At 68.5% G+C, this 44,982-nt stretch carries 29 protein-coding genes, 1 tRNA gene and 3 pseudogenes; 18 read left to right on the forward strand and 15 right to left on the reverse strand.

All coding sequences use genetic code 11. The features are described from left to right. Nucleotides 1–260 (reverse strand): annotated as a pseudogene (locus tag ACWGH4_RS01720) (PD-(D/E)XK nuclease family protein); the annotation flags it as partial. Between the two features lie 136 nt (nucleotides 261–396). On the opposite strand from ACWGH4_RS01720, the gene ACWGH4_RS01725 reads away from it, so the two are divergent. The 10 genes and pseudogenes from ACWGH4_RS01725 to ACWGH4_RS01770 all read left to right on the forward strand — a co-directional run bounded on the left by ACWGH4_RS01725 (nucleotide 397) and on the right by ACWGH4_RS01770 (nucleotide 16,930). Further along, nucleotides 397–1,272, forward strand: coding sequence for a hypothetical protein (locus ACWGH4_RS01725; protein WP_453454404.1), 876 nt, complete (start codon nucleotides 397–399; stop codon nucleotides 1,270–1,272). 90 nt (nucleotides 1,273–1,362) lie between these two features. Continuing rightward, on the forward strand, nucleotides 1,363–2,481 hold the full coding sequence (locus tag ACWGH4_RS01730) for a hypothetical protein (RefSeq protein ID WP_453454406.1): 1,119 nt from the start codon (nucleotides 1,363–1,365) through the stop codon (nucleotides 2,479–2,481). After that, complete coding sequence (locus tag ACWGH4_RS01735; protein WP_453454408.1) at nucleotides 2,478–3,989, forward strand: hypothetical protein; 1,512 nt, start codon at nucleotides 2,478–2,480, stop codon at nucleotides 3,987–3,989. The genes ACWGH4_RS01730 and ACWGH4_RS01735 overlap by 4 nt, the downstream gene beginning before the upstream one ends. Next, the gene (locus tag ACWGH4_RS01740) at nucleotides 3,986–5,350 is read left to right on the forward strand and encodes an AAA family ATPase (protein ID WP_453454410.1); all 1,365 of its coding nucleotides are present in this window, start codon (nucleotides 3,986–3,988) and stop codon (nucleotides 5,348–5,350) included. The genes ACWGH4_RS01735 and ACWGH4_RS01740 overlap by 4 nt, the downstream gene beginning before the upstream one ends. Before the next feature lie 277 nt (nucleotides 5,351–5,627). Then, entirely contained in the window at nucleotides 5,628–8,804 is a 3,177-nt protein-coding gene (locus tag ACWGH4_RS01745; protein WP_453454412.1) for a helicase-related protein, read from the forward strand. Further along, complete coding sequence (locus ACWGH4_RS01750; RefSeq protein ID WP_453454414.1) at nucleotides 8,801–9,571, forward strand: DUF4391 domain-containing protein; 771 nt, start codon at nucleotides 8,801–8,803, stop codon at nucleotides 9,569–9,571. The genes ACWGH4_RS01745 and ACWGH4_RS01750 overlap by 4 nt, the downstream gene beginning before the upstream one ends. A gap of 45 nt (nucleotides 9,572–9,616) precedes the next feature. Beyond that, on the forward strand, nucleotides 9,617–11,614 hold the full coding sequence (locus tag ACWGH4_RS01755; protein WP_453454415.1) for a site-specific DNA-methyltransferase: 1,998 nt from the start codon (nucleotides 9,617–9,619) through the stop codon (nucleotides 11,612–11,614). Beyond that, the gene (locus ACWGH4_RS01760) at nucleotides 11,615–14,713 is read left to right on the forward strand and encodes a restriction endonuclease (protein ID WP_453454417.1); all 3,099 of its coding nucleotides are present in this window, start codon (nucleotides 11,615–11,617) and stop codon (nucleotides 14,711–14,713) included. A gap of 214 nt (nucleotides 14,714–14,927) precedes the next feature. Further along, nucleotides 14,928–15,352 (forward strand): annotated as a pseudogene (locus tag ACWGH4_RS01765) (ATP-binding protein); the annotation flags it as partial. Nucleotides 15,353–15,640: 288 nt separating this feature from the next. Next, nucleotides 15,641–16,930 carry a PIN domain-containing protein gene (locus tag ACWGH4_RS01770; RefSeq protein WP_453454418.1) on the forward strand — a complete coding sequence of 430 codons (1,290 nt, stop codon included), beginning with the start codon at nucleotides 15,641–15,643 and terminating at the stop codon, nucleotides 16,928–16,930. Nucleotides 16,931–16,970: 40 nt separating this feature from the next. Here ACWGH4_RS01770 and ACWGH4_RS01775 read toward each other — a convergent pair whose 3' ends face one another. The 3 genes from ACWGH4_RS01775 to ACWGH4_RS01785 all read right to left on the reverse strand — a co-directional run bounded on the left by ACWGH4_RS01775 (nucleotide 16,971) and on the right by ACWGH4_RS01785 (nucleotide 18,760). Beyond that, nucleotides 16,971–17,513: a hypothetical protein gene (locus ACWGH4_RS01775; protein ID WP_453454420.1), complete on the reverse strand. Its 543-nt coding sequence runs from the start codon at nucleotides 17,511–17,513 to the stop codon at nucleotides 16,971–16,973. 637 nt (nucleotides 17,514–18,150) lie between these two features. Further along, complete coding sequence (locus ACWGH4_RS01780; protein WP_453454422.1) at nucleotides 18,151–18,540, reverse strand: hypothetical protein; 390 nt, start codon at nucleotides 18,538–18,540, stop codon at nucleotides 18,151–18,153. Beyond that, entirely contained in the window at nucleotides 18,506–18,760 is a 255-nt protein-coding gene (locus ACWGH4_RS01785; protein ID WP_453454423.1) for a hypothetical protein, read from the reverse strand. Before ACWGH4_RS01785 ends, ACWGH4_RS01780 begins: the two co-directional genes overlap by 35 nt. Nucleotides 18,761–19,792: 1,032 nt before the next feature. Here ACWGH4_RS01785 and ACWGH4_RS01790 point away from each other — a divergent pair. After that, entirely contained in the window at nucleotides 19,793–21,700 is a 1,908-nt protein-coding gene (locus ACWGH4_RS01790) for an AAA family ATPase (protein ID WP_453454425.1), read from the forward strand. Nucleotides 21,701–21,919: 219 nt separating this feature from the next. Here ACWGH4_RS01790 and ACWGH4_RS01795 read toward each other — a convergent pair whose 3' ends face one another. Continuing rightward, nucleotides 21,920–22,240, reverse strand: coding sequence for a helix-turn-helix domain-containing protein (locus ACWGH4_RS01795; RefSeq protein WP_364902841.1), 321 nt, complete (start codon nucleotides 22,238–22,240; stop codon nucleotides 21,920–21,922). Between the two features lie 21 nt (nucleotides 22,241–22,261). Here ACWGH4_RS01795 and ACWGH4_RS01800 point away from each other — a divergent pair, with 21 nt between their 5' ends. Continuing rightward, nucleotides 22,262–23,263, forward strand: a complete 1,002-nt coding sequence (locus tag ACWGH4_RS01800) for a hypothetical protein (protein WP_453454427.1) — start codon at nucleotides 22,262–22,264, stop codon at nucleotides 23,261–23,263. Between the two features lie 95 nt (nucleotides 23,264–23,358). Then, nucleotides 23,359–25,161, forward strand: a complete 1,803-nt coding sequence (locus tag ACWGH4_RS01805; RefSeq protein WP_453454429.1) for a hypothetical protein — start codon at nucleotides 23,359–23,361, stop codon at nucleotides 25,159–25,161. A gap of 243 nt (nucleotides 25,162–25,404) precedes the next feature. On the opposite strand, the gene ACWGH4_RS01810 is transcribed toward ACWGH4_RS01805, so the two are convergent. Beyond that, nucleotides 25,405–25,492 (reverse strand) — tRNA-Leu (locus tag ACWGH4_RS01810). A 210-nt stretch (nucleotides 25,493–25,702) separates the two neighbouring features. Here ACWGH4_RS01810 and ACWGH4_RS01815 point away from each other — a divergent pair. After that, nucleotides 25,703–26,983: a DUF2254 domain-containing protein gene (locus ACWGH4_RS01815; protein WP_453454447.1), complete on the forward strand. Its 1,281-nt coding sequence runs from the start codon at nucleotides 25,703–25,705 to the stop codon at nucleotides 26,981–26,983. Between the two features lie 274 nt (nucleotides 26,984–27,257). Here the strand turns inward: ACWGH4_RS01815 and ACWGH4_RS01820 are convergent, their stop codons facing one another. From ACWGH4_RS01820 to sucC, 5 genes are all read right to left on the reverse strand, one after another. Further along, complete coding sequence (locus tag ACWGH4_RS01820) at nucleotides 27,258–28,001, reverse strand: class F sortase (RefSeq protein ID WP_453454431.1); 744 nt, start codon at nucleotides 27,999–28,001, stop codon at nucleotides 27,258–27,260. A 105-nt stretch (nucleotides 28,002–28,106) separates the two neighbouring features. After that, nucleotides 28,107–28,586, reverse strand: coding sequence for a sortase (locus ACWGH4_RS01825; RefSeq protein WP_453454449.1), 480 nt, complete (start codon nucleotides 28,584–28,586; stop codon nucleotides 28,107–28,109). A gap of 301 nt (nucleotides 28,587–28,887) precedes the next feature. Continuing rightward, nucleotides 28,888–30,429, reverse strand: a complete 1,542-nt coding sequence (locus ACWGH4_RS01830; RefSeq protein ID WP_453454433.1) for an aldehyde dehydrogenase family protein — start codon at nucleotides 30,427–30,429, stop codon at nucleotides 28,888–28,890. A gap of 163 nt (nucleotides 30,430–30,592) precedes the next feature. Continuing rightward, nucleotides 30,593–31,483 (reverse strand): succinate--CoA ligase subunit alpha, encoded by an 891-nt coding sequence (sucD, locus tag ACWGH4_RS01835; RefSeq protein ID WP_453454434.1) that lies wholly within the window; start codon nucleotides 31,481–31,483, stop codon nucleotides 30,593–30,595. 191 nt (nucleotides 31,484–31,674) lie between these two features. After that, nucleotides 31,675–32,802, reverse strand: coding sequence for an ADP-forming succinate--CoA ligase subunit beta (sucC, locus tag ACWGH4_RS01840; RefSeq protein WP_453454435.1), 1,128 nt, complete (start codon nucleotides 32,800–32,802; stop codon nucleotides 31,675–31,677). Between the two features lie 195 nt (nucleotides 32,803–32,997). Here sucC and ACWGH4_RS01845 point away from each other — a divergent pair, with 195 nt between their 5' ends. From ACWGH4_RS01845 to ACWGH4_RS01860, 4 genes are all read left to right on the forward strand, one after another. Further along, a complete protein-coding gene (locus tag ACWGH4_RS01845) occupies nucleotides 32,998–34,683 on the forward strand; it encodes a thiamine pyrophosphate-binding protein (protein WP_453454437.1) in 1,686 nt (561 codons plus the stop codon). Between the two features lie 36 nt (nucleotides 34,684–34,719). Further along, nucleotides 34,720–35,949 (forward strand): formyl-CoA transferase, encoded by a 1,230-nt coding sequence (gene frc / locus ACWGH4_RS01850; protein ID WP_441261972.1) that lies wholly within the window; start codon nucleotides 34,720–34,722, stop codon nucleotides 35,947–35,949. Further along, nucleotides 35,949–38,099 (forward strand): acetate--CoA ligase family protein, encoded by a 2,151-nt coding sequence (locus tag ACWGH4_RS01855; protein ID WP_453454439.1) that lies wholly within the window; start codon nucleotides 35,949–35,951, stop codon nucleotides 38,097–38,099. Before frc ends, ACWGH4_RS01855 begins: the two co-directional genes overlap by 1 nt. A gap of 118 nt (nucleotides 38,100–38,217) precedes the next feature. Further along, nucleotides 38,218–39,606: an OFA family MFS transporter gene (locus ACWGH4_RS01860; protein WP_453454441.1), complete on the forward strand. Its 1,389-nt coding sequence runs from the start codon at nucleotides 38,218–38,220 to the stop codon at nucleotides 39,604–39,606. A gap of 98 nt (nucleotides 39,607–39,704) precedes the next feature. Here ACWGH4_RS01860 and ACWGH4_RS01865 read toward each other — a convergent pair whose 3' ends face one another. From ACWGH4_RS01865 to ACWGH4_RS01880, 4 genes and pseudogenes are all read right to left on the reverse strand, one after another. Beyond that, nucleotides 39,705–40,328: an HAD family acid phosphatase gene (locus tag ACWGH4_RS01865; RefSeq protein WP_229834540.1), complete on the reverse strand. Its 624-nt coding sequence runs from the start codon at nucleotides 40,326–40,328 to the stop codon at nucleotides 39,705–39,707. A 309-nt stretch (nucleotides 40,329–40,637) separates the two neighbouring features. Further along, on the reverse strand, nucleotides 40,638–44,072 hold the full coding sequence (locus ACWGH4_RS01870; RefSeq protein ID WP_453454443.1) for a HelD family protein: 3,435 nt from the start codon (nucleotides 44,070–44,072) through the stop codon (nucleotides 40,638–40,640). 94 nt (nucleotides 44,073–44,166) lie between these two features. Further along, a complete protein-coding gene (locus ACWGH4_RS01875; RefSeq protein WP_453454445.1) occupies nucleotides 44,167–44,538 on the reverse strand; it encodes a hypothetical protein in 372 nt (123 codons plus the stop codon). Further along, nucleotides 44,538–44,982: pseudogene (locus ACWGH4_RS01880) on the reverse strand (hypothetical protein); the annotation flags it as partial. The gene ACWGH4_RS01875 and the pseudogene ACWGH4_RS01880, both read right to left, overlap by 1 nt.

Raw genomic sequence — 44,982 nt, forward strand, 5'->3', positions numbered from 1 at the left:
GCCAGGGCCTGGTCGGGTGTCTCGCCGTGGAACTCGACCCGGTCGACGGCGTCCATCACCGGCCCGAGGGTGAACGTCTCGAGCTCCGGCTTCGGAAGCCGGAGACGCCGGGCCGACCACAGACCGGGTCGGGCCTTGGCAGCGGCGTGCGAGGGGCAGGTGTGCTCCTCGCTCCCGCCCGTACCCGGCCCCACGCGCACGAGGCCGTCGTCCCCCGTCAGCCAGTGCGGCTTGTGCCATGCCATCGTGTCGTGACTCATTGCCTCCCCCTTGTCTCGGAACAGACGGCACCCTTCGGTCCGGCCGGGTGCGCCGCCGCATTCGACCGTAGCAGGTAATCTTGGAACTCATTGGAAGTTCTTGGCATAGGTTGGTTGCTGCGCTAAGCTGCCCCGCATGGCGGCATCACTGGAGGAACTCGAGCAGCGCCTGTCCCACCTGCGCACCGAGCTGCGCGGTGCCGTGCGCGCACGGGACAAGGCCGAAACCGCGCGCATCCGTCGCTCGCTGCGCGAGGCCGAGGCCGCCTGGGAGCACGCCCTCGAATCCGAGGCCGAATCGGACGGCGAGGCACTCTCGGCCGAGCCCCCGGTCCCGCAGGCGTCGGCAACCACAGGCACACCACGCCGCACGGAGCGCCCAACGCACGGCTCCATCCCGATCCGCGAACAGGTCCACCAGGCGCTCACCCTGCTGGGCGCCCCTGCCTCCCCGAAACTCATCTCGTCCACGTACGACGCGTTCTTCACGGAGTCGCTGGTCGCGACCAAACTCGCGTCCCTCCGCCGCGACGAGGAGCGCTCCTTCACGGCACAGGGCTTTGCCCGCCCGTACTACATCTGCGCGGCACTGACCCACGACCGCCTGGTCCCCGCACGCGGACTCCTGGCCCTGTCCACCTGGCCCGTGGAGCGGCGGATCATTGGCCCGCTCAGCCCACGCGCCGACTTCCTCACCCACGCGGTGGGAACCGCCGAGCAGATCCAGCGCCTCACCACCGCGGGGCATCCGGCCCCCGACGCGGCCTGGCGGCTGCTGCGCCGTTTCGCCCTCACGATCCCGGGCGCCTACGACGCCGCGGCCCCTGAACCCGACCCCGCCCGCGTGATCGCGGCCGCCCACGCCGAAGCGGCCGTCCACCAGCAGGAGGACCATCAACAGCGGCAAGCGGCCGCACAGCGCGCTCGTACCCAACTCGCGGACGCACAGCAGCTGTTCGGTGCGGCGCCGATGCGTGACGCCCTGCGCGACGCGAGTGGGACCCTGTCCTGACGCTCCCTTCCCGACTGCGATGACGTCAGACGCCTCGCACGCCGGTGAGTTCCCGAAGATGTCCCCAAAGACGTTCCCGAAGTAGAGACGATGCCCTCGCAGCAGTCCGAACCTCCCGACGACCGACTCGCACGGCTGCGTGGACCGCAGCCCCCTCAGCCGTACACCGCCCGCAAGATCACCGCCCTGACCGCCAATCCCGCCTGCGCCCGCCGCGCCGTTCTCGACGCCGCCGGGGTGGACAAGGCGCTGCTCGCCCAGCGGGTCGGATACGAGCCGCGCTTCGGCCAGTCACCCTTCGCCCTCGCTCGCGAACAGGCGTTTCACGGCCTTGTGAAGTGGGGCAGCTACGCCGAGCTCATCCGGCTGCTGCGCGAGCAGCTCTCCGTCCCCGTGGCGGAGGCCCATGTCACCGACCTCAACGAGGTAGGGGGCAACACGGCCCTGCACCTGCGCGAGCGGGAGACCCGCCGCCTCATCGCGCACGTGGCCTCCGGCCAGGACGTACGGCTCATCCTCGACCGTCCCGTGCTCACCCTCGAAGTCGCCGGTCAGACCGCGTACTTGGAGCCGGACGCGCTCACCCACCGCATCGAGGGGAAGTTCCACGTGGTCCTCATCCGCTCGTTCGCGGCGCTCGACGGCCAGGCCAATCCGATCTCCGTCGCCGAGGCGGCCAAGCAGGCCGCGGTGTACGTCCTCGCGCTGCACCGCGCCTTCGAGACGGCCGGCCTGCCCACCGAGCAGATCTCCCACGAGTTCCTGCTCGTCTGCCCCAAGGACTTCTCCAACCGCCCCTACGGCCGCCTGATCGACCTCCGGCAGGAACTCGACGCCCTCCAGTTCCAGCTCTCGCGGCTGCGGCGCGCCGAGGACCTCGCGGCCCAGCTCCCCGAGACGGCGACCCTGGACACGACCCGAAGCACGGACGAACTCTCCTCTTCCATAGAGGCGTTGGACGCGTCGTACACGCCCTCCTGCCTGTCTTTCTGCGAGATGGCGCGCTACTGCCGCGACGAGGCCGACGGATGCGCCTCGCCGGCCCGGCTGGGCAGCGGCGTGCGCAACGACCTGCCGGGCATCGACTCCACCCGCACCGCGCTTGACTACCTGGACGGCGTCGCCGCCCCCGGAGAGGCCGAGGCAGAAACCGCCGACCTGTTGCGCGCCGCCGCCCGGCTGCGCCGACTCCGCCGGGGGGCCGCATGAGCGTCCTGTCCACCGTCGCGGCGCTCACGGCGTCCCGCACCGGCCGTGCCGAACCGCTGACGACCGTCCGCCACCAGCACCTGGACGAGAAGCCGTTCGTCCTGGTGCCGCTCACCCTCGCCGGCGAGGCGTGCGCGCCCCTGGCCGCGCTCGCGGGTACAGACCCCGAGCACCCGACCCTCCTCACCGTCCGCCAGCCGCGCAACCGCGCCGAACGCTTCCGGTTCGCCGAGCGCCTCGCCGCCCTCCTCCTCGCGTACATCGACGGGTGCCGGACGGAGACGGAGCCCTACACCGTCGGCCGCGGCAAGGAGAAGGAGGACCGCCTGCGCTTCCAGCGGGCCCCCCAGCTCCTCGTCCCGAACGGCGAGGGCATCGCGTACGTGCGCCTGCTCGGCAGGCTGACCAGGCTGCGCGCCGCCGAGGGGCCGTACGCGGTCGACCCATCCGTGCCCGCCCTCGGCAAGTGGCTGACCTGGTTCGCGGACCTGGCCGAGTTCCCGGACTCCGGTGTGCTCCTCGCGATGACCCGGCTGCTCGCCGCCAACTGGGCTACGGGCCAGAGTTCTTCCGAGGACTCCCACCTCGCGTCCCTGCTCGCCTGGATCGATCCACCGGAGGGCAGCGACGGCGCGCGGGCGGCACGGGAGGCGGAGGACCCCGCCGTGTGGCCGCCGGCCGGTCCGTCCACGGACCCGGTCTTCGACCGGACCCTCCACGAGCTGATGACGCGCTACGACGAGGCGTCCGACGACCGTGGACGCGAGGCGGTCGGCCGCCAGATCGACCGTGAGCTGAGCGGCCAGATGCTGCCCACCTGGCGGCTGATGTGGCGCGGCGTGGAGCTGCTCCGCGATCTGCCGGAGGGCGCCCACGTCCCCGACCGCTGGGCCCTCGACCGACGCTGGTTCTCCGAGTACGCCGAGTACCTGGACACCGACGGCCGCCCGCAGGCCCGCCGCGACCAGGCCGTCCGAGCCGCCCGCCGCCTGGCCCGGCTGGAGGACGCGGTCACCCGCTATGAAGCGCAACGCGCGTACGACGACCCGCTGGTGATGGCGGAGTACGAGCTTACCGGCGCGGCGTTCACGGGCACGGTCACGGCCAGGGACGAGGACCGCTTCGTCCCCGGCGACCGTCCCGGCTCCCAGGTGTGGCGCCCGACCATCGTCCTCCGCACCGACACCCGCGTCGGCCTCGCGGTCGGCACGGAGGTGAAGTCCCCCGCCCGGCCCGGCCAGGAAGCCCGCATCCTCGAAGTCAGGCAGGAGGACGATGGCGGCCACACCGTGGTGCTCCAGCTCAAGGGCGGCTTCGCGAGGAAGCGCACACCGCCCGCACCGGCCGGCACACTCGCGGAGGCCGGCGAGGAGCTGACGTACACCACGCTCAACCCCACGGCCATGCCGTCCGCCCTGCCCGACGAGGAGAACACCCCCTGGACCCACGGCGGTCCACCGCACCCCTACGAGCCCACCGACGAGGACGCAGAGGAGACCTGGGAGTGACCGCCCTCTTTCCCGACACCGGGGAGCCCGAAGCCCTCACCCCCGGCGAACGCGCAGACCGGGCGGTCGCGGGGATCCTGACCAGCCTCGACACAGCGCCCGGCCGGGGCGTCGTCGTGGACTCGCCTCCCGGAGCCGGGAAGTCCACGCTGGTGGTGAAGGCCACCGGGCACCTGACGTCCGCGGGCCATCAGCTCATGATCGTCGCGCAGACCAACGAGCAGGTCGACGACCTGGTGGACCGCATCGCTCGGGAGCATCCCGGCCTGGCGCTCGGCCGCCTCCACGCCGGCGGCCACGTCCTCCCGCCCCGCGTCACCCGACACTCCAACGTCACCGGGAGCAGCCAGGTGACGGACCTGCGCGACCTGCCCGTCGTGGTGTCCACCGCGAAGAAGTGGTCGTTCGTCTCCCCGGAAAAGTGCGTGCCGTGGCGGTGGGCCATCGTCGACGAGGCGTACCAGATGCGCTCGGACGGACTCCTGGCGACGGCACCGCTGTTCGCCCAGGACCGCTCACAGGTCCTCTTCGTCGGCGACCCCGGCCAGCTCGACCCCTTCGCCACCGTGGAGTCCGATCGCTGGCACGGCCTGACCTGGGACCCCCTGCGCAACGCGGTCGACGTCACCCTCGCCCACAACCCCGACCTCGTCCGCCACCAACTCCCCGTCTCCTGGCGCCTCCCGGAGACTGCGGCACCCCTGGTCGAGGAGGCCTTCTACCCCTTCTACCGGTTCATCCCCGGTACGACGGCACCGGAGCGCGTACTGTCGTACGCCAGCCTGTCCCATGGCTCCACCTCACTGGACGACGTCCTCGCCCGGGCCGCCGACTCCGGCTGGGGCCACCTGGAACTCCCCGCCCGCCACACCCTCGACGAGGACCCGGAGGTGGCGGATGCCCTCGCGGCGACGGCGGCCCGGCTGCTGGAGCGCGGTGCGCTGGTCAACGGGGAGCCACTGACCGCGGACCGCATCGCGATCGGCACGGCACGCACCGTGCAGGCGGACGCGGTCCGCTCCCGCCTCGCCGCCCGCGGCCTGACCGACATCACGGTGGACACCGCCAACCGCCTCCAGGGCCGCGAGTTCGACGTCACCCTGGTCTGGCACCCGCTGTCCGGCCGCCAGGACGCCTCCGACTTCCACCTGGAGACGGGCCGCCTGTGCGTCCTGCTCTCCCGGCACCGCTTCGCCTGCATCGTTGTGGCCCGCGCCGGCATCCGCGACCTGCTGGACCGGCATCCGCGCAGCAGCCCCGTGTACCTGGACGTACCGCCTAAGTTTCCGGATGGGTGGCGGGCGCATCAGGTGGTTATGGGGTCGCTGGAGCGGGGGGAGCACCGGGTGCCGATTACCTGATCACGCACGAATGGGGTCATTGTCGGTGGCAGGATGTACGGTCCACGCAGATGTGCCATGAGGGAGATATCTAGAGCATGGCAGCAGTGATCGAGGGCCCGATCATCACTTCGCCGTACTCGGAGCCAGGCTGGCACTGGGAGCTAGACCAGCAGGGTCGGCGGACCGGTGAGCGAGTACCCGGTCGCCACCCGAGCGAGACCTCACTTCAACGCCCCATCCCTTGATGTGACTTACGCCCACCATGTCCAAGTGCACACCCGGAGGTTCCACTCATATGGTCCCCAGCGACGCAGGTCGCGCCATCGACCAGCTGCGCAAGCACCTGACTGGCGCCACCCGCCTGGACTCGCTGTCGGAGTCGTTCTCGCTGTTCGTCTACGAAGCGCTCCAGGACGAGCTCACCGATGTCGACCTGCGTCTGCTCCTGCACGGCCACAGCCTCGAGGAGTTCCCTCTCAACGGGCTTGCGGAGGAGAACCTCAAGCGTGCCCGGCTGGACCAGCACCGCATCGCCCGCGCGTTCGTGGCCTGGGCCGAAGACCACCTCCAGGCAAGAGCGCTAAAGCGACGGACGCGCGACACCTGGGCGAGCGTCGACGGCCCGTTCCCCTATGTAGTCGACGGCGCGGGACTTGAGGCCGAGAGCCTCGGCCTGGTGGCCTCTCCGAACCTGTACTTCCCCCTGGAGACCACGGACGCGGACAAGGTGGCGCAGACCGTCGTCAACTTCGAGCGGATGTGGCACGACGACGCGACCACCCGCGCCGTGCAGGAGGAGTTCCTCGCCGCTGCCCGAGCCCTCTTCGAGGACAGGGCCCCCGAGTCCGTCTACCTGCGTATCCTGACTTCCCTCTTCAAGGACTTCGTCGAAGAAGCCGGCGAAGAGACCGTCGAGCGCGGCAGAACCGGCTTCTACGACTCCGTCGTCTGGAAGAAGCTCTACAAGTTCCAGCGTGACGGCGTGCTCGGCGCGATCGAGAAGCTTGAGCGCCACAACGGCTGCATCATCGCTGACAGCGTGGGCCTGGGGAAGACCTTCGAAGCCCTCGCCGTCATCAAGTACTACGAGTTGCGCAACGACCGCGTCCTCGTCCTCGCACCTAAGCGGCTGCGAGAGAACTGGACCGTCTACCGCGGCAACGACAGGCGCAACCCGCTGGCCGCGGATCGTTTCCACTACGACGTCCTTAACCACACCGACCTCAGCCGAGCCGGCGGGCTGTCAGGGGACATCGACCTGGCCAACATCAACTGGGGCAATTATGACCTCGTCGTGATCGACGAATCGCATAACTTCCGCAACAACCCTCAGGTCAAGGGCCGAACGACCCGATACGAGCGCCTCATGAACGAGGTCTTCAGGTCCGGTGTCAAGACCAAAGTCCTCATGCTCAGCGCCACGCCTGTGAACACCCGTCTGGCCGACCTCAAGAACCAGGTTCTGTTCGCCACCGAGGGAGAAGATCAGGCCCTGGCCGCAGACGGGATCAAGAGCATCGAGGCAACCCTGGCCAAGGCACAGAAACTCTTCAGGGAATGGCAGCGCATGCCCGCGGCCACCCGGAGCACGAAGTCATTGGTCGGCACACTCGGCATGGACTACATCCGCCTGCTGGACCTGGTCACGATCGCCCGCTCACGCAAGCACATCGAGAAGTACTACGGCACCAAGGACGTGGGAAAGTTCCCCGATCGCCTGTCTCCGATCAATCTCAGCCCGCCTATCGACACGTCCGACACGATGATCCCGCTAGAAGAGATCAACCGGTCGATCCTGCGCCTGAACCTGGCGGCCTACAAGCCAACCTCCTACGTCAGCGCGAAGTACGAGAGCAGGTACGCCGACCTGTACGACCAGCAGGTGCGCACGGGCGGCCGGCGTGTGTGGAAGCAGACCGACCGTGAGAACAACGTGGTCCACCTGCTGCGCGTGGGACTGCTCAAGCGCCTTGAGTCCTCGGTCAATTCGCTGGGCAAGACCCTCGACAAGATCCTCGCCACCATCGACCGCGCGATCGCCAGCATCGACGCCTACGAGGCGAACGGGACCGAGGGAACCTCCATCGACAGCTTCGCCGACCTGGAGCAGGTCGACCTGGACGACCCTCAATTCGAGGACACCGTCGGCGGCAGCGTCAAGGTGTTCCTCCACGACATCGACCGGATTCGGTGGAGGCAGGAACTCGAACAGGACCGCGACACCGTGGCCTCCCTGCTTGCCGAAGTAACGGCGGTCGACGCCAGTCGCGACGCTAAACTGGCCGAGCTCAAGGACTTCCTGCGTCACAAGGTCGAGCACCCCACGAACGACGGCAACCGCAAGGCTCTAGTGTTCACCGCGTTCAGTGACACAGCCGAGTACCTCTATGAGCATGTGGCGCGGTGGGCCGCCGACGAGCTGGGCGTACATGTAGCCCTGATTACCGGGCAGATCACCCGAACCACCCTCCCGATGAAGCGCGTCCACATGATCGACGTTCTCACCGTGTTCTCACCGCGTTCCAAGGGTGGCGACCTGGATGACCCACAGATCGACATCGTGATCGCCACCGACACCATCTCCGAAGGCCAGAACCTTCAGGACTGCGACACGGTGGTCAACTACGACATCCACTGGAACCCCGTGCGCATTGTCCAGCGTTTCGGCCGAGTAGATCGCCTGGGCACGACCAACACCAGCGTCCAACTCGTCAACTTCTGGCCCAACATGGACCTGGACGCGTACATCAACCTTGAATCGCGCGTGTCCAGCCGCATGACCCTGCTGGACGTCTCCGCGACCGGCGAGGAGAACGTCCTGGACGGCACGTCCGATGACATGAACGACCTCGACTATCGGCGCAAGCAGCTGCAGCAGATGCAGCAGGCCGCCCCCACCATGGAGGACCTCGCCGGCGGTCTGAGCATTACGGACCTGACCCTCTCCGACTTCCGCATGGACGCCGCCGCACGCAAGCGTGGAGAAATTCAGGAGATCACCAGCTGGCCCCTGGCCCTCTTCGGAGTCACCCGCTTCGAAAAAGCTCTGGCTGACGACGGACTCGCACCCGGAGCGGTCTTCCTCCTGCGAGTGCGGGACGACGCGTTCACCTTCTCCAAACCGTACCCGTTGGCCCCGTACGTGCTCGCCTACGTGACCGACGACGGCGGGCTCGCCCACGAGATCGAGGAACCCAAGCTGGCCCTCGACGTGCTGCGCCGCCACTGCCTGGGCAACACCGCCCCTGACGTCACTGTCCTCGCAGATTTCGACAGAGCGACCAGGTCGGGCAAGTCCATGAAGCACTACCGCGACCTTCTGGACGTGGCGGTCCGGGCCGCTTCCGGCAAGGCCGAGGAGAGCATGGTTGCCTCCTTGTTCTCCGCAGGCCCTTCCCAGCTCGGCACAGACGCCACCGCCCCTGGCCTGGACGCCGTGGACGTCGTCGCCTGGATGCCGGTGATCCCATGACCGACATACCCTCCGAGCACAACGGCGCCGACCTGCTTGATCTCCCCGATGCGGCACGCCAGCAGCACCGCATCACGAAGAAGATGCTCGCCGCGCAGTTCGAGGACCAGGCACCCGCCGATGCCCGCCTGCTCACCAAGGCGGTGACCTTGGCGCAGCTGGCCGGGATACTTCGCCCGGAGACCATCCAGGTGCCCAAGTACCAGGACGCCGAACGTGCTGTCGTCGACGTTCCGGTCTTGGACGTCCTCGTGGCGGAGAAGACGTCAGCGGCTGACCGCACCCGTGTGACCGAACTCGTTCACCGCAGCATGGCCAAGCCTGTGGTGCTACTCGTTCACATGCCGAACGGCCATACGATGCTCTCCCTGGCACTCAGCCATGTCAGCCGTACGGACCCCACCCGGTCAACCTCCGTGATCGAGGCGCACGTCATGGTGCCGGCCGGAGGGATCGAGCCGGGCGCCCTGCACCTTGATCGGCTCGACCGCACCGACATGTGGGCGTTGTACCGCGACCTTGTGCGTACCGCCGCGGCTGACGGGCGACCCGCCAGCACTGCCCTGCAAGCGGTGGATGCCATCGCGCTGCGCCGACGGCTGACCGATCTGGAAAGCGAACTGATCACCGTTGTACGGGACGCAAGACGAGCGAAGAACCAGCAAAACCGCATCGAACTCAACCTTGCAGCGCGGACTCTACGTGCACAGATCGGGCATGTCAGAGGCAACCTATACAGTACCGACGACCACCACGGCATAGCCTGAACGGCTCCCAAGTCCGCTCCCGCCCCACATAGGAAGACACCACCCGTGACCCTGGACTTCGAACCAGTCGACGACCTGACCGGCCCCGGCGAGGCCAAGTCGAACCTCGACCTTCTGGCCCGCCTCTTCCCCGACGCCGTCGTCGACGGCACCGTCGATATCGAGGCCCTCCGGGACCTGCTGGGTGACCACGCCTCCCCGAACACTGCCGAGGCATTCGGCCTGCGCTGGCCCGGCATGGCCGAGGCCCGCCGCCTATCCACCCTCCCGGCGACGGGCACGCTTCTGCCCAAGCCCGAGGAATCCGTGGACTGGGACAACACCCGCAACATCGTGATCGAGGGCGACAACCTTGAGGTCCTGCGCCTACTGCGGCGCGGATACACCAACAAGGTCGACGTGATCTACATCGACCCGCCCTACAACACGGGCAACGACTTCATCTACGACGACAAGCGCACTACCTCCCGGGCCGAGCACGAGGCGGCGGCCGGGCAGCGTGACGAAGAGGGGGTGCTCCAGACCGGTAGCGGGTCCGACCGAGCCCAAGACCGCAAGGTCGGCGCATCCTTGCATACGAAGTGGCTCTCGATGATGTACCCGCGCCTCCTTGTAGCCCACCATCTACTTAAAGAGACCGGCGCCATCATGGTCGCTATCGACGACACCGAGCACGCGCGGCTCAAGTTGCTCATGGACCGGATCTTTGGCGCGGAAAACTTCATCGCCAGCATCGTTTGGCAGGGCGGCCGAAAGAACGACTCGCGCTACATTTCGGTTGGGCATGACTACATGCTCATCTATGTGAAGAACGAGGGGGCTCTGCGTCAGGGAGACATTCGGTGGCGGGAAAAGAAGCCTGGCGTTGATGAAATTCTGGAGCGTGCTGCGCAAATTTGGCGTTCTCACGAGGACAAGGCGGTTGCAAACGAGGCTTACAAGAAATTCCTCAAGGAAATGGCCAAGAAGGGTGCAACAGCAGGCGTTCTGAGGTTTTCGAACCTCGACGAATCAACCGGTCGGCCCTATAACGCAGACCGTGATCTGTCCTCACCGAACCTTAGGGCCAGCGGCAACTATGACATCTACCACCCAATCACCAAGAAGGCCGTAACCCGACCCCAGGGTGGCAGCGGGTGGCGCATGACCGAAGAAGCTGCTCGCCAAATGATGAAAAATGGCCTCATCGTGTTCGGTGAAGATGAGACGAAAGTTCCGCGTGGAAAAATTTTTCTGGATGAAATGTCCAATCAGGTAGCGGAGTCGGTTTTTAGCCAGGAGCGAACGTCTGCCGGAAAATCACTGGTTGAGCTACTGGGTGAAGATGTTTTCCCATTCCCGAAGGATACCAACGTCGTAGCCCGATGGCTCAATATCGTGACGAGGGGCGCCCCGGATGCACTTATCCTTGACTTCTTTGCGGGGTCCGGTTCTACCGGTCACGCCGTTATGAACCTCAACGCCGCTGATGGCGGAAACCGTCAATACATCCTGGTGCAACTCGACGAGCCCGTCAGCATGGGCAGCTACAGGACTATTGCGGACATCACTCGCGAACGTCTGCGCCGCGCGGGTAAGCAGATCGCCGGTAAGCAGAGCTCCGACGCCGCCCAGGTCGACACCGGCTTCCGGTCGTATCACCTAGCCTCCAGCAACGTAAAACCCTGGAACGGAACCCCCGACCAGCTCAACCTTCTCGAATCCGTGGACAACCTCGTCGCCGGGCGCACCACAGACGATCTGCTGGTCGAGATGATGCTGCGCCTGGGCGTGGACCTGACCACCCCCCTGGAGACGCGTGAAGTCGCCGGCAGCACCCTGTACAACCTGGCTGGCACGCTGTTCGCATACTTCGGCACGGACATCACAGTGGAGCGAGCGAGCGAGGTCGCGAAGGCTTTGGTGGCCTGGCGCGATGAGGACCCGGGCGACGCCGACACTACGGTCGTCGTCCGTGACACGGGGTTCGTCGATTCTTCCGCCAAGCTCAACTTCGCCGCCGCTGTCGAGCAGGCCGGCTTCACCACGCTGCGGAGTATCTGAATGAAATTTTCCTTCGATGCGGACCTCGACTACCAGCGCGAGGCCATCGACGCGGTCACAGGGCTGTTCAAGGGCCAGGAAAGGATGGAATCCCAGTTCACCGTGCACGCGCACCCGTCAGCGCGCGCCGGGCTCGACGGTCTGACTGACCTGGGCTACGGGAACATGCTGCACCTGGATCGGAAGACGATCCTGGATAATCTGCACGAAGTACAGAACCGCACCGGTCTTGCTCCGGAGCCGTCGTTGGACTCGATGAACTTCACCATCGAGATGGAGACCGGCACCGGCAAGACATACGTCTACCTGCGCACCATCTACGAGCTCAACCAGTTCTACGGCTTCACCAAGTTCATGGTGGTGGTGCCGTCGGTGGCTATCAAGGAGGGCGTTGAGACGTCCATCCGGATGCTGCGCGAGCACTTCGGGGCCCTGTACGGCAACCCGCCGATGAACTTCTTCCAGTTCGACGGCAACAACCCGTCTCGCGTACGCTCCTTCGCCACCTCGCCGAGCATCGAGATCATGATCGTCACTGTCGGTTCGGTCAACAAGAAGACTAACAAGGTCTATCAACCGGCTGAGGAACTCGACTTCGAGGTACCCGCCGACCTGATCCGGGCCACGAACCCGATCATCATTGTCGACGAGCCGCAGAGCGTGTACGGCGACACCGGTACCGGCAAGAAGAAGGGCGCGGGTCGCAGCGCGCTCGAAAACTTCAACGCCCTGGCCACCCTGCGCTACTCGGCCACCCACCCGAAGGGCGACAAGGCCAACCTCGTCTATCGCCTGGATGCCATCGCCGCCTACGAGAATCAGCTGGTTAAGCAGATCGAGGTCGACTCCTTGGTCACGTCCGCCAGCGGGACAACGCCGTACGTCAAGCTGCTCGACGTGAAGCGCGGCAACGGGGCGATCACGGCACGCGTCGAGGTGGACGTCGAGCAGGGCAACGAGATCAAGCGCAAGGCTGTCACCGTGGACACCACGTCCCGCAGCAACCTCGCGGACATCACGGGTCGCGACCTGTACAAGGACCTCACCGTGGTCGCCATCAACGCGACTCAGGGGCAGCAGAGCATCTCCTTCGACACCGTCGCGCAGCCACTCAGAGCGGGCGACAGCATCGGCGCCGAGGTCAGCATCGGCGAGCGAGCCCGCCAGATGATCGCTCAGACCATCCGGCAGCACCTGCTCAAGGAGCAGGAGTTCGCGGTCCACGGACGCGACATAAAGGTGCTCAGCCTCTTCTTCGTCGACTCTGTGGCCAAATACCGCGAGTACGGCCCCGATGGAGAGGCTCTTCCCGGCGAGTACCAGCGGATCTTCGAGGAGGAGTACACGCGTATCGCCTCCGAGCCGGAATTCAACACCCTGCTGGGCGGCAGCGCCGCAGACCAGGTCGCGAGGGAGGCCCACCAGGGGTACTTCTCTGTGGACCGCCGCAAAGGTGGCTCCGAAGTGCTGGTGGACACCAAGGAGACCACCGACAAAGGACGTCAACAGGCAGGTCTCGCCTATGAGCAAATCATGCGGGACAAGGTCGGTCTGACCACACCGGGCACCTCCATCCGGTTCATCTTCAGCCACTCCGCGCTGCAAGAGGGCTGGGACAACCCCAACGTCTTCCAGATCTGTGTGTTGAGGAACATGGGCACCGAACGCTGGAGGCGACAGTCCATCGGTCGTGGCCTGCGTCTGTGCGTGGACGGGACCGGCAACCGTGTGCACGGCTTCGACACCAACCGCCTCACCGTGATCGCGAACGAGTCCTACGAGGAGTTCGCCGATCGGCTTCAGCACGAGTTGGCCGAGGACCTGGGCATCCAGTTCGGCATCGTCACCGTGGATGGCTTCGCACGCCTGCCCTTCAAGGCGGAGAACGGAAATGTCGTTCCGGTCGGCTCGGCCGCCGCGCAGACCCTGTATCAGGCTCTGTTCACCGCGGGGTACATCGACGCCAAGGGAAAGGTCCAGGACAGCCTGCGCCAGGCCGTAAGGACCGGCGACGAGAACCTCACCAAGATTGTCAGCGACTCCGTGGAGTCCCAGGCCGCGGTCAAGGCGGTGCTCGGACTCATCAAGCGCCTGGCCAAGCCGATCGATGTCAAGAAGGCCGGCGAACGCGTCGCGGTGCCTCTCGTCCAGCAACGCTTGGAGAGCCCCGAGTTCCAGGAGCTGTGGAACCGCATCCGGCATCGCACGGAGTACCGCGTCGAGGTCGACGAAGACAGCCTGCGTAAGGCGATGGTCAAGGCGCTGCGGGACATGCCGCCCGTGCCAAAGCGCCGGGGCGAGTGGCGCACACACCGCGTGCAGCGCATCGATCAGAGTGGCCTGACCGCGGAGGCAGCAGCGGCGCGACGTGCAGACGTCACTTACGCGGACAGCGAGGACCTGCCCGACATTCTTTCCGTGCTAGCAGACCGCACCCAACTGACCCGTGCCACGCTCGCCCACGTCCTCACTGAGTCCGGCACACTCGGACAGTTCCGGAATAATCCGCAGGCATACATCGACCAGGTGAGCCGCCAACTCAACATCACCAAGGCCGATTTCCTGGTCAGGGGAGTGCGCTACGAGCTGGTGGCCTCCTCCCGCCCTGAAGCAGACCGCAGGTATGCGCTCAGCCTTTTCCGCACAGCCGACCTCGCCGGGTACACCGGCCCCGGAGGGAACATCGTCACCGACTCGCACGGCAACGCGGTCTCGTTCGAAGAGAAGTCGGTATACCGGTACCTGGTCATCGACTCGACTCCGGAGAAGGACTTCGCGCTCGCGCTCCTGCAGCGCCCCGAGGTCAAGACCTTCGTCAAACTTCCGGCGTCTTTCAAGATCCCAACGCCTTTGGGAAGTTACAACCCCGACTGGGCACTAGCCGTTGAGCGAACCGATGGCAGCCGCTACATCGTCTTTGAGACCAAGGATGTCAACGAGCTCGAACTACTGCGGCCCATGGAGCAAAACAAGATCGCTTCGGCCCGCAAGCACTTCGAAGCCGTAATCCATGGGGCCGGGATCAGTGACCTCGAGTACGCGGTAGTCAACGGCATTGAGGCGGCGACCGCCATAATGGAACGGGACGATCCGCAATAGGCACGCCACCAGCGCGCTGGTCCATCGGCGAAGAGAGCTAGAACTCACGACTCCACCGACCCGTCTTCCGATCCGGGAACGGTGCCCATGACGCCTCGGCACAGGTGGGCATACGGAGTTCGGAGCGTATCCATGCCGACGGTGTGGTGCGGGGCGGCTGGCACCGCACCCGCACCCGCACCGCACCGGTCACCACCCGTCGACGCCTACCCGCATGGACGTAACCAAGCTCCAACTATCCGCAACTGTACGCACGTTCTCCCAGCTCCTGTTCGTCCACCCGCCGCGGAGCCCGCCTCGCCCGTCTACTCGCCGTCGAACAGCTCCGCGCCTGGGAGGTGTCACCCGACGTCACCGAGCGCGCCGAGCAGATCGTGCCGAACCCGCCAACAACGCCGCCCTGCACGGCCGCGTCCAAGGACGCGACTTCCGGCTCGCTCCCACCCTCGACACCGGCACCCTCCGCATCGCCGTCACCGACGCCCGTGGCAATCAACTCCTGTTCCTGTCGGCCTCGGCAGACCCCGGGCCTCTCCTTAGTCGGGTCGAGGCCTCCTCCTGGTCGCCACCTTGACCGACCGTTGGGGCACGGACCCGCATCCGCCCGGCGGGAAGACCGTCTGGACGGAAATCACCCTCGCCCCGAGCGAAGCGGGTGCCGCGGCATCCGGTCCCGGCCATGTCGGCCGTCCCAAGTTCGCCGACTCGACAACGGCGTGCGGGAGTGCCGCCCACGGGACGGCTGTGTACCTAGACAGACCGTGACCAACGGCAAGGACGAGCCCACGTCCTGGGAGTCGGTCATGGCCGGGAACGGGCGCTGACGGGGAATCCCAATTGTTCGCGACGCCGCGCCGTTGAAAACGCTAAGGTCACGTCGGATGCGCTGGCGGAGGGGACCCGGCGCGCGACGTAGGCGGGGTGGCTGTGGCGAGTGACACGACGACCGGCGAGAGCGGTCGTGGAATCTTCGAGGACTTCGGCGCCTATCGGACCCCGACGACGGCGGACTTCACCGCCGTGCTGACGGACGGATTGGTCGCCCCCGACGCGAACGTGCTGCTGAACCTCTACCGGTACACGGAGCAGGCACGGACCGACCTTCTCGGGGCACTCGGCGCTCTCGGCGACCGACTGTGGGTTCCGCACCAGGTCGTCGACGAGTTCTGGCGGAACAGGGAAAGTGTAATCAGCGAAGCGCGATCGACAAGCAAGAACGCTTCCCAGGAGATGAGCGGCCACGCCGGGACGGCGGTGCAGACCCTACGCACCTGGGCCAACCGAGTGGCCCTGAGCGACGAGGACTTGGCAGCCCTCCACGATCGGCTGACGGATGTCTTCGGCGAGGTGCAGAAGAAGATCACCGAGGTCGGTGAAGGTGAATGGCAGAACATCACTCATGACACCAGCGCCGATCCGGTGATCGCCGGGCTGGAGCGTGCACTGGTCGGCCGTGTCGGCACGCCCTTCAGCCTCGAGGAACGTGCCGAACTCACCGAAGAGGGCAAGGAGCGCGTCAAGAAGCGCGTTCCGCCCGGTTACATGGATGCCAAGAAGGACGGCGATGGAGCGGTCGGCGACTTCTTCGTGTGGGAAGAGCTCCTTCGTGCGGCGTCCGAGCGCCGGAGCGATGTCCTTTTCGTGACGGCGGATGCCAAGGAAGACTGGTGGCGGAAGGAGCACGGTTACAACCGGGGTCCTCGCCCGGAGCTGACCGCGGAACTCCGGAGGCGGGGCGGAGGCCGGCTGTTCCTGCTGTCGCCGAGACAGTTCCTGGAAGTAGCCGCCCCCATCCTGCAACTCAGTCTCCAAGCCGGCTCCGTCGAGGACATTGAGAGGGTGGAACGCATTGAGGCCGAGCCCGCCCACGGCGGTTGGACCACCGCTGCGATCGAGGCTCTCTTCAACGGCCTCTCATACGAGGGTTACGGCAATCGCGTGGACGTCATCCGCTATGCGGCCGAGATGGACGGCCGCATCGAGGCGTCGTCCGTGTACGACATCTGTGATTACGACGACGAGCGTAGTCTGAGGGGCTTCACCAGACCCATCAAGCGAATCAGCGGAAATCTGATGGAGCAGGGGGTCATCCCGGACTCGGCAGTGCCGGTTCTCACCGCCGAATATGAGAACGGCCCCGGCCGTGCTTCCGGCTTCAGGGTTCCACCTCTCCTCGTCCCGTTGATCAACGACTTGGCGGACAACGACGAGCATTAGGCTCGACCCTGTAGAGGATCACGGTGCTCCGGCCGCCGGGTCAGGCCGACGCCGGCTCCCAACGGTAGCCCTCAACTGCCTCGCCGTAGGGAAACAATAGCGGTTCCAACTCTGTACGCAGCAAGTCGGCGTCCCCCGGCGGCAGAGTCAGCGACGCCCTGCGCATGCGGACGCTCCAGGTGGCCGGATCAGGGAACACGGAAAGCCGTGGCACAAGATCACGCAGAACCAGCCCCTCGCGGAACCGAGCCAGGCCGGACACCTCCAAGCAGCAACCTTCGGTGAAGGTGCGCTCCCCGAAGACGACCGGATCCTGCAGAACTCCCACGGGGCCAACGACCCGGGCCCACCCGATGACGCGCCCGATATCGCGTGTCGGATTCCTGAAGCAGCCCCGCGTGGTGTAAAGGAAGACCTCGTCGCCCTCCTCCAAGACCTGAGCCGCCTTGGAACGCCCCGCGGGGAAGGCCATCCGCTGGGCGGTCACCACCCAGCTCAGTGCGGCACGGTCACTGATGATCAGCAGGTGTGTCGACGGCATGCCGATCACGATACCCAGACGGCAGCCCGGCGCACCGGTCACTCCACTTCTACACCTTTCGGAGGACTTACGGTCTCCTTGGTCGCGGCGCATACGGACTCGGCGCCCAGGCTGTCGCGAGCGCCCGCTTCCGGTGGCACGAATGGTGACCACGTCGACAGCGCCCCAGTACGTGCGGCACCTGCCGACCATTGACTGCCGCTCCGCCCCACACGGCAGCCGAGTGGGGCGACAGCTCGTCACCGCGTCCGGAGCGCAAGGCCCCGATCACCCGCTCGACGTCGTCCCGCCACCCACACAACTCCCCCTGCGTGGGCGCCAGTTCGTACCCGTGGTAGTGGCAGGCCCGGCTGAGGCCGGCCCAGGTCGCCGACCAGCGGCGCGCCGTGTCGGGGTCGGCGTAGGACTCCACGCACAGGGCTTGGGCGTGCGGCGGGCAGCGGGCCAGCTGCGGTTTGCGGCCCTGCCAGTAGCGGCACAGGGGCTCTTCGAGGGCGTGGCGCAGCAGGAGTGCCACGGCGCGCGGCCAGACTCCCGTGGTGGAGGCGGTGGCGGTGCCGAGCAATCGGTCCGCGCCCGCGAGCAGTTACTCGGGCTGTGAGGTGAACGGCGGCGCAGGCGGGAGGGCCGCGGGGAGCCGGGGCGAGCGGGCGGGATGGGCGTGTCCGGGGGATCGTGGTCACAGGGGTCGCACCGCCTTCGCGAGGTCCGCGGTGCGGCGGATGATCTCCTCCGCGTCGTCGACGGGCACGGCTTCGTGGGTGCCCTTGTTGCACCACCGAATGTGGTCGGTGGCCTGCTGGCCGTAGCCCCGGGTGAGGTCGGTCATGGTCTCGCCCACCCGGTCAATCTCCCCGTAGAGGGCGAGAAAGGCCAGTTCGGTGAGCTTGTGGGCCTTCGCGATGCACTGCTCGATCGCGGCATGCGGCAGGCCCGTGCCGAGGAGCCGGCGCCGGGCCGGTTCGAGGGGGGCGGCCTCCAGTGCGGTGCGGCACAGGCCGGGCAGGACCCGGGCGACGACATCCCCGGGCAGGTCACGCGTCCTGGCGAGCGCCTTCGCGTCGTACAAGGCCTGTTTGGTCGTACAAGGCCTGTTTGACGGGGTGGTCGCCGGAGCGGACGCGTACGGCGGAGCGCTCACGGCGGTCGACGGTGAGGACGGTGGCGGGCAGCCGCAGGTGCTTCAGGGCCTGCGGCAGGCGGGTGTCCTGGGTGCAGACGACGACCTGGCGGTGCTCGGCGTGGAGGGCGAGGACGCGGGCGAGGCCGTCCACCTTGGCGGGGTCCATGGACTGCACCGGGTCGTCGATGACGAGAAACCGGAAGGGGTTCTCCGGGAGGAAGGTGCGCGGGAGGAAAGGCGTACCAGCGCGCCCTCAACCACCACCGGCTCCGACGCGCTCCTCTGCGTCCTTGGCGCCGTCATCGCCTTCGGCTCCCTCGCCTGGCTGACCGGCAACCTCACCAACGCCCTCGTCGGCACCGGCCCCTGGGCGCCGTTCAAGGCAACCGACGCACTGCTACACCCCGACGCGCTGTGGCCGCACCTGAGCCCCACCGCTCTGATGGTCGGTGCGCGGCTCGACTGCTCCAGCTGGTGGCCTGAAGATCCGCTTCACCGCGTACTGGGCGCCGTGTCCATACCGGCTACCGCTTCGGAGCACTCGGGAGGGGATAACCGTGGCACTGTGAACAGTGGTAACCGCTTTTCTCGCCACGTCCGGTCTTCTGGGTCCGAGCTGTGCCACGATCTCGGCCGTCGTTCCTCACACGCCGGTGCCCCTCCACGAGCTGTTCGGGAGAAGTCGCCGTTCGCGCAGTTGAATCACCTACCACGCTCCGTGCGTCGCTGGATGTAGCGGGCGGCGAGGTTGGCGAGGTGGAGTGCCGTTGGGGAGGCGGGTGGGGACGTTGGTGTGCAGGTGGGCGGTGCGCAGGGCCTGGACGAACATGGCCGGCGACCCGGCTGAACCCGCCCCCAGTACACCCTGGGGGTGGAACCGGACACCGGGCTTGGACCACTTTCGAGCAGTTCACGCAACGCCTAAAGCCAGATGACCGTCCTGGACTCAGCTCTCCTGCCACGACTCTCGCCCACGTCTCTTGGGCAGATGTGCGCCGGCACGATCACGTGGCAGATCGGGAATCGTTGCTTGCCTCGGTGGGGTGTCAGTGCTTCACCGTAAGGTGACGAGCGAGTACTGGAAGTGGTGGAGGGGATCCCAGTGGTATACGTGCAGCATCTTTCGGTCCGGGTGCCTTGGCACGACACAGGCTGGGAGGGCCGAATCTGCGCCGATCCACTAGGCAATGCGTCGTGCGTGCTACTGGAGAACATCGGGCGGCGGCGAAAGGACGAGCTGGAGGTCGAGTATGCGGGCCAGGCCTTCAGCGCGTTGCCGGACAGCCTGCCCGCGTGTGCCGGTGAGCGGGGCGGGTTTCTGAGCAGCAGGGATCATGTGCTGCGGACGTCCCACCCCTACAACCATGCCCTCAAGACGCTCAAGGGTGCGTCCGTTCCGTTGCCCGCGTGGTCTGTCCCCGGCATCCCGTTTCGCTGGCTCAATCGGGCGATGCTTCTGGACGGTGTCATGGAGCAGCAGCCGGTGGACGGCTACAGCTCGGAGGCGGAGGAGCATGCGATTTCCGCGCTGGGCTTCGAACCTCCGTGGGTCCTTCACGGGGACAACCAGAAGGCCGTCATCGACACGTTCTTCCAGGACGTCGTCGAGGGGCAGTCGCTGGTCTTCTTCTATCTCAAACACGCTCCGTTCGAGGACCATCCTCGTCGAATCCTCGTCGGTGCCGCGTTGGTCGCCTCGGTCACGCCGCCCGGCCGGTGGCCGGCTGAGGGTCCCACCCCGTTCCCCAATCACATGTGGGAGACGGTGGTACGGCACACGCTGCGGCCGGACGGCAATGGAGGCATCCTGCTGCCGATGCAAGCCCTGGCGCGGATCGCCGCTGATGGTACTGATGTCTCGCGCGCCCTGGCGCAGGCCCCGGAGACGTGCTGGGAGTTCTCGTACGGAACCGAGCACGTGCCGTCAGACACAGCAGTCGCCTCGCTGATGGAACTCAAGCGTGCCGCCGAAGCTGCCATCGACCTGGGCTGTGAGCTGCCGCAGCGGTCCTTCGACTGGCTCGACGAGCAGTTGCACCATGCCTGGCTCCGCCGCGGTACCGCCCCTGGTCTGCCCGCGGTGCTGAGCCTCCTCGGTGTGACTCACCCCACGTTCGCGGCCCGGGAGGTGACGTCTGCCGTCAGCGACAGGAAGGACCCCTGGCCTGTACTGGAGCGGGCGCTGCAAGGACGCGGCGGTCCGGCCTCGGTCATGGCGCTGGCCACGCTCACCCGCCAGAAGGTATGGGCCGCGCTTGGACACGATCAACGCCAGGCTCTGAGGCTGTTGGCCCGCTTCGACCTGACTGCAGACCAAGTGCGCCTGGTATGTGAGCAGAAGACCACGATGCCATTGTCCGTGGCGGAGCTTCTCGCGGACCCGTACACCCTGGTGACCTGCACGGTGGACGACGCGGATCCGATCCGCTTCGAAGCCGTGGACCGGGGCTGTTTCCCCGACCTGCAGCTGACGGACCGGCATCCGCTGCCGATCTCGGAGCCACTCACCGATCCCGACGACAAGCGGCGCCTCGAAGCCGCAATGGCGACAGTGCTGCTGCGCGCCCTGGCAGAGGGGCACACTCTGCTGCCGCTCGAAGAGATGCTGGAGGGTCTGGAGAGGCTGAGCTCCGTCAGGCCATTGCGCCCTAGCCAAGCAGTTTTGGCAGCTCACCAGTTGCGTGCCGAGGACCTGGACGACGACTTGGACTTCAACTGGCCGCAGTTGTGCCGGACGCACGTCGCCGATGGTACGGCGGCCTACAAGCTGCGTTCCGCGCTGTGGCGCAAGCATGCAATTCGAGAGGTCATCGACCAGCTCCGCGCCGCGGCCCGGCATACGGCGCCGAAGGATCTCGCGGCCACCCTGGATTCCGTGCTCGACGAGCAAGGTGAGATCGCCGAGGCCGACCGCGTCGACGAGGCCCGGGCGCGACAGGAGAAGGCCGCGGCCTTGCGTGAGATGTACGAGAGCCGGTTCACCGTGCTCAACGGTCCGGCGGGCACAGGCAAGACCATGCTGGTCAAGGCACTGGTACGACGGCCGGAGGTGATGTCGGAGGGAGTGCTGCTACTCGCTCCGACGGGCAAGGCACGGGTCCAGTAGCAGAACAAGGTCGGCCATCAGGCCCAGACGCTCGCGCAGTTCCTGAGCAAGTCGGGCCGCTACGAAGGCGACACCGCCCGGTACGTGATCACGGGCCGCCTACCCCGCGAGCGGCAGTACGGCACAGTAGTCATCGACGAGGCCTCGATGCTCACATAGGGCGTCTGCACCATTCCGCACTTGAACGTGCACGACTGACCTCAAATAGGCAATTGGGGATCAGTCATGAGCACACTGGGTCGCATTCGATCCGGGCCAGAGCGCCAGGCCCAGGGCGCGCTCCAGTCGACAGACCGTCAGGACATCCGGCCAGGTGGCTCCCGCCAGCAGATCGCCGATGGTCTGTCTGCCGACGTTGCTCTGGGCGGCCAGTGCGCGCAGCGAGAGCTCCGGCCTCTCGCGCAGGGCGGCGGTGAGGCGGCGGGCAATCGTTTGGACGACCGCCGCGGCGGGCTCCCCGGCGATCCGTGCATCCGGCCACTCCTCCGGATCGACGGCGTAGCTCCATGGCGGCGCCGTGCGCGCTCGGCCTCCGGTCATAAAGATGCGTTCCTTCAGATCGTGATCGACACTGACATCAGTGGCCGGTTAACCGGCCACCTGTCATGGGCCTTGCGCCTGGAGGTCGCTGTGTCGAATCGCCTGCTGGCCTACGCTCCGAAGGCGGAGACGGTGCCGCCCGCCCAGTGGCGCCGCATCGCTCCGGTCGTCCGCTCGCTGGGATTCATGGCCGTCGCAGCGGGACCCTACGGCCCAGACGTGGTCATGACGCCGCTCGCACGGCTGGTCGCCTGGGTCGAGGCCCAGGGCCTCCCGCTCGAACCCTCGGTGATCCTTGACCAGAGCACCGTCGAACGGTTCATCCTCGTCGGCTGCCGCGACATGGCCGCCAACAGCCGCCAAACCTGCAGCAGCCAGCTGCGCCGGGCCTCCGAAGCACTCCTGCTGGACCAGCTCGGACAGCATCCGCCGATCCGGCTGAAGGCCACTGCCGCCCCAGTGGCCCCCTACCCGCCGGCGGAAATCGCCTACTGGCTGATCTGGGCGCAGAGCCTGCCCACCCCCGCCCAGCGGCGCAACGCCTGTCTTCTGTTCTGTCTCGGCGTCGGCTGTGGGCTCGCCGTTGAGGATCTTGTGTACGTTCAGGGGCGGGATATCCTCGCGGGTCCCAACGGCCGGGCACTGGTCAAGGTGCACGGGCGCCGTCCGCGCACTGTCGTATGCCGGTACGCCTACGAGGAACTGCTGCTGGCGGAAGCCGCCCACATCCGGGCAGACGCGTACGCCTTCCGGCCGGACTGGCAGGACCGCACCAGCAAGCACATCGCATCGGACTGGCTGGCCAAGTACCCGCGGATCATCGGTCGTTGTGACGGTGCAGTGTTGCAGACCCAGCGGCTGCGTACGACCTGGCTGGTCGAACTGCTGAATGCAGGTATTCCGCTGAAGGTGATCCTCAGAGCGTCGGGACTCGGGACCCTGCACAGCCTCTCGCGATACCTCGTCTTCCTCCACGACGTGCCCGAAGCGGAGGCATCCGATCTGTTGCGGGGGGCGGCATGAGCAGGAAGAACCCGGAGGACAAACCCTGCCGGCGTACGGGCCTCGCTCTACGCCCTGCACCGCAGGCCCCCGGCCGTACCCTCAGCGACCGCGTTGTGAGGCAGGTCTTCGACCTCGTGCGCCACAGCGGAGTACTGGAACGCCTTCCCTCCAACGAGCACCGGCCAGGTCCGAAGGGCTTGCCGTTCCGCACAGTGCTGATCGGCCTGATCCTGTCGCAGTACATGGGCAAGAGCGCGAACATCAACGACGCATGGGAGACGCTGTTCTTCGCCCTGTCTCCAGGGTCCAAAGCCCTCCTTGACGTCCCCCACGTCGACCTGCACATTCGCGAGGGCGCAACCCGAGAAGAAATCGACCGCGTCGCGCACCACCATTACGCGACGTCGAAGCGCGTCTACCGGTCCTGGGCCTCGATGACCCGACGCCTTGACCCGGCACCACACGACCGCCGGAAGCGGCTGTCGCTCAGCGAGGCCAAGAAGATCCGACGGAAGTGGAATGCCCGCGCCAACCAGGACACCGTGCGCAATCTGGAGGGCATCGCCCAGGATCTGATTCTCGCTCCGGTGATGGCTTCCTACCGGCGCGGCGAATTCGCTCGGTGGCCTGGCCACATCGCGGTCGACGACACTCCAGTTCCGGTCTGGGGCAAAGAGCCGGACTACCACCAGGACCGGGCCTCGCTTGAGATCACCGCCGGGATGTACGTGAAGGGAGGAACGCAGCAGAAGTCGGGGCCCAGCGGCAAAGCTGCGGCCTCCACGAACACTGGCACCCGGCGCGGCACGGCAAACAAGCCAGTGCCTCGCAAGACCAAGTCGGGACAGGAGAAGAAGGCCAACGCGCCGGAGAAGAGAGAGTTCCGCTACGCCATGATGGCTGCGTTCCCGGGCCATGGCCACGGCGACCTCGCTGGCGCCTACCCGGCGGTCTGCCTCGGCATGATCCTTCACACCCCGGGCACCGAACCCGGCCCGGCCGCCCTGCGCGCCATCCAGCCGGCCTTCGAACGAGGCCTGGTCAAAGACCTGTTCTGCGCCGACCGGGGCATCACCCAGGCCAAGCCTCACAACCTGCATCTGCAGCTGCTCAAACTCGGCCTCAACACGGTGAAGCACTACAACGACGACAAGGTCGACCGGCAGGGAGAGTTCCGCGGCATGCAGCTGGTTGGCGGCGAGTTCTACTGCCCGCTGATGCCCACACCGCTCATCACTGCGGGCGCCACATACATCGACAGCCGCACGGACGAGGACCGCGCCCACGCACTCAACCTGATCCAGTCCCGGAAGGACTACCAGACCAAGATCAAGGAGTACGGGCCCGCAGGGGACCAGCGTCGACAGTGCCCCGCCCTCGGGCCCCACGCCACGGTCACCTGCTACCGCCGGCCCCAGCCACGCCCGTCCACCGTCGTCGACCTCGACGCCCCCACTGTCCGTACCTCGGCAGCCCTGCCCACCATCCCCAGGCCCAAGCGGGACACCCCCGTCTACCCCGATATCTGCAGGGGGAAGAGCATCACCGTCCCGGGCACCGTGTTGGCCAAGTGGCGGCAGAAGTACCCCCTGTTCGCCCCTCTGTGGCAAGAAGCCTGGTCCGGACTGCGCAGTCAGAACGAGGGCGGCAACGGCAACCTCAAGAAGTCCGCCCTCGACAGCATCGACAATCCCCAGCTCCGCCTGCCGCACGGACGCGTCGCACAGACCCTGCTCAATGCCGTCATCATCTTTGTGGCAAACCTCAGAGCCATCCGACGGTTCCTCCGCGACCAGGGCATCCAGCCCCGCAAAGCCGGCACGCAGAGCGCCGCAACCCAACCTGGTGAGCACTCCGACCCGCCCCAGGCGCGACTGCTTCCGACCGAGCAGGGCGAGCCTCCGCCACGCGAGTGACACACCTCCGCCGCGCTCCGCCCCCTGAAAACCCCACATGCCTGCGCCACGGGTACCAGCTGTCGCGCAGGCATGTCCTGTTTCCGCAGGTGAGAGGCGCGTTACCTGGACCGCCACTGCCTCACCCCCTCACCGAGCCGATCACGAGGCTCAAGGCCCCAGAAACGACGAAATACCGGTGAGTCACATGACTCGACCGGTAATTCGTGAACGCTTCGGGACGATCTCGTGAACGTCCCCTGCTGGTGTCCGAGGGGGGACTTGAACCCCCACGCCCGATAAAGGGCACTAGCACCTCAAGCTAGCGCGTCTGCCATTCCGCCACCCGGACTCAGGTGATTCGCCCCGGTCTCCCGCGGCGACATGGACAACAATACCAGGGGTTTGCGGTGCCTCTCACCTGCATATTGCGTGGTCAGTGGGGTGCGAGCGGCACTCCGAGAGCTGCGCTACCGCGTGTATCCGAGTAGATGCGCAGCGTTTGGCTACCGTCGGCCGGGTGAGTCAACGTCGCACCTACCGACCGCCCCGAGCCTTGTCCATGCTGCGCGAGCATCTGCGCGAGACGTTCTGGTTCGCCCCCACCGTGGCGCTGATCCTCGTCTTCGTCGTCTGGGCCCTCGCCGACGCTCTCGACATCCTGATCGTCGACACGCTGCGGGACGAAGAGGACTTCCGGAGTCTTCGCGAGCTCATGGCGATCGCCGAGGACGCCAAGACCATCGTCACCACGGTCGCGTCCGCGATGATGACCTTCATCGGAGTGGTTTTCAGCATCTCGCTCGTCGCGGTGCAGATGGCGGCCGGCAACTACAGCCCCCGCGTCGTGCGCATCTTCATCAGGAGCCGCATCAGCAAGCTCACCTTCTCGGTGTTCCTCTCCACGTTCCTGCTGTCGCTGCTGGTGCTGACGGCGTTCGAGAGCGAACGGGACCCCCGGGATGTCACCTCCGTGCCGGTGGTGCAGAGCATCCTGACGCTGCTCATGGTCGCGTTGAGTCTGGTGCTGTTCATCGCCTATGTGACGCAGACGCTCCAGCTGATGAAGGTGGGCCCCGTGGTCGACCGGGTCACGCGGGAGGCGTTCGGGGCGCTGGCGCGTATGCCGAGGTCCGACGCCCCCGGGGACCCGCCCGGGGACGAGACCGCCCGCATCAGTCACCAGGGACGGTCGGGAGCGCTGCGGGACGTCGAGATCGCCCGGCTGGTACGGGTGGCCCGGCGCCATGACGTGGTGTTGCGGCTCATCCCCCGGGTCGGGGACTTCGTCGTGCCCGGAACGCCCCTCCTCACGGTCCACGGCGGCACGGAACGGCCTCTGCCGTTCACGGCCCGGCGGGCGCTGCAGTCGGCCGTGTCGGTCGGCGTGGAGCGCACGTTCCGACGTGACCTGACCTTCGGGCTGCGGCAGTTGACCGACATCGGGCTGCGGGCCTTGTCGTCGTCCGTGAACGACCCGACCACGGCCGTGCAGTGCCTGGACCGGATCGTGCAGTATCTCGCCGTGGTCGCCCACCGGCCGCTCAGCACGGTGTACCACCAGGACGGGAAGGGCCGGGTGCGGCTGGTCCAGCCGGTGTCCGGGTGGGAGGACCTGGTGGATCTCGGCTTCGCCGAGCTGCGGGGGTGCGCGGTCGGTAGCCCGCAGGTCACGCGGCGGATGATGGCCGGGTTCGAGGACCTGCTTCAGCTCGTGCCTCCTGAGCGGCGTGCTCCGCTCGAGCGGCACCGGGACATGCTGGTCCGCGCGGTGCGGCAGTCGGTACGGGAGCCGGCCGAAGGCGACTTCGCCCTCGAACCGGACCGCCAGGGCATCGGCTGACCGGCAGTCGCGCTCCGGCCTGGTCGGCCGGCCTTCGGGAGCGGACAGCCGGGCCCGGCCGGCGTTCGAGAGCGGACCCGGTGGGCCTCGGGCGCGGCCCGCCGGGGCATCGGCGACCGACTGGCGCGGCCCGGCGTGGTCCCTCTGGCCTTCCGGCGCGCCCGGCCTGGTGCGGCCGGCCGTCTGGCGCGGCCCGCCGGAGCCCGGTCGACCGGCCTACGCGGAGCGTCACGGCATCCGGCAGCACGCGGAACGGCGGGCGGCGCGCGGGTGGCTACTTCACGGCGCTGAGTGTCGCGTAGACGACGACGTTGCCCTCGTAGCCGCCTTTCGAGGACCGGTCGCCGCCGCACGTGATCACCCGCAGCTCGGGCCGGCCGGAATCGCCGTAGACCTTCTCGTCCGGGAAGTCGTTCTTGTCGTGGACCTCCACGGCGTCGACGGTGAACACGGCTGTGCGCCGGTCCTTGCGCACGACGTCGATGGTGTCGCCCTTGCCGAGCGCTCCGAGCCGGTAGAAGACTCCCCGTCCGGCGGGGGTGTCCACATGTCCGGCGGTCACGGCCGTGCCGTTCTCGCCCGGGGTCGCACCGTCGCCGTACCAGCCGGCGAGGGTGGGCGCCGCGGCCGGCGGCGGCTGCAGCGCGCCCTTTTCGTTCAACTCCAGGCGGGTCAGCGGGGCGTTCACACCGATGGCCGGGATCAGCAGGCGGACGGGATCCGCAGGGGCGAGAGGCCCGACGGCCGGGGGCTGCGGCGCACGCTCCGGGGCGGGCCGCGCGGCCGGGGGCTGCGGCGCACGCTCCGGGGCCGGTCCCGCGGCCGGGGACTGCGGCGCACGCTCCGGGGCCGGTCGCGCGGCCGGGGCCCGCTGTTGCGCCGGCCCCGGCTGCGGTGGGCGGTCCTCGTGCAGCGCGCCGCCCACCAGCACGACCCCGGTGATCGCGGCGCAGAAGAGCAGCTTGTAAGAGGGGAGACGGGTCGCTTCGGTGGTCCGTGTCGTCGGGGCGTCGTCCATCGGGGCGTGCCTTTGCTCGGCAATGGGCGGGGCGTGTGCGTGGGACCCGGCCGGCCCCCGGTCACCGTGGCGGTGACCAGGGGCCGGTGGGCAGAGACGGTGGCGTCAGGTCCGGACGCCGCCGGAGGCGCGGCGCGTCCTCGCCGCTCCGCCGACGACCGCTCCGGCGAGGAGCAGCCCGCCGAGTGCGAGCTGTGCGCTCTTGCCGGCGGCGTCACCGAAGCCCGCCTCGACGCCTCCGCTGGGGCGGTCGCCGATCCGGTGGGTACCGGTGACCTTGGTACGGGGCGGGCACTTCAGGGTCACCGTGTCGGTGCCCGGAGCGGCGTCGTCGGGCACTTTGAACTCGCCGACCAGGACGCCCTTCCGGTCGCCCTCGAAGAGGTGGAACTGCCCGCCCGCCTCCGACTCCCCCTTGCCGTAGGTCTCCTCGCCGCAGGCGGTGGTGGTGACCGTGACCGTGGTCCCCGGGGCGTTCCGCGGGCTGATCTCGATGTCGCTGTCCTCGGCCGCGGCGACCGGCGCGGCGAGTGCGAGGGTGCCGACGATCACGGCGACCTTGAGACCGGTACGGGCGATGCGCATGTCTTCCTCCATCGGAGCAGTGTCCGGCCCTCTGCGCGGCTCCTCTGCTGTGCTCCGTGTACGAGGCAACCCACAGTCGGTGATCATCGCAATCCGAGGTCCGGCACGGGGGTCACCCGGTAGGGCGCAGGATCCGGCCTCCTTCCGGCACCGGCGCAGGTCGCCGCGGGTCGCCGCTTCGGACACGCCGAGGCGAAATCTGACGACGTGACAGGTGCGAACGGGCTAAGGCCCGCACCGTCCCGGGTGCGTCGGGGGACCGGGACGTGCGGGCGTCCGGCCAGAGGGTCCAGACGACCCGTCAGGCGTTGAGCTGGTAGTCGGGGAAGTTGCCCGGCAGCCGCTCCCCCGGCGGGCCTTCCGTCACGGCCCGCACCAGCAGCTCGCCGCCGACGAACGCGCCGCGCCACGAGGCGCCGAAGCCGCCGAACAGCTCGTCGCGGTCGCCGCGCGAACGGGGCTTGTTGTGGCCGGTCTTGAAGGCGCGGATCTGTGGGGCGAGGCGGCGGAAGGTCGCCGGGTCGTCCGTGGAGAGGGTCGCCACGAGCGCGCCGCCGGAGGCGTTCAGCGCGGCGAGCAGTTCCGCCTCCGTGTCGACGAGGACGATGGTGTCGACCGGGCCGAAGGGTTCGGCGTGGTGCAGCGGGGAGGACGGCGGCGGGCCCAGGAGGGTGACGGGCGGGAGGTAAGCGGAGGTGTCCTGGCCGGGGAGGAAGCGGCCGTCGGCGAGCGTCCCACGGTGGAGGGGGACGGCTCCGCGGTCGACGGCCTCTGCGACCTGGTCGGCCAGCTCCTTGGCCTTGGCCGCGTTGATGAGCGGCCCGAAGTCGAGGGCGGGCAGCGGGTCGTCGGGGTGCTCGACAGCGAGGGGGTGGCCGGTGCGGACGGAGCGCACGGCGGGCAGGTAGGCGGCGAGGAAGTCGGCGAAGGACTCGCGCTGGACGACGAACCGGGGGTAGGCGGTGCAGCGCTGTTTGCCGTAGTCGAAGAGTTTCGGGATGACGGCGGTGAGGGCGGAGAAGTCGGTGTAGTTCCAGACGCCCCAGGTGTTGAGGCCCTCCTGTTCCAGGATGTGGCGTTTGCCGAGGTCGGCCACGGCGGTGGCGATGCGGGCGCCGGTGTCGCGTCCTCCGACGAAGGAGACGCAGCCGATCTCCGGGGAGCGGACCAGGGCCTCGGAGAGCTCCCCGCCGCTGCCGCTGACCAGGGTCAGGGGCACGCCTTCGCGAACGGCGAGCGCGCAGGCGAGGGTCAGGCATGCGACGCCGCCGTCGGTCGGGGCCTTGGCGATCACCGCGTTCCCGGCGAGCGCCTGGACGAGCATGGCGTGGACGAGGACGGACATGGGGTAGTTCCAGCTGGCGATGTTGGAGACCGGGCCGGCGAGGGGCGAGCGGCCGTCCAGCATGGGTTCGACGCCGTCGACGTACCAGCGGACCCCGTCGATGGCGCGGTCGACGTCGGCCTGGGCGAGCCGCCAGGGCTTGCCGATCTCCCAGACGAGGAGGAGGGCGAGCAGCTCGCGGTGCTCGGCGAGGGCGTCGAGGGTGGCGGCGACGCGGGCGCGGCGTTCCGGCAGGGGGATGTGGCGCCAGGCGCGGTGCTGGTCGAGGGAGGCGCGTACGGCCTGTCGGGCGGCGGCCGTGTCCAGCCGGGGCGGGCCGGCTATGGGGCTCTGGTCGACCGGGCTGGTGGCGGGGAGGGAGCGGCCGTCCGCATGCCAGCGCGCGGCCCAGAGGTTGAGGACACGGTCGTCCCGGAACGCTTCGGGGGCGACGGCTGCGCAGCGCTGCCAGGCGTCTGTCCAGGCCGTGCCCGGCTTGAGGGTGAGGGTGGGTGCCATGAAGGTGAACTCCGCTCGTGACGTGTCGTACGGGGCGGGAGACGTTCGGCGACGGGGACGGGCGGCCGGCTCGCACACGCCGGCCGCCCGGAGGTCCCGGTCGGTGATCGGGTCGGGCGCAAGCAGCCCGGTTGCCGACGATGGGGCGTGAAGGGGGGAGCTCTCAGCCGTCGGACATCGCGAGCCGCTCGCGCACCAGGCGTGATGTCTCGGTCGGTGTGGAGCCGACCCGTACGCCGGCCGCTTCGAGGGCCCGCTTCTTTGCCTCGGCGGTCCCGCTGGAGCCCGACACGATCGCTCCGGCGTGCCCCATGGTCCTGCCCTCGGGGGCGGTGAAGCCGGCGATGTAGCCGACGACGGGTTTGGTGACGTGCTCGGTGATGTAGGCGGCGGCGCGTTCCTCCGCGTCACCGCCGATCTCGCCGATCAGCACGATGAGTTCGGTGTCGGGGTCCTCCTCGAAGGCGGCGAGGCAGTCGATGTGGGTGGTCCCGACCACCGGGTCGCCGCCGATGCCGACGGCCGAGGAGAAGCCGATGTCGCGGAGCTCGTACATGAGTTGGTAGGTGAGTGTGCCGGACTTGGAGACGAGCCCGATGCGGCCGGGCTCGGCGGCGATGTCCGCGGGGATGATGCCGGCGTTCGACTGGCCGGGGCTGATGAGGCCGGGGCAGTTGGGCCCGATGATCCGGGTGCCCCGTTCGGCGGCGTACGCCCGGAAGGCGACGGCGTCATGGACGGGAATGCCTTCGGTGATGACGACCGCGAGCCCGATGCCGGCGTCGGCGGCCTCCATGACGGCGGCCTTGGCGAACGGGGGCGGTACGAAGACCACGGCGACGTCCGCGCCGGTGGCCGCCATCGCCTCGCGGACGCCCCCGAAGACGGGGACGGCACGCTCGTCGAAGTCGACGACCTGGCCCGCCTTGCGCGGGTTGACCCCCGCGACCACGTCGGTGCCGGACGCAAGCATCCGGCGGGTGTGCTTCATGCCCTCGGCGCCGGTCATGCCCTGGACGAGGACCTTGCTCTCCTTGGTGAGGAAGACTGCCATGGTTCCCGGGCCTTTCTGTTGAAGGTCGGTCGGCCTCCGGGGCGCCCTGGTCGGCGTCGACGGTCGGTCGTGCTCGGCTGCTCTCCCCCAGCTACCGCTGGGAGGTGCCCACTCGCAGCCTCCGCGCTCTCCCTGCCTTTCGGCGGGAGGGGACCGCTCCCTCTCGACGCCGCCGCGCCCCTTCGGAGCGATCAGATGGCGAGGTCGGCGGCCCGGCGGGCGGCGCCGTCCATGGTGGTGGACTGCTGGACGAGGGGATGGGCGCGTTCTTCGAGGATGGCGCGGCCTCGGGCGGCGTTGTTGCCGTCGAGCCGTACGACGAGAGGTTTGGTCAGGCGTACGGAGTCGAGGGCCTGCACGATGCCTTCGGCGACGGCGTCGCAGGCCGTGATGCCGCCGAAGACGTTGACGAGCACGCTGCCCACGTCCCGGTCGGAGAGGATGACGGAGAGCCCGTCGGCCATCACCGCGGCGGAGGCTCCGCCGCCGATGTCGAGGAAGTTCGCGGGCCTGGCGCCGCAGCCGGCGACGACGTCGAGGGTGGACATGACCAGGCCGGCGCCGTTGCCGATGACGCCGACGGTTCCGTCGAGCTTGACGTAATTGAGGCCCTTGGCGGCGGCCACCGCCTCCAGCGGGTCCTCGTGCAGGGTGGCGTCGTCGTTGCCCCAGCGGGCCTGCCGGAAGCGGGCGTTGTCGTCGAGGGTGACCTTGCCGTCGAGGGCGAGGATGTCGCCGGCGGTGGTGCGCACGAGCGGGTTGACCTCGACCAGGAGGGCGTCCTCGCGGACCAGGACCTGCCACAGGGACTCGAGGACGGGTGCGGTCTCCCGCGGCAGTCCGGCCGCCGCGGCGATCTCGGCGGCCTTGGCGGCGGTGACGCCCTCCGCGGGGGCGACGGGGATGCGGGCGACCGCTTCCGGCCGGGTGGCGGCGACCTCCTCGATGTCCATGCCGCCCTCGGCGGACGCGATGGCGAGGAAGGCGCCGGCGGCGCGGTCGAGGACGTAGGAGACGTAGAACTCGGCCTCGATGTCGACCGGCTGGGCGAGCATCACCGTGCGCACGGTGTGGCCCTTAATGTCCATGCCGAGGATCTGGCGGGCGGTCACCTCCGCGGCAGCGGCGTCGACGGCGAGCTTCACCCCGCCGGCCTTGCCCCTGCCTCCGGTCTTCACCTGGGCCTTGACCACGACGCGGCCGCCGAGCCGTTCCGCGGCCGCGCGGGCCTGCGCGGCGGTCTGCGCGGTCTCTGCTTCCGGAACGGGGATGCCGTACTCCCCGAAGAGTTCCCTTGCTTGGTGCTCGTACAGATCCATGCCGGGCTCCCAGTGCTTCGTCCGAAACGAATGAAAGTGCCGCACGCCCCCTGGACACCACCCACCGGATGCGGGATAACAAGCTTCATACAGTATTCGTCGACTGTATGCAATCTACCGCGAAGCACACCGGGCGGCGCACCGGCGCCCCCTGACCAGCACACCGACTCCCCTACGAAGGGACAGGACCTCGCCATGCCCGACGACAACAGCCAGCAACTCATCTCGGGTGGACACCTGGTGGCCAAGGCGCTCAAAGCCGAGGGCGTGGAGGTCATCTACACCCTCTGCGGCGGCCACATCATCGACATCTACGACGGCTGCGTGGACGAAGGCATCGAAGTCGTCGACGTACGCCACGAACAGGTCGCCGCCCACGCCGCCGACGGCTACGCCCGCATCACCGGCAAGCCGGGATGCGCGGTGGTCACCGCCGGGCCCGGCACCACGGACGCCGTCACCGGCGTCGCCAACGCCTTCCGCGCCGAGTCGCCCATGCTGCTGATCGGCGGTCAGGGAGCGCACACCCAGCACAAGATGGGCTCGCTCCAAGACCTGCCGCACGTCGACATGATGACGCCGATCACCAAGTTCGCCGCCACCGTGCCGGACACGGCGCGGGCCGCCGACATGGTCTCGATGGCGTTCCGTGAGTGCTACCACGGCGCACCCGGCCCCTCCTTCCTGGAGATCCCGCGCGACGTCCTCGACGCCAAGGTTCCCGTCGACAAGGCGCGCGTCCCCAAGGCCGGCCACTACCGGGCCTCGACACGCAGCCCCGGCGACCCGGAGGCCGTGGAGAAGCTCGCCGACCTGCTGGTCCACGCCGAGAAGCCGGCGATCCTGCTCGGCAGCCAGGTGTGGACCACCCGCGGCACCGACTCCGCCGTCGAGCTGGTGCGCACCCTGAACATGCCCGCGTACATGAACGGCGCCGGGCGCGGCACGCTGCCGCCGGGCGACCCGCACCACTTCCAGCTCTCGCGCCGCTACGCCTTCTCGAACGCCGACGTCATCGTCATCGTCGGCACCCCTTTCGACTTCCGGATGGGGTACGGCAAGCGGCTGTCGCCGGACGCCACGGTGGTGCAGATCGACCTGGACTACCGGACGGTGGGCAAGAACCGGGACATCGACCTCGGGATCGTCGGTGACGCCGGCCTGATCCTCAGGTCCGTCACGGAAGCGGTGTCCGGACGCCTCAACGGTGGCGCCGTCAAGCGCAAGGCGTGGCTCGAGGAACTGCGCGCCGCCGAGCAGACCGCGCTCGACAAGCGGCTGCCGCAGCTGCGCTCCGACGCCTCGCCCATCCACCCGTACCGGCTGGTCAGCGAGATCAACGACTTCCTCACCGAGGACTCCGTCTACATCGGCGACGGCGGCGACATCGTCACCTTCTCCGGCCAGGTCGTGCAGCCCAAGTCCCCCGGCCACTGGATGGACCCGGGACCGCTCGGCACCCTCGGCGTCGGCGTCCCGTTCGTCCTGGCCGCCAAGCAGGCCCGCCCCGACAAGGAAGTGGTGGCCCTGTTCGGTGACGGCGCGTTCTCGCTGACCGGCTGGGACTTCGAGACGCTCGTCCGCTACAACCTCCCCTTCGTCGGGATCGTCGGCAACAACTCCTCCATGAACCAGATCCGTTACGGCCAGGCGCAGAAGTACGGCCTGGAGCGCGAGCGGGTCGGCAACACCCTCGGCGACGTCCGCTACGACGAGTTCGCCCGGATGCTGGGCGGCTACGGCGAGGAGGTCCGCGACCCCGCCGACATCGCGCCGGCGCTGCGCCGCGCCCGCGAGTCCGGGCTGCCGTCGCTGATCAACGTGTGGGTGGACCCCGACGCGTACGCCCCCGGAACCATGAACCAGACCATGTACAAGTGAGGAGCGCCGGCCATGACCCAGAACACGACCAGGACCATGACCAAGGCTCTTGAGGGCGTCCGCGTCCTCGACATGACGCACGTCCAGTCCGGGCCCTCGGCGACGCAGCTGCTGGGCTGGCTCGGCGCGGACGTGGTGAAGCTGGAGGCCCCGAGCGGCGACATCACGCGCAAGCAGCTGCGCGACATACCGGACGTCGACTCGCTCTACTTCACGATGCTCAACTGCAACAAGCGCAGCATCACCCTCAACACCAAGTCGGAGCGCGGCAAGGAGATCCTCACCGAGCTGATCCGCCGCAGCGACGTCATGGTGGAGAACTTCGGCCCCGGCGCCGTCGACCGGATGGGCTTCACCTGGGAACGGATCCAGGAGATCAACCCCCGGATCGTGTACGCCTCCATCAAGGGGTTCGGGGAGGGCCCGTACACCAACTTCAAGGCGTACGAAGTGGTGGCCCAGGCGATGGGCGGGTCCATGTCGACCACGGGCTTCGAGGACGGGCCGCCGCTGGCGACGGGCGCCCAGATCGGTGACTCGGGCACGGGCATCCACGCCGTCGCCGGGATACTCGCCGCGCTGTTCCAGCGCGAGAGCACCGGGCGCGGCCAGCGGGTCAACGTGGCGATGCAGCACGCCGTGCTCAACCTCTGCCGGGTGAAGCTGCGCGACCAGCAGCGGCTCGCGCACGGCCCCCTGGCCGAGTACCCGAACGAGGACTTCGGCGACGAGGTGCCCCGCTCCGGGAACGCGTCCGGCGGCGGCCAGCCCGGGTGGGCGGTCAAGTGCTCGCCCGGCGGCCCCAACGACTACGTGTACGTCATCGTGCAGCCGGTGGGCTGGCAGCCGCTCTCGGAGCTCATCGGGAGGCCGGAGCTGGCGGAGGACCCCGAGTGGGCGACGCCGGAGGCCCGGCTGCCGAAGCTGAACAAGATGTTCCAGCTGATCGAGGAGTGGACGGCGACGCTCCCCAAGTGGGAGGTGCTGGAGAAGCTCAACGCCCGCAACATCCCCTGCGGGCCGATCCTCTCGACCAAGGAGATCATCGAGGACCCGTCGCTGGCGGCGAACGAGATGGTCGTCGAGGTCGAGCACCCCGAGCGTGGCACCTTCACCACCGTGGGCAGCCCGCTGAAGCTGTCCGACTCGCCCGTGGACGTGGTCACCTCGCCGCTGCTCGGCCAGCACAACGAAGAGGTGTACGTCGGCGAACTGGGCCTCGGCGACGAGGAGCTCAGCCTGCTCAAGTCGAACGGAGTCATCTAGTGGCGGAGCACGCAGAGCGGCAGGCGGCGGTACGGGCGATCCTGGCGGGCGCGCTCGCCGAGGGCCGCACGGCGCTGACGGCCCCCGAGGGCAAGGCGGTCACCGACGCGTACGGGATCCCGACCCCGGCCGAGGGGCTCGCGGAGACGGCGGACGAGGCGGTGGCGCTGGCGGACCGGATCGGTTTCCCGGTCGCCATGAAGATCGTCTCGCCCGGCATCCTGCACAAGACGGACGCGGGCGGCGTGCAGGTCGGGCTGAAGTCCTGCGCGGAGGTGCGCGGGGCGTTCACCGCCATCGTGTCCAACGCGAAGGCGTACGACCCCGAGGCACGCATCCTCGGCGTGCAGGTGCAGCAGATGGTGCCGGCCGGGACCGAGGTGCTGGTCGGCACGGTCACCGACCCGACGTTCGGCAAGGTGGTGGCGTTCGGCCTCGGCGGTGTCCTCGTCGAGGTGCTGAAGGACGTCACCTTCCGGCTGGCGCCCGCGTCGAGGGACGACGCGCTGTCGATGATGGACGGCATCCGCGCCGCGGAGATCCTGCGCGGGGTGCGCGGCGGTGCGGCCGTGGACCGGGAGGCGCTCGCCGACGTGGTGGTCCGCGTCTCCGAACTGGCCGCCGACTTCCCGGAGATCGCGGAGGTCGACCTCAACCCGGTGTTCGCCTCCGCGGACGGGGCGATGGCCGCCGACGTACGGATCCTGATCGGCACCGAGGTCCCGGCCGAGCGCCGCAAGTACTCCCGCGAGGAGATGCTCACCTCGATGCGGCGGCTGATGCAGCCCCGGTCCGTGACGGTGATCGGCGCCTCCAACGAGCAGGGCAAGATCGGCAATTCGGTCATGCGGAACCTGATCGACGGAGGTTTCCCGGGCGAGATCCACCCGGTGAACCCCAAGGCCGATGACATACTCGGCCGTAAGGCGTACAAGAGCGTGATGGATGTTCCGGGCGAGCCCGATGTGGCGGTCTTCGCGATCCCCGCGAAGTTCGTGGCGTCCGCCCTCGAGGAGGTCGGCCGCAAGGGCATCCCCAACGCGGTGCTGATCCCGTCCGGTTTCGCGGAGACCGGCGAGCACGAACTCCAGGCGGAGATCGTGGCGATCGCCGAACGGTACGGCGTGCGGCTGCTGGGGCCGAACATCTACGGCTACTACTCCACCTGGCAGGACCTGTGCGCCACGTTCTGCACGCCCTACGACGTCAAGGGCGGTGTGGCGCTCACCTCGCAGTCGGGCGGCATCGGCATGGCGATCCTCGGCTTCGCGCGGACCACACGCACGGGCGTCTCGGCGATCGTCGGTCTCGGCAACAAGTCGGACCTGGACGAGGACGACCTGCTCACCTGGTTCGGCGAGGACCCCAACACCCAGTGCATCGCGATGCATCTGGAGGACCTCAAGGACGGGCGGGCGTTCGTCGAGGCCGCACGCGAGACGGTGCGGAAGAAGCCGGTGGTGGTCCTCAAGGCGGGCCGTACGGCGGCGGGCGCGAAGGCGGCCGGCTCGCACACGGGCGCGCTGGCCGGCGACGACGCGGTCTACGACGACGTGCTGCGGCAGGCGGGGGTGATTCGCGCGCCGGGGCTCAACGAGATGCTGGAGTACGCGAGGGCGCTGCCCGTCCTCCCCGTACCGCAGGGCGACAACATCGTGATCATCACGGGGGCCGGCGGCTCGGGGGTGCTGCTGTCCGACGCGATCGTCGACAACGGGTTGTCCCTGATGGAGATCCCGCCGGACCTGGACGCCTCCTTCAAGGCCTTCATCCCGCCGTTCGGCGCGGCCGGTAACCCGATCGACATCACCGGCGGCGAACCGCCCTCGACGTACGAGGCGACGATCCGTCTGGGGCTGGAGGATCCCCGGATCCACGCGCTGGTGCTGGGTTACTGGCACACGATCGTCACCCCGCCGATGGTGTTCGCGGAGCTCACCGCGCGCGTGGTGGAGGAGTTCAGGGAGCGCGGGATCGAGAAGCCGGTGGTGGCCTCGCTCGCCGGGGACGTCGAGGTCGAGGAGGCGTGCCAGTACCTCTTCGAGCGCGGTGTCGTCGCCTACCCGTACACGACGGAGAAGCCGGTCGCGGCGCTCGGCGCGAAGTACGCCTGGGCCCGGGCCGCGGGCCTGTTGGGGGGCGGTCGATGACCTGAGCGACGGCTCGAACCACGGGGTCTGCGGTGACCGCTCGCCGCGGACCCCGGTGCGAAGAGAAACGGACAGGGGGCGCTGGCCAGACTTCTTCCACGCGAGGGGTTCGATCACCATGACGACAACCGACATCTCCACATCCGTCCCCTTCAGGGAGGTGACGGACGCCAACGGGCGCATGTACCGGATCGGCGAGACCGATATCGACATCATGGGCCGCAAGCGCAAGTGGATGGTCATCCTGCCGTGGGTGGGCATGATGGGCATCAGCTCGGCCGAGTACGCGTTCGCGTCCGCCGAGGACACCCTCCACACCGCGCACAGCTGGAGCAGTTCGCACATCTTCTGGATGCTCGGCGTGTGGGTCTTCTTCCAGGCCGCGGTGGCCTTCCCGGCCGGCAAGCTGCGCGAGAGCGGCAAGCTGCCGGCCCGTTGGGCGATGATGCTGGGCGCGGTGGGCACCCTGCTGGGCTATGTCTCGCTGGCGTTCGCGCCCCATGTCGTGGTCGCCTACATCGGCTTCGGCATGTTCAGCGGCATGGGCGCGGGCATGGTCTACGCGACCTGCGTCAACATGGTCGGCAAGTGGTATCCGGAGCGAAAGGGCGGCAAGACCGGCTTCGTCAACGGCGGTTTCGCCTACGGTTCGGTGCCGTTCGTCTTCATCTTCACCGGCTACATGGACCTGACGAACTTCCGCTGGGTGCTTGTCTCCGTCGGTCTGTTCCTGGCCGCGACGGTCGCCGTCGCGGGCTACTTCTTCCAGGACCCGCCGAAGAACTGGTGGCCGGCGGAGGTCGACCCGCTGCGCAAGCCCGACGACCCGCGGGCGCGCCGGGCGCTGGAGAAGAACCCGCCGGCGGTCAAGCAGTACACACCGAGGGAGGCGTGGCAGACCGGCCGGGTGGCGCTGATGTGGTTCTGTCTGCTGTGCACGTCCGGTGTGAACATCTTCGGTATCGCCTTCCAGGTGCCGTTCGGTGACGAGGCCGGATTCGCGGGCGGCATCGTCGCGACGGCGATGTCCCTCAAGGCGATCGTGAACGGCACCGGGCGCGGCGTGATCGGCTGGCTCTCGGACCGTTACGGCCGCAAGCAGTGCCTGATCTTCGTCTGCATCGTGCTCGGTCTGTCGCAGTACGGCATCCTGTGGTCGGGCAACATCCACAACCTGCCGTTGTTCCTGCTGTTCTCCAGCATCTCGGGGTTCGGCGGCGGCGCCATCTTCCCGATGTTCGCGGCGATGACGGCGGACTACTTCGGCGAGAACAACAACGCCTCCAACTACGGCCTCGTCTACAGCTCGAAGCTGGTGTCGGGCCTGCTTGGTTCCGGCATGGGCGCCGTGGTCGTGGGCGCCTGGGACTACGCGGGAGCGTTCGTCCTGGCCGGTTCCATCTCACTGTTCGCCGGCTTCGTGGCGATATTCCTGCATCCGCCGGGGCGGCCGCGCAAGGGCCGGATCGCGGCCAATCCGCAGCCGATCAGCCGGGACATGGGCTGAGCGGACCACGGTGGGAAGTGCGGCCCGGGCGGCCGCGGCGGCCGGGAGACCGGTCACCGCGGCCGTCCGGCCGTCGTACGAGGTGTCTGCCCGAGGATCTACGACAACTGGCCGTCGTAGTCGGGGAGCTTGAAGGTCCGCTCCGCGTGCCCGCCGACGAGGTCGGTGGTGTTGTTGCCGATGTTGGCGATGATCGTGTAGCCCTTGGCCTCGATCTCCGCGCGCTTCTCCGTCTTGTAGGCGCTAACCTCGCCGAAGAGGTCCGGCAGGTCGCGGACGTAGAGTCCGTCGACCGGGTAGCCGGTCTGCTTCAGGTTCCAGTCGGTGAGCGAGTGGATGATGCCGGGGCGGGCGGTCACGAAGAAGACGGCGACGCCACGGGAGTCGGCGTAGCGGGCGAGCTCACGCATCTCCTGGATGGCGGGGGTGGGCAGCTTCCAGAACGGATGGAAGTGCGTCTCCAGCGAGGTGTTGTCGATGTCGAGGACGATGGCCTGCTTCTCGCCGGCCGCGTCGGCGGTGCGCTCCTCGATGTAGGGGCGGGCCTGGGCGACGACCGCGGCGACGTCGCGCCGCCAGGTGTCGTAGTCGACGCTCTGTGCCTGTACGGCCGTTGCGGCTTGGGTGGTCTCGGCGTGGGCGGAGGCGACGGGCAGTGCCGCGAAGAAGGTGAGGGCGGCACCGGTCGCCGTGGCGCGGACCGTCCATGTGCGTGCATGCATGGGGGGGTTCTCCTGGGTGTGGAGGCAGCTCAGGGAGCCCGTCCGGCCATGATCGACCGAACGGGTTGACATGCTCGCGCTTAATGATGGACGGAAGGCGACGTTCTTACTACCGGCCGGTAGCGCCTTTGTTCTCCGAGTGCGCGGAGGGGCGGTGTGCGCCTTGGACCCGACGGCAGCGACCCGCGGCCCGGTTCCGACGACGCCGAGTGGGCCGGCCGAACCGGTCGCCCACTACGGCACCGTGCAGGGCCCGTCCGGACGCCGTGACCGGCGTCGGCCCGCCGTTCGCGGAACGACGGGGAGGGTTCACGCCGGGCGGCGGCCCAGGGCTGTGTCGGGGTCGTCGCCGCCCCAGCTCCCGGGAGTACGCCACAGGAGGTGAACGCCGAAGACGTCGCGCAGGATCTCGGCGGCCCAGTCCTCGGCAGGCGGCTCGCACAGGACCAGAAAGAGGCTGTCGGCCGGCGTGTGCAGGGTGTGGTTGATCTCGAGAAGGCGGATCGCTCCCAAGCGGAGGTCCTCGTACGCTGAGCGGCCGACTCCCAGGACCTCGTAGACGAACAGTCGGCCCGTCACGGTGCAGAGGACGTCGACGGCCTCGGAGTCGGTCGTCTGGAGGTCCGCCCACAGCAGCTCCGACTTCAGCGCGTGGCGCACCGCCTCATGCTTCTTGCAGGTGCGGTCGGTGGCGGCCGAGGCCTCCAGGGTCCGCAGGAAGCCTTCCTTCGTGTTCCCGGCCGGTTCGGCCGGTGCTTCTTCGACGGTGGACACGATTTCGGTTTCCTTCTGTTGGGAGCGCTCGGGCATTTGGGCCGCGGCACCGGTGGCGTTCTCAGGGGCTTCTTCGGCAGCGTCGGCGAGGCGGGTACGGAGCATCTCTCGTGCTCCGACCAGGGCCTCGGCCCAGCCGGATTCGTCGAATTCGGCCCGCAATCGGCCGGTGTCCAAGGTGCTGTCCTTCAGCGCGCGGTTCGTACGTGATGCGAGGTCGCGCAGCACGCCCAGGCGCCGCCGGTCAGGGGAGCCGAGGACGCGGTACACGTCGACCCAATCCGCCTGGTCGCGGCGGAGGACGCGGTTGGCCATGCCTTGCAGATCCGACAGCCGGGCGCGGGCATCTTCGAGAACACTCTCGTCACCGGCGACCAAGTCGTCGAGCACGCTGAGCGCCGCCACGTAGCGATGAGCCATCTTCGGCGAGACGGGCAGGCGGCCTCGCCGGTCGGCGGTGAGCACGCTCTGACCGGTCTCGTTGGCGAAGACCCAGCAGTCCAGTTCGTCGCCGGCGTGCGGAGGGGTGGAGCCGTGCCTGACCATCAGGACGAGCGGGCGGTCGGTCTCCGGTGAGAGCGCCTTGACCTTGTAGCGGCCACCCGGGCCGGGGCCGAGGACCCGGACGCGGATGTCGGCTCCGATCTCCGGAACGTCGTCTGCATCCGTGCCGGATCCTCCCTCGGTGGAGGGGATGTGCGGGACGGGATCCGTGCTCAGGAGGGCCTTGGGGAGTCGTGAGGTGTGCAGCACCGTCAGGCTCTGCGTGCTGCGGGTGAGTGCGATGTAGAGCTGCCGCAGACCTGCCGGGCCGCGGTCGGCGATGGTGGCGGGCTCGACGACCAGGACGTGGTCGTACTCCATGCCCTTGGCCTCAGCGGCGGCCAGGACCGACACCGCCTCGTGCTCCGTGTCCGTGATGCCGGTGCTCTCGTCGAAGCGGCGGCTGATCTCGTCCAGCCAGTTCGAGTCGTCGGGGACGATGACGGCTACGGACCGCGGCGTGCTCCCGTCGCTGGTGCCGATCAGACGGGTTACCTGGGCGACGGTGTCGTCGAGGAGCTTCCACGGCTCGGTCGCCACCGTCCGAACGGCCTCCTCGCCTGCCTCTCGTACGGCCTGCGGATAGGGCAACCCCGGAGCGACCGCGCGGGCGAGGGGTGCGACGAATTCCATGATCTCGGCCGGTACGCGGTAGCTGGTGTTCAGTTCGGCGACGCGCCAGTCTCCGTGGTCGGACAAGAGCGTGCCGAGAGGGTCCCAGCTGAGGTGGGTGTGGGGGCCGGTGGCTTGGGCGAGGTCGCCGAGGACCGTCATGGAGCCGCCGACGGCGCACCGGCGGCGCAGTGCCCGGGCCTGCAGCGGGGTGAGGTCCTGAGCCTCGTCGACGACGATGTGGCCGTAACGCCGGGGGGTCTCGCCGTCGATGAGGAAGCGGAGTTCTTCGAGGCAGACGTGGTCATCGAGAGTCCATGGTTCGGCCTCGGCGGTGGCGGCCCGTGGCCGGTGCAGCGTCGCCTGCTCGTCGTCTTCGAGGATGCCGTCCGCGCAGAGGCGCAGCAGGTCGGGCGAGTCGTAGAGGCTGCGCAGGGCTTCCCTCGCACCCGGGGAGGGCCAGATGCGTTCGACGAGCCGCTCGACGCGGCGGTTGCGCTCGAGGTCGCGGCGGATCGTGCCGCCCTGACCGCGGCGCGGGGCGATGGCGGCCAGTTCCTGCAGGAGGCGGTCGACGAACAGGCTGCGGAAGCGTTCGCGGCGCTGCCGGTAGGGGCCGTCGGCGGCACGTGTCTCGTCGAGGAGGGTGAGGACTTCGGACTTCGGCACGCGCAGCGTCGTGCTGCCGGCGGTGACGACGACGGCCGCCTCGTCGCCCTCGTAGGAGGGTGCGGTGGTGAGGTCGTCGAGCGCCTCGGGGCGGCAGTCGCTCTCGACGCGGCGCCGCAGGACGGCTGCCATGCGCTCGTCGGACTTCACCAGCCGCGCCCGCGGGGTGTCGGTGCCGAGGACGTCCCCCTCCCACAGGCGGTTCAACTGAACGGCGTTGACGTCCCGGGTGCCGAGGGTGGGCAGCACCTGGCCGACGTAGTCGAGGAACCGCTGGTGGGGGCCGATGACGAGGATGTCCTGGGCCTTGAAGTGCTCGTTGTTGACGAGCCAGGTCACACGGTGCAGACCCACCGCGGACTTACCGGTGCCCGGGCCGCCCTGCACGACGAGGATGTCGGACGGGGAGCCGGTCACCAGGTCCATCTGGTCGCGCCGGATGGTCTCGACGATGTCCCGCATCCGGCCCCTGCGCGAGCGCTGCAGCTCCCGCAGCAGGAAGTCGTCCGGCTGGAGCGGCTTGCGCCGCTGGTGGCGGGTGACGTCGCCGGGCGTCGGGGACAGCGGCGGGCGCTTCTCGAGACGTGCCGTGTCCGGTTCCGGACGCGCGGCGACGGGTGTCTCGGCGGCGGGCCGGATATCGGCCTCGGTCGCGTCGTCGGCGGCAGGCCGCGGCTGCGGGACGGGAGCAGGGGCGGGGACGGTGGCGGCGGCGATCTCGTCGAAGTAGCCCTGGACGACACGCTGCACGCAGCGCAGCTGTCGCCGCAGGACCACCTCACCGGGGGCTTCGGGCACGGCCTCGGCCCACTTCTTCACGAGCGGGCTGGTCCACAGCAGAACCACGGGATCGTTCTTGGCGTCGCGCACACCGCGCCGCCCGATGTACCAGGGACGCGGCTTTCCGCCCCGGTCCTCCGGCGCGTCCACCCGGGAGAAGACCAACGACTCGTCGCCGAGCCCGCCGTACGCTTCGGCCTGCGCCTCCGCGTGCTTCCGGTTGGCGATACCGTCCTTGCCGCTCGCCGATGCCGTGGCGGCCGATGTGCCGGTCATCTCGGCCAGCTTCGCGGTGTAGCAGTCGTATGCGTGGTCCACCGCCTTCTGCTCGGCGGCAATGACTTCGTCGTGCGTGGTGGTGCCCATGTGCGTCCTCCCTGCGGGCGCCCGTGAGCGCCGCTACGGGCCTGCGCCCGTACCCCGCTGAAACAACTATCAGAAACCGGACGGTGACAAACAGTCAGGGGCACAATTCCTGGGTCAGCTCCCCGACTTCGACGCGCCAGGCGCTCACCTGATCGTGCGTGGGCCCGATCTCGTACTGGTGGTAGTGGCAGCCCAGGCACAGGTGCGACCAGACGGACTTGGCGCGGCGCGCTGTCTCCGCCGCCGTGTAGCAGCGCAGGCACAGCAGTTTGGCCCGGCCGGTGGTACGGGACAGGCCCGGCACCGCGGTGTCCAGCACCCGGTCGACGGAGATCTCCAGGGCGGTCCGCAGCGCGAGAGCGGCCCCGCGGTGCCGGCCGGCGGCCGTGGCACCGTGAAGGTCGCCGGCGAGCAGCCGGTCGGCCGTGTCCAGCAGGTCAGTGACGGAGGCGGCGGCAGTACGCATCAGGCCGTCACCCCCGCCTTGCGCGCCTGCTGCGCCAGCGCCTCGACGTCGTCGACGAAGCGACGGGCATCGGTGACGCGGGCGCCCGTGGGGTGAGCGCCGCTCTGGCACAGGCGGATGAGCTGCCACACCGAGGCCCCGTACCGGGCTCGTACCTCGCCCTCGACGTCGTCGGCCCTCGCGGCGTCACCGAACAGGGCGAGCGCCGCGACCTTCCGGAACTTGTCGGCGTCGTCGATCGCGTCATGCAGTTCCCGCTCCGGTCCGCCGCGGCGGTGATGCCGGATCCACGCGGCTTCCAGGAAGGCGTTCTCCAGGGCGATGCGGCACAGGCTGGGCAGCACGTGGGTGCGTGCGGCATCCGGGAGGTTCGGCGTGGCGACGATGGCTCTGGCGTCGGCGAGCGCCTGCCCGACCGGATCGGTCAGGCGCTCGATCCTCACC

This window comes from Streptomyces sp. NPDC054847 (assembly GCF_053610925.1).

Excerpts from the sequence above, each read along its gene's own strand:
- ACWGH4_RS01725 (WP_453454404.1), top strand. The coding sequence starts at position 397 with ATGGCGGCATCACTGGAGGAACTCGAGCAGCGCCTGTCCCACCTGCGC.
- ACWGH4_RS01730 (WP_453454406.1), top strand. The coding sequence starts at position 1,363 with ATGCCCTCGCAGCAGTCCGAACCTCCCGACGACCGACTCGCACGGCTG.
- ACWGH4_RS01735 (WP_453454408.1), top strand. The coding sequence starts at position 2,478 with ATGAGCGTCCTGTCCACCGTCGCGGCGCTCACGGCGTCCCGCACCGGC.
- ACWGH4_RS01745 (WP_453454412.1), top strand. The coding sequence starts at position 5,628 with ATGGTCCCCAGCGACGCAGGTCGCGCCATCGACCAGCTGCGCAAGCAC.
- ACWGH4_RS01750 (WP_453454414.1), top strand. The coding sequence starts at position 8,801 with ATGACCGACATACCCTCCGAGCACAACGGCGCCGACCTGCTTGATCTC.
- ACWGH4_RS01760 (WP_453454417.1), top strand. The coding sequence starts at position 11,615 with ATGAAATTTTCCTTCGATGCGGACCTCGACTACCAGCGCGAGGCCATC.
- ACWGH4_RS01785 (WP_453454423.1), bottom strand. The coding sequence starts at position 18,760 with ATGGACCCCGCCAAGGTGGACGGCCTCGCCCGCGTCCTCGCCCTCCAC.
- ACWGH4_RS01795 (WP_364902841.1), bottom strand. The coding sequence starts at position 22,240 with ATGACCGGAGGCCGAGCGCGCACGGCGCCGCCATGGAGCTACGCCGTC.
- ACWGH4_RS01815 (WP_453454447.1), top strand. The coding sequence starts at position 25,703 with ATGCTGCGCGAGCATCTGCGCGAGACGTTCTGGTTCGCCCCCACCGTG.
- ACWGH4_RS01820 (WP_453454431.1), bottom strand. The coding sequence starts at position 28,001 with ATGGACGACGCCCCGACGACACGGACCACCGAAGCGACCCGTCTCCCC.
- ACWGH4_RS01825 (WP_453454449.1), bottom strand. The coding sequence starts at position 28,586 with ATGCGCATCGCCCGTACCGGTCTCAAGGTCGCCGTGATCGTCGGCACC.
- ACWGH4_RS01830 (WP_453454433.1), bottom strand. The coding sequence starts at position 30,429 with ATGGCACCCACCCTCACCCTCAAGCCGGGCACGGCCTGGACAGACGCC.
- sucD (WP_453454434.1), bottom strand. The coding sequence starts at position 31,483 with ATGGCAGTCTTCCTCACCAAGGAGAGCAAGGTCCTCGTCCAGGGCATG.
- sucC (WP_453454435.1), bottom strand. The coding sequence starts at position 32,802 with ATGGATCTGTACGAGCACCAAGCAAGGGAACTCTTCGGGGAGTACGGC.
- ACWGH4_RS01845 (WP_453454437.1), top strand. The coding sequence starts at position 32,998 with ATGCCCGACGACAACAGCCAGCAACTCATCTCGGGTGGACACCTGGTG.
- frc (WP_441261972.1), top strand. The coding sequence starts at position 34,720 with ATGACCAAGGCTCTTGAGGGCGTCCGCGTCCTCGACATGACGCACGTC.
- ACWGH4_RS01860 (WP_453454441.1), top strand. The coding sequence starts at position 38,218 with ATGACGACAACCGACATCTCCACATCCGTCCCCTTCAGGGAGGTGACG.
- ACWGH4_RS01865 (WP_229834540.1), bottom strand. The coding sequence starts at position 40,328 with ATGCATGCACGCACATGGACGGTCCGCGCCACGGCGACCGGTGCCGCC.
- ACWGH4_RS01870 (WP_453454443.1), bottom strand. The coding sequence starts at position 44,072 with ATGGGCACCACCACGCACGACGAAGTCATTGCCGCCGAGCAGAAGGCG.
- ACWGH4_RS01875 (WP_453454445.1), bottom strand. The coding sequence starts at position 44,538 with ATGCGTACTGCCGCCGCCTCCGTCACTGACCTGCTGGACACGGCCGAC.